The organism is Nocardioides convexus (assembly GCF_011090295.1).
The window spans coordinates 4,371,187-4,424,273 of the sequence record NZ_JAAMYA010000001.1 but is presented as its reverse complement, the minus strand read 5'-3'; the positions used below and the strand labels follow the sequence as shown (position 1 = coordinate 4,424,273).

62 protein-coding genes, 2 tRNA genes and 21 pseudogenes (2 of these 85 only partly in view) are annotated in these 53,087 nt (G+C 72.3%); 36 read left to right on the top strand and 49 right to left on the bottom strand.

Features of this window, described 5'->3' with window-relative positions; translation table 11 throughout:
- From G5V59_RS32690 to G5V59_RS32680, 3 genes are all read right to left on the bottom strand, one after another.
- Positions 1-154: the beginning of a M15 family metallopeptidase gene (locus tag G5V59_RS32690; RefSeq protein ID WP_278259228.1), read on the bottom strand. It extends 470 nt beyond the left edge of the window; 154 of the gene's 624 nt are visible here — the first part of the coding sequence; it begins with the start codon at positions 152-154; its stop codon lies beyond the left edge, outside the window.
- Between the two features lie 177 nt (positions 155-331).
- On the bottom strand, positions 332-1,333 hold the full coding sequence (locus tag G5V59_RS32685) for an NAD(P)H-dependent glycerol-3-phosphate dehydrogenase (protein ID WP_278259227.1): 1,002 nt from the start codon (positions 1,331-1,333) through the stop codon (positions 332-334).
- On the bottom strand, positions 1,266-2,036 hold the full coding sequence (locus tag G5V59_RS32680) for a lysophospholipid acyltransferase family protein (RefSeq protein WP_278259226.1): 771 nt from the start codon (positions 2,034-2,036) through the stop codon (positions 1,266-1,268). The genes G5V59_RS32685 and G5V59_RS32680 overlap by 68 nt, the downstream gene beginning before the upstream one ends.
- A gap of 125 nt (positions 2,037-2,161) precedes the next feature.
- Between G5V59_RS32680 and cofC the strand changes: the two genes are divergently transcribed.
- Positions 2,162-2,785, top strand: coding sequence for a 2-phospho-L-lactate guanylyltransferase (cofC, locus tag G5V59_RS32675; protein WP_278259225.1), 624 nt, complete (start codon positions 2,162-2,164; stop codon positions 2,783-2,785).
- Positions 2,786-2,852: 67 nt separating this feature from the next.
- Here the strand turns inward: cofC and G5V59_RS32670 are convergent, their stop codons facing one another.
- From G5V59_RS32670 to leuC, 4 genes and pseudogenes are all read right to left on the bottom strand, one after another.
- The gene (locus G5V59_RS32670; protein WP_278259224.1) at positions 2,853-3,506 is read right to left on the bottom strand and encodes an HU family DNA-binding protein; all 654 of its coding nucleotides are present in this window, start codon (positions 3,504-3,506) and stop codon (positions 2,853-2,855) included.
- Positions 3,507-3,616: 110 nt separating this feature from the next.
- Positions 3,617-5,623, bottom strand: coding sequence for an LTA synthase family protein (locus G5V59_RS32665; RefSeq protein WP_278259223.1), 2,007 nt, complete (start codon positions 5,621-5,623; stop codon positions 3,617-3,619).
- A pseudogene (leuD, locus tag G5V59_RS32660) lies at positions 5,601-6,292 on the bottom strand (3-isopropylmalate dehydratase small subunit). Before leuD ends, G5V59_RS32665 begins: the two are co-directional and overlap by 23 nt.
- A gap of 15 nt (positions 6,293-6,307) precedes the next feature.
- Positions 6,308-7,723 (bottom strand): annotated as a pseudogene (gene leuC, locus G5V59_RS32655) (3-isopropylmalate dehydratase large subunit).
- Between the two features lie 91 nt (positions 7,724-7,814).
- Between leuC and G5V59_RS32650 the strand changes: the two are divergent.
- Positions 7,815-8,540, top strand: a pseudogene (locus G5V59_RS32650) (IclR family transcriptional regulator).
- A gap of 28 nt (positions 8,541-8,568) precedes the next feature.
- Here the strand turns inward: G5V59_RS32650 and G5V59_RS32645 are convergent.
- The 4 genes and pseudogenes from G5V59_RS32645 to G5V59_RS32630 all read right to left on the bottom strand — a co-directional run.
- Positions 8,569-8,931: an MGMT family protein gene (locus G5V59_RS32645; RefSeq protein ID WP_278259222.1), complete on the bottom strand. Its 363-nt coding sequence runs from the start codon at positions 8,929-8,931 to the stop codon at positions 8,569-8,571.
- Between the two features lie 28 nt (positions 8,932-8,959).
- Positions 8,960-9,109, bottom strand: a pseudogene (locus G5V59_RS32640) (cysteine methyltransferase); the annotation flags it as partial.
- Between the two features lie 8 nt (positions 9,110-9,117).
- Positions 9,118-9,942, bottom strand: a complete 825-nt coding sequence (locus G5V59_RS32635) for an AlkA N-terminal domain-containing protein (protein ID WP_278260205.1) — start codon at positions 9,940-9,942, stop codon at positions 9,118-9,120.
- Between the two features lie 164 nt (positions 9,943-10,106).
- Positions 10,107-10,526 (bottom strand): annotated as a pseudogene (locus G5V59_RS32630) (Ada metal-binding domain-containing protein); the annotation flags it as partial.
- 210 nt (positions 10,527-10,736) lie between these two features.
- Between G5V59_RS32630 and G5V59_RS32625 the strand changes: the two are divergent.
- On the top strand, positions 10,737-10,979 hold the full coding sequence (locus G5V59_RS32625) for a hypothetical protein (protein ID WP_278259220.1): 243 nt from the start codon (positions 10,737-10,739) through the stop codon (positions 10,977-10,979).
- Complete coding sequence (locus tag G5V59_RS32620; RefSeq protein WP_278259219.1) at positions 10,976-11,233, top strand: hypothetical protein; 258 nt, start codon at positions 10,976-10,978, stop codon at positions 11,231-11,233. The genes G5V59_RS32625 and G5V59_RS32620 overlap by 4 nt, the downstream gene beginning before the upstream one ends.
- Here the strand turns inward: G5V59_RS32620 and G5V59_RS32615 are convergent.
- The 15 genes and pseudogenes from G5V59_RS32615 to G5V59_RS32545 all read right to left on the bottom strand — a co-directional run bounded on the left by G5V59_RS32615 (position 11,226) and on the right by G5V59_RS32545 (position 18,426).
- A complete protein-coding gene (locus tag G5V59_RS32615; protein WP_278259218.1) occupies positions 11,226-11,423 on the bottom strand; it encodes a hypothetical protein in 198 nt (65 codons plus the stop codon). The genes G5V59_RS32620 and G5V59_RS32615 overlap by 8 nt on opposite strands.
- 62 nt (positions 11,424-11,485) lie before the next feature.
- Positions 11,486-12,007, bottom strand: a complete 522-nt coding sequence (locus G5V59_RS32610) for a putative Ig domain-containing protein (protein ID WP_278259217.1) — start codon at positions 12,005-12,007, stop codon at positions 11,486-11,488.
- A pseudogene (locus G5V59_RS32605) lies at positions 11,988-13,071 on the bottom strand (M4 family metallopeptidase). Before G5V59_RS32605 ends, G5V59_RS32610 begins: the two are co-directional and overlap by 20 nt.
- Positions 13,072-13,171: 100 nt before the next feature.
- Positions 13,172-13,612, bottom strand: coding sequence for a hypothetical protein (locus G5V59_RS32600; protein WP_278259215.1), 441 nt, complete (start codon positions 13,610-13,612; stop codon positions 13,172-13,174).
- Between the two features lie 216 nt (positions 13,613-13,828).
- The gene (locus tag G5V59_RS32595) at positions 13,829-14,236 is read right to left on the bottom strand and encodes an SRPBCC family protein (RefSeq protein ID WP_278259214.1); all 408 of its coding nucleotides are present in this window, start codon (positions 14,234-14,236) and stop codon (positions 13,829-13,831) included.
- Positions 14,237-14,250: 14 nt separating this feature from the next.
- Positions 14,251-14,748 (bottom strand): DUF2231 domain-containing protein, encoded by a 498-nt coding sequence (locus tag G5V59_RS32590; protein ID WP_278259213.1) that lies wholly within the window; start codon positions 14,746-14,748, stop codon positions 14,251-14,253.
- Between the two features lie 97 nt (positions 14,749-14,845).
- A tRNA-Glu gene (locus G5V59_RS32585) sits at positions 14,846-14,918 on the bottom strand.
- A 165-nt stretch (positions 14,919-15,083) separates the two neighbouring features.
- A tRNA-Gln gene (locus tag G5V59_RS32580) sits at positions 15,084-15,158 on the bottom strand.
- 32 nt (positions 15,159-15,190) lie between these two features.
- Positions 15,191-15,928, bottom strand: a complete 738-nt coding sequence (locus G5V59_RS32575; protein ID WP_278259212.1) for a type II CAAX endopeptidase family protein — start codon at positions 15,926-15,928, stop codon at positions 15,191-15,193.
- A gap of 48 nt (positions 15,929-15,976) precedes the next feature.
- The gene (locus G5V59_RS32570; RefSeq protein ID WP_278259211.1) at positions 15,977-16,249 is read right to left on the bottom strand and encodes a hypothetical protein; all 273 of its coding nucleotides are present in this window, start codon (positions 16,247-16,249) and stop codon (positions 15,977-15,979) included.
- A gap of 9 nt (positions 16,250-16,258) precedes the next feature.
- Positions 16,259-16,456: pseudogene (locus tag G5V59_RS32565) on the bottom strand (glutamate--tRNA ligase); the annotation flags it as partial.
- 51 nt (positions 16,457-16,507) lie between these two features.
- Positions 16,508-16,801, bottom strand: a complete 294-nt coding sequence (locus G5V59_RS32560; RefSeq protein ID WP_278260204.1) for a hypothetical protein — start codon at positions 16,799-16,801, stop codon at positions 16,508-16,510.
- Complete coding sequence (locus G5V59_RS32555; protein ID WP_278259210.1) at positions 16,695-17,432, bottom strand: glutamate--tRNA ligase family protein; 738 nt, start codon at positions 17,430-17,432, stop codon at positions 16,695-16,697. Before G5V59_RS32555 ends, G5V59_RS32560 begins: the two co-directional genes overlap by 107 nt.
- Before the next feature lie 37 nt (positions 17,433-17,469).
- Positions 17,470-17,598 (bottom strand): annotated as a pseudogene (locus G5V59_RS32550) (glutamate--tRNA ligase family protein); the annotation flags it as partial.
- A gap of 14 nt (positions 17,599-17,612) precedes the next feature.
- Positions 17,613-18,426: pseudogene (locus G5V59_RS32545) on the bottom strand (fumarylacetoacetate hydrolase family protein).
- Between the two features lie 23 nt (positions 18,427-18,449).
- On the opposite strand from G5V59_RS32545, the gene G5V59_RS32540 reads away from it, so the two are divergent.
- On the top strand, positions 18,450-18,671 hold the full coding sequence (locus tag G5V59_RS32540) for a hypothetical protein (protein WP_278259209.1): 222 nt from the start codon (positions 18,450-18,452) through the stop codon (positions 18,669-18,671).
- Complete coding sequence (locus G5V59_RS32535; RefSeq protein ID WP_278259208.1) at positions 18,638-19,309, top strand: 3-methyladenine DNA glycosylase; 672 nt, start codon at positions 18,638-18,640, stop codon at positions 19,307-19,309. The genes G5V59_RS32540 and G5V59_RS32535 overlap by 34 nt, the downstream gene beginning before the upstream one ends.
- 1 nt (position 19,310) lies before the next feature.
- Here G5V59_RS32535 and G5V59_RS32530 read toward each other — a convergent pair whose 3' ends face one another.
- The 6 genes from G5V59_RS32530 to G5V59_RS32505 all read right to left on the bottom strand — a co-directional run bounded on the left by G5V59_RS32530 (position 19,311) and on the right by G5V59_RS32505 (position 23,794).
- Positions 19,311-19,565, bottom strand: a complete 255-nt coding sequence (locus G5V59_RS32530; protein ID WP_278259207.1) for a hypothetical protein — start codon at positions 19,563-19,565, stop codon at positions 19,311-19,313.
- Between the two features lie 17 nt (positions 19,566-19,582).
- Positions 19,583-20,287, bottom strand: coding sequence for a M15 family metallopeptidase (locus tag G5V59_RS32525; RefSeq protein ID WP_278259206.1), 705 nt, complete (start codon positions 20,285-20,287; stop codon positions 19,583-19,585).
- Positions 20,288-20,443: 156 nt separating this feature from the next.
- Positions 20,444-22,012, bottom strand: a complete 1,569-nt coding sequence (locus G5V59_RS32520; protein ID WP_278259205.1) for a hypothetical protein — start codon at positions 22,010-22,012, stop codon at positions 20,444-20,446.
- Positions 22,009-22,461, bottom strand: coding sequence for a hypothetical protein (locus tag G5V59_RS32515; protein WP_278259204.1), 453 nt, complete (start codon positions 22,459-22,461; stop codon positions 22,009-22,011). The genes G5V59_RS32520 and G5V59_RS32515 overlap by 4 nt, the downstream gene beginning before the upstream one ends.
- Positions 22,455-23,033, bottom strand: coding sequence for an ATP-binding cassette domain-containing protein (locus G5V59_RS32510; RefSeq protein WP_278259203.1), 579 nt, complete (start codon positions 23,031-23,033; stop codon positions 22,455-22,457). The genes G5V59_RS32515 and G5V59_RS32510 overlap by 7 nt, the downstream gene beginning before the upstream one ends.
- Before the next feature lie 248 nt (positions 23,034-23,281).
- Positions 23,282-23,794: a TetR/AcrR family transcriptional regulator gene (locus tag G5V59_RS32505; RefSeq protein WP_278259202.1), complete on the bottom strand. Its 513-nt coding sequence runs from the start codon at positions 23,792-23,794 to the stop codon at positions 23,282-23,284.
- Positions 23,795-23,890: 96 nt separating this feature from the next.
- Between G5V59_RS32505 and G5V59_RS32500 the strand changes: the two genes are divergently transcribed.
- From G5V59_RS32500 to G5V59_RS32475, 6 genes are all read left to right on the top strand, one after another.
- The gene (locus G5V59_RS32500; protein ID WP_278259201.1) at positions 23,891-24,829 is read left to right on the top strand and encodes a patatin-like phospholipase family protein; all 939 of its coding nucleotides are present in this window, start codon (positions 23,891-23,893) and stop codon (positions 24,827-24,829) included.
- A complete protein-coding gene (locus G5V59_RS32495; protein ID WP_278259200.1) occupies positions 24,826-25,671 on the top strand; it encodes an SDR family oxidoreductase in 846 nt (281 codons plus the stop codon). Before G5V59_RS32500 ends, G5V59_RS32495 begins: the two co-directional genes overlap by 4 nt.
- A 54-nt stretch (positions 25,672-25,725) precedes the next feature.
- Positions 25,726-27,168 (top strand): NAD(P)/FAD-dependent oxidoreductase, encoded by a 1,443-nt coding sequence (locus G5V59_RS32490; RefSeq protein ID WP_278259199.1) that lies wholly within the window; start codon positions 25,726-25,728, stop codon positions 27,166-27,168.
- 68 nt (positions 27,169-27,236) lie between these two features.
- Entirely contained in the window at positions 27,237-27,749 is a 513-nt protein-coding gene (locus G5V59_RS32485; RefSeq protein ID WP_278259198.1) for a hypothetical protein, read from the top strand.
- 66 nt (positions 27,750-27,815) lie between these two features.
- Positions 27,816-28,091: a LuxR C-terminal-related transcriptional regulator gene (locus tag G5V59_RS32480; RefSeq protein WP_278259197.1), complete on the top strand. Its 276-nt coding sequence runs from the start codon at positions 27,816-27,818 to the stop codon at positions 28,089-28,091.
- Positions 28,092-28,175: 84 nt separating this feature from the next.
- Positions 28,176-28,634 carry a hypothetical protein gene (locus tag G5V59_RS32475; protein ID WP_278259196.1) on the top strand — a complete coding sequence of 153 codons (459 nt, stop codon included), beginning with the start codon at positions 28,176-28,178 and terminating at the stop codon, positions 28,632-28,634.
- Here G5V59_RS32475 and G5V59_RS32470 read toward each other — a convergent pair.
- The 6 genes and pseudogenes from G5V59_RS32470 to G5V59_RS32445 all read right to left on the bottom strand — a co-directional run.
- Positions 28,564-28,947: pseudogene (locus tag G5V59_RS32470) on the bottom strand (hypothetical protein); the annotation flags it as partial. The gene G5V59_RS32475 and the pseudogene G5V59_RS32470 overlap by 71 nt on opposite strands.
- A 23-nt stretch (positions 28,948-28,970) precedes the next feature.
- Positions 28,971-29,462 (bottom strand): annotated as a pseudogene (locus G5V59_RS32465) (glucose-6-phosphate dehydrogenase); the annotation flags it as partial.
- 94 nt (positions 29,463-29,556) lie between these two features.
- Positions 29,557-29,643: pseudogene (locus G5V59_RS32460) on the bottom strand (hypothetical protein); the annotation flags it as partial.
- Between the two features lie 95 nt (positions 29,644-29,738).
- Positions 29,739-29,822 (bottom strand): annotated as a pseudogene (locus G5V59_RS32455) (hypothetical protein); the annotation flags it as partial.
- A gap of 145 nt (positions 29,823-29,967) precedes the next feature.
- Positions 29,968-30,159, bottom strand: a pseudogene (locus G5V59_RS32450) (glucose-6-phosphate dehydrogenase); the annotation flags it as partial.
- 24 nt (positions 30,160-30,183) lie between these two features.
- Positions 30,184-30,720: a TetR family transcriptional regulator gene (locus G5V59_RS32445; RefSeq protein WP_278259195.1), complete on the bottom strand. Its 537-nt coding sequence runs from the start codon at positions 30,718-30,720 to the stop codon at positions 30,184-30,186.
- Positions 30,721-30,829: 109 nt separating this feature from the next.
- Here G5V59_RS32445 and G5V59_RS32440 point away from each other — a divergent pair.
- The 15 genes and pseudogenes from G5V59_RS32440 to G5V59_RS32375 form a co-directional block, all read left to right on the top strand.
- Positions 30,830-31,189: pseudogene (locus G5V59_RS32440) on the top strand (biotin transporter BioY); the annotation flags it as partial.
- A 265-nt stretch (positions 31,190-31,454) separates the two neighbouring features.
- Positions 31,455-31,661 (top strand): annotated as a pseudogene (locus G5V59_RS32435) (ATP-binding cassette domain-containing protein); the annotation flags it as partial.
- 346 nt (positions 31,662-32,007) lie between these two features.
- A complete protein-coding gene (locus tag G5V59_RS32430; RefSeq protein WP_278260378.1) occupies positions 32,008-32,136 on the top strand; it encodes a hypothetical protein in 129 nt (42 codons plus the stop codon).
- Positions 32,133-32,768 (top strand): CbiQ family ECF transporter T component, encoded by a 636-nt coding sequence (locus G5V59_RS32425; protein WP_278260377.1) that lies wholly within the window; start codon positions 32,133-32,135, stop codon positions 32,766-32,768. Before G5V59_RS32430 ends, G5V59_RS32425 begins: the two co-directional genes overlap by 4 nt.
- 32 nt (positions 32,769-32,800) lie before the next feature.
- The gene (gene bioB / locus G5V59_RS32420) at positions 32,801-34,057 is read left to right on the top strand and encodes a biotin synthase BioB (protein WP_278259194.1); all 1,257 of its coding nucleotides are present in this window, start codon (positions 32,801-32,803) and stop codon (positions 34,055-34,057) included.
- Positions 34,054-34,203, top strand: a pseudogene (locus tag G5V59_RS32415) (aminotransferase class III-fold pyridoxal phosphate-dependent enzyme); the annotation flags it as partial. The gene bioB and the pseudogene G5V59_RS32415, both read left to right, overlap by 4 nt.
- A 76-nt stretch (positions 34,204-34,279) precedes the next feature.
- Positions 34,280-34,477: pseudogene (locus tag G5V59_RS32410) on the top strand (aminotransferase class III-fold pyridoxal phosphate-dependent enzyme); the annotation flags it as partial.
- Positions 34,478-34,659: 182 nt separating this feature from the next.
- Positions 34,660-35,024, top strand: a pseudogene (locus G5V59_RS32405) (aminotransferase class III-fold pyridoxal phosphate-dependent enzyme); the annotation flags it as partial.
- Positions 35,025-35,175: 151 nt separating this feature from the next.
- A pseudogene (locus tag G5V59_RS38215) lies at positions 35,176-35,742 on the top strand (aminotransferase class I/II-fold pyridoxal phosphate-dependent enzyme); the annotation flags it as partial.
- Positions 35,743-35,776: 34 nt separating this feature from the next.
- Positions 35,777-36,379, top strand: coding sequence for an aminotransferase class I/II-fold pyridoxal phosphate-dependent enzyme (locus G5V59_RS38210; protein WP_341351086.1), 603 nt, complete (start codon positions 35,777-35,779; stop codon positions 36,377-36,379).
- Complete coding sequence (locus G5V59_RS32395; protein WP_278259193.1) at positions 36,376-36,840, top strand: AAA family ATPase; 465 nt, start codon at positions 36,376-36,378, stop codon at positions 36,838-36,840. Before G5V59_RS38210 ends, G5V59_RS32395 begins: the two co-directional genes overlap by 4 nt.
- Complete coding sequence (locus G5V59_RS32390; protein ID WP_278260202.1) at positions 36,723-37,046, top strand: AAA family ATPase; 324 nt, start codon at positions 36,723-36,725, stop codon at positions 37,044-37,046. The genes G5V59_RS32395 and G5V59_RS32390 overlap by 118 nt, the downstream gene beginning before the upstream one ends.
- Before the next feature lie 112 nt (positions 37,047-37,158).
- Positions 37,159-37,545, top strand: coding sequence for a hypothetical protein (locus tag G5V59_RS32385; RefSeq protein ID WP_278259192.1), 387 nt, complete (start codon positions 37,159-37,161; stop codon positions 37,543-37,545).
- Positions 37,508-38,035 carry a bacterial transcriptional activator domain-containing protein gene (locus G5V59_RS32380; protein ID WP_278259191.1) on the top strand — a complete coding sequence of 176 codons (528 nt, stop codon included), beginning with the start codon at positions 37,508-37,510 and terminating at the stop codon, positions 38,033-38,035. The genes G5V59_RS32385 and G5V59_RS32380 overlap by 38 nt, the downstream gene beginning before the upstream one ends.
- 569 nt (positions 38,036-38,604) lie before the next feature.
- Positions 38,605-39,621: a hypothetical protein gene (locus G5V59_RS32375; protein WP_278259190.1), complete on the top strand. Its 1,017-nt coding sequence runs from the start codon at positions 38,605-38,607 to the stop codon at positions 39,619-39,621.
- Positions 39,622-39,658: 37 nt separating this feature from the next.
- On the opposite strand, the pseudogene G5V59_RS32370 reads toward G5V59_RS32375, so the two are convergent.
- The 3 genes and pseudogenes from G5V59_RS32370 to G5V59_RS32360 form a co-directional block, all read right to left on the bottom strand.
- Positions 39,659-41,467, bottom strand: a pseudogene (locus G5V59_RS32370) (amidase); the annotation flags it as partial.
- 114 nt (positions 41,468-41,581) lie between these two features.
- Complete coding sequence (locus G5V59_RS32365; protein WP_278260201.1) at positions 41,582-42,049, bottom strand: NAD(P)H-dependent oxidoreductase; 468 nt, start codon at positions 42,047-42,049, stop codon at positions 41,582-41,584.
- Positions 41,985-42,185, bottom strand: a complete 201-nt coding sequence (locus G5V59_RS32360; protein ID WP_278259189.1) for a hypothetical protein — start codon at positions 42,183-42,185, stop codon at positions 41,985-41,987. Before G5V59_RS32360 ends, G5V59_RS32365 begins: the two co-directional genes overlap by 65 nt.
- Before the next feature lie 318 nt (positions 42,186-42,503).
- On the opposite strand from G5V59_RS32360, the gene G5V59_RS32355 reads away from it, so the two are divergent.
- Genes G5V59_RS32355 through G5V59_RS32335 form a run of 5 tightly spaced genes read left to right on the top strand, consistent with a single transcriptional unit; the run spans position 42,504 to position 44,537 of the window.
- Complete coding sequence (locus tag G5V59_RS32355; RefSeq protein ID WP_341351085.1) at positions 42,504-42,935, top strand: helix-turn-helix domain-containing protein; 432 nt, start codon at positions 42,504-42,506, stop codon at positions 42,933-42,935.
- Entirely contained in the window at positions 42,905-43,030 is a 126-nt protein-coding gene (locus G5V59_RS32350; RefSeq protein ID WP_278259188.1) for a hypothetical protein, read from the top strand. Before G5V59_RS32355 ends, G5V59_RS32350 begins: the two co-directional genes overlap by 31 nt.
- An 18-nt stretch (positions 43,031-43,048) precedes the next feature.
- Positions 43,049-43,717, top strand: a complete 669-nt coding sequence (locus G5V59_RS32345; protein WP_278259187.1) for a hypothetical protein — start codon at positions 43,049-43,051, stop codon at positions 43,715-43,717.
- A 50-nt stretch (positions 43,718-43,767) separates the two neighbouring features.
- Positions 43,768-44,187, top strand: a complete 420-nt coding sequence (locus G5V59_RS32340; RefSeq protein ID WP_278259186.1) for a hypothetical protein — start codon at positions 43,768-43,770, stop codon at positions 44,185-44,187.
- Between the two features lie 8 nt (positions 44,188-44,195).
- A complete protein-coding gene (locus G5V59_RS32335; RefSeq protein WP_278259185.1) occupies positions 44,196-44,537 on the top strand; it encodes a hypothetical protein in 342 nt (113 codons plus the stop codon).
- Here G5V59_RS32335 and G5V59_RS32330 read toward each other — a convergent pair.
- The 6 genes from G5V59_RS32330 to G5V59_RS32305 all read right to left on the bottom strand — a co-directional run bounded on the left by G5V59_RS32330 (position 44,507) and on the right by G5V59_RS32305 (position 48,872).
- A complete protein-coding gene (locus tag G5V59_RS32330) occupies positions 44,507-44,683 on the bottom strand; it encodes an alpha-isopropylmalate synthase regulatory domain-containing protein (protein ID WP_278259184.1) in 177 nt (58 codons plus the stop codon). The two genes, G5V59_RS32335 and G5V59_RS32330, sit on opposite strands and share 31 nt — an antisense overlap.
- Positions 44,684-44,788: 105 nt before the next feature.
- Positions 44,789-45,103, bottom strand: coding sequence for a hypothetical protein (locus tag G5V59_RS32325; protein WP_278259183.1), 315 nt, complete (start codon positions 45,101-45,103; stop codon positions 44,789-44,791).
- On the bottom strand, positions 45,018-46,061 hold the full coding sequence (locus G5V59_RS32320) for a hypothetical protein (protein WP_278259182.1): 1,044 nt from the start codon (positions 46,059-46,061) through the stop codon (positions 45,018-45,020). Before G5V59_RS32320 ends, G5V59_RS32325 begins: the two co-directional genes overlap by 86 nt.
- A 182-nt stretch (positions 46,062-46,243) precedes the next feature.
- On the bottom strand, positions 46,244-47,812 hold the full coding sequence (locus tag G5V59_RS32315; protein ID WP_278259181.1) for a protein kinase: 1,569 nt from the start codon (positions 47,810-47,812) through the stop codon (positions 46,244-46,246).
- Positions 47,813-48,052: 240 nt separating this feature from the next.
- Positions 48,053-48,412, bottom strand: coding sequence for a hypothetical protein (locus G5V59_RS32310; RefSeq protein WP_278259180.1), 360 nt, complete (start codon positions 48,410-48,412; stop codon positions 48,053-48,055).
- A 97-nt stretch (positions 48,413-48,509) separates the two neighbouring features.
- A complete protein-coding gene (locus tag G5V59_RS32305) occupies positions 48,510-48,872 on the bottom strand; it encodes a hypothetical protein (RefSeq protein ID WP_278259179.1) in 363 nt (120 codons plus the stop codon).
- Between the two features lie 47 nt (positions 48,873-48,919).
- Between G5V59_RS32305 and G5V59_RS32300 the strand changes: the two genes are divergently transcribed.
- From G5V59_RS32300 to G5V59_RS32285, 4 genes are read left to right on the top strand one after another with little or no spacing between them, the layout of a single operon-like run.
- Positions 48,920-49,912 (top strand): bacterial transcriptional activator domain-containing protein, encoded by a 993-nt coding sequence (locus G5V59_RS32300; protein ID WP_278259178.1) that lies wholly within the window; start codon positions 48,920-48,922, stop codon positions 49,910-49,912.
- A complete protein-coding gene (locus tag G5V59_RS32295; RefSeq protein WP_278259177.1) occupies positions 49,879-50,280 on the top strand; it encodes a hypothetical protein in 402 nt (133 codons plus the stop codon). The genes G5V59_RS32300 and G5V59_RS32295 overlap by 34 nt, the downstream gene beginning before the upstream one ends.
- Positions 50,280-50,771 carry a hypothetical protein gene (locus tag G5V59_RS32290; RefSeq protein ID WP_278259176.1) on the top strand — a complete coding sequence of 164 codons (492 nt, stop codon included), beginning with the start codon at positions 50,280-50,282 and terminating at the stop codon, positions 50,769-50,771. The genes G5V59_RS32295 and G5V59_RS32290 overlap by 1 nt, the downstream gene beginning before the upstream one ends.
- Entirely contained in the window at positions 50,722-51,069 is a 348-nt protein-coding gene (locus G5V59_RS32285; protein WP_278259175.1) for a hypothetical protein, read from the top strand. Before G5V59_RS32290 ends, G5V59_RS32285 begins: the two co-directional genes overlap by 50 nt.
- 815 nt (positions 51,070-51,884) lie before the next feature.
- Here the strand turns inward: G5V59_RS32285 and G5V59_RS32280 are convergent.
- Positions 51,885-52,880 (bottom strand): ABC transporter permease, encoded by a 996-nt coding sequence (locus tag G5V59_RS32280; protein ID WP_278259174.1) that lies wholly within the window; start codon positions 52,878-52,880, stop codon positions 51,885-51,887.
- On the bottom strand, positions 52,880-53,087 hold the 3' portion of the coding sequence (locus G5V59_RS38205; protein ID WP_341351084.1) for a hypothetical protein. 215 nt of this gene lie beyond the right edge of the window; the window shows 208 of its 423 coding nt (coding positions 216-423); the start codon falls outside the window, past its right edge — the gene reads right to left on this strand; it ends in the stop codon at positions 52,880-52,882. Before G5V59_RS38205 ends, G5V59_RS32280 begins: the two co-directional genes overlap by 1 nt.

The window sequence follows — 53,087 nt, the reverse complement described above, 5'->3', positions numbered from 1 at the left end:
GGAGCAGGCGATCCGCCGCGACCAGCCGGTCGGCGAGCCCGGCCCGGACCAGCGCACCCGCGGGCGAGATCTCGTGCGGGAGGCGGACCAGCGGCTCACCGCACTCGGCGACGGGCACCGCGCGGACGGCGGGATCGGACAGCAGGATCGTCATGCCCGCCACGCTAGGAAGAGCCGCCCCTCCTCCGCGTCCGCCTCAGGTGCCGAGCGCCGGTCCCGAGGTACCGCGGCCCTCCCCCTGGCGCCGGCCGCCTTGCCGCCGGACGGAGGCAGGACCTACGCGAGCCAACCGCGCGGCGCGAGGAACGAGCGACGCACTCGCGTCGTCGACTCAGGCTCGGCTTTCGTGTCGCGGTTGATGAACGCCTCCATCAGCCTGCGACGTGGTCAGCCGGCCCTGGACGACCTCGTCGACGGCGTCCACGATCGGCGCCTCGACACCGGTCTCCTTCGCCAGCACGCGCAGCGACGAGCAGGACTTCGCACCCTCGGCGACCTGACGGGTGGAGGCGTAGATCTCCTCGACGCTCTGTCCCTGACCGAGCTTCTCGCCGAACGTACGGTTGCGCGAGAGCGGTGAGGAGCACGTGGCGACCAGGTCGCCGAGCCCGGCCAGGCCCATCAGGGTGAGCGGGTTGGCGCCCTGGTGCATCGCGAGGCGCGCGGTCTCGGCGAGGCCGCGGGTGATCAGGGAGGCGGTGGTGTTGTCGCCGAAGCCCAGGCCCACGGCCATCCCGACGCACAGCGCGACGACGTTCTTGTAGGCGCCACCGAACTCGCAGCCCAGGACGTCGACGCTGGTGTAGGGCCGGAAGGCCGGCGAGTGCACCCGCCGTTGCAGCGCGGTGGCGACGTCCTCGTCGGCGCAGGCGACCACGGAGGCCGCCGGTTCGCGGCGGGCGATCTCGCGGGCGAGGTTCGGGCCGCTGACGACGGCGATCCGGTGCGGGGCGATGTCGCCCACCTCGGCGATCACCTCCGACATCCGCTTGAGGCTGCCGGTTCCGACTCCCTTCATCAGCGAGACGAGCGTGGCGTCGCGCTCGACGTGAGGCAGAAAGGTCGGCAGGTTCTCGCGCAGCGACTGCGAGGGGACGGCCAGGACGACGACGTCCGCGCCGGCGAGGGCCTGCTCCGGGTCGTGGGTGGAGGTGATGGTGCGGGGCGACTCGATGCCGGCGAGGTAGTCGACGTTCTCGTGGCGCTCGTTGATGGCCGCCGCGACCTCCTCGCGCCGTGCCCAGATCGAGACGTCGTTGCCCGCGTCAGCGAGCACGATGGAGAACGCCGTCCCCCACGAGCCGGCGCCGAGCACCGCGATCTTGTTGCCCATCAGCCTGCCTTCTTGGTCTTCTTGAACCGGTCACCCTGCACGGCCATGTCGTACCGCTCGGCCGGCGCCTTCTCCCCACGCACGAGTCTCGAGTCTGGTCGGTGATGGCGGTCATGATCCGCTCGGTCGCCTGGCTGACGACCGCGCTGGTGCGCGGCTCCTGCGCCCGCAGGTCGTCGAGCGGCACGGGCGGGCCGACCCGCATCGTGATCTGGTTGCGCGGCAGGAGGTGCGGCTTCCTCGCGTACGGCGCCAGGAGCTCCTGCGCGCCCCACTGGCCGACCGGGATCACCGGGCAGCCCGTCTCCAGGGCGATCCGGGCCGCTCCGGACTTGCCCTTCATCGGCCACATCGCGGGATCCCGGGTGATGGTGGCCTCCGGGTAGATCACCACGCAGCGGCCCGCCCGGATCGCGTCCACGGCGGCGGAGTAGGCGCCGACGGCGTCCTTGGTCTCCCGCTTGACCGGGATCTGGCCGGCGCTGCGCAGGAAGTACCCGAGCGCCTTGTTGTCGAAGAGACCGGACTTCGCCAGGTAGTTCGGCTTGTGCCCGTGGTCGTAGACCAGGTGCGCGGCGGTGAGCGGGTCGACGTGGGAGATGTGGTTGAGCGCGATGATGAAGCCGCCCTCGACCGGGATGTTCTCCCCACCGACCCAGGTCCGCTTCGTCGTGGCGAGGAGCAGCGGCTTGATGATGGGCACCGCGATGTTCCAGGCCCAGCCCCTCTTCTCCTGCAGACTTCCGCACCGTCACGAGGATGCAGGCTACCCGCCGGTGACGCCGACCACTCCGCTGACGCGCCTCCCGGGGCTGCGAGGATGGCGCGGTGGTGGTCCCCGGTCCCTTCGCCGTGCTGCTGCCGGTGAAGTCCCCCGGCACGGGCAAGTCGCGGCTCTCCGCGCTGCCGGACGACGACCGCCGGCGCCTCGCCGCCGCCTTCGCCGCAGACGCGGTCGCGGCCTGCACGACGACGCCGTCGGTCGGGCTGGTCGTGGTCGTCAGCGACGACGCGGCGTTCGCCGCCTCACTGCCGGGCGCCGTGCCGTGCGACGACCCCGGGCACGGCCTCAACGCGGCGCTGCGCCACGGTGCGGCGCACGCCCACGCGCTGCGCCCCGGCCTGCAGCCGGTCGCGCTGCTCGCCGACCTGCCCGCGCTGACCGCGGCCGACCTGGGCACCGCCCTGGCGTCGGTCGGCGCCGGTTCGGCGTACGTCCCCGACGCGGAGGGCACCGGCACGACCCTCTACACCGCGCCGTACGACGCCTTCGATCCCCGCTTCGGCGCGGGTTCCGCCGCCGCCCACGCGGCTTTGGGTGCCGTCGCGCTGGCGGACGCACCGGCGCGGCTGCGCCGCGACGTCGACGACCTCGACGACCTCGCCGGCGCGATCGCGCTCGGCGTCGGCCCGGCGACGGCCGCGGCCCTCGCGGCCACCGCGCTGCCCTAGCCCGCAGACGCCGATCGGGCCGCCCTCCCGGAGGAGGACGGCCCGATCGACGGTGCGCAGGAAGGCGTCAGGCCTTCTTGGCGGGAGCCTTCTTCGCGGGCGCCTTCTTGGCCGGAGCCTTCTTGGCGGGCGCCTTCTTGGCAGCCGGGGCCTTCTTGGCCGGGGCGGCCTTCTTGGCAGCCGGAGCCTTCTTGGCGGGCGCCTTCTTGGCAGCCGGAGCCTTCTTGGCCGGAGCGGCCTTCTTGGCAGCCGGAGCCTTCTTGGCCGGAGCGGCCTTCTTGGCGGGAGCGGCCTTCTTCGCCGGAGCCGCCTTCTTCGCGGTGGTCGCGGCCTTCTTGGCAGCCGGGGCGGCGGCCTTCTTGGCGGTGGACGCGGCCTTCTTGGCCGGAGCCGCGGCGGCAGCGGCAGCCTTCTTCGCCGGCTTCGGCAGCGGGGCGAGCTTCTTCGCACCGGAGACGACGTTCTTGAGGTCGGCGCCGGCGCTGAACTTCGGGACGGCCTTCTTCTTGGTCTTCACGCGCTCACCGGTCTGCGGGTTGCGGACCCAACGCGCGTTCCGCACGGCCTTCTCGAAGGAGCCGAAGCCGGTGATGGCGACCTTCTCGCCCTTCGCGACCTGGCGGGTGATGGTGTCCAGAACGGCGTCGAGCGCGTGGGCAGCGTCCTTGCGGCTGCCCTCGAACCGGTCGGACAGCGCGTCGATCAACTGAGACTTGTTCACTACATGTCCTTTCGAAACGCACCGTCGTGGTCGTCTCTTGGGCTGTGCGGCCGAGCCCTCGCCCAGCCGTCCTTCCAGCGAACGCTAGGCATTCGTGAGCACGCCCACAATCACCACGCCGTGCTTTGCAGCAGTTTTTTCGCGGATTTGGCGCTATTCGGGCCAATTCCGGTCATTCGACGACTGCTCCGGGCCACATCCGGTCCACCACGAAGCGTTTGCCGATCGAGAAGTCGAACTGCACCAGACGCATGTCGGCGAGCAGGCTTCGCGCTCTGCTGGTCCAGCGCGGACTCCTTCACCTGCTCTCCCGATCCGTCGAGCAGGCGGCCCTGCTGGATGGCGCTGACGTGTCGCCGCACGGTCTCGAGCATCGCGAGGTACGGCGGCATCGGGGCGTTCGCGACGTCGTAGAGCAACGGCAGGAAGAACGCCGGGCTGGTCGTCGGCAGCGTCCGTGGGACGTTCTGCCCCGGCTGGTTGCTCCACACGAAGAAAGGCGTGCGGTAGAGGGAAAGTCCCTTGTTGGCGTGCTTCACCGACGAGTTGTAGATGCCGGGCAGGTGGTCGCCGTAGAACAGCACGATCGTCTTCTCGGGACTCTTCTGCAGTGCACCGAGGAATTGGTCGAGTGCCTCGTCGGTGTGCTCGAGACCGCGTGCGTACTGGCCGATCTTCTCGTCCTCGCCGTCGCCGGCACCGGTGACCCGGACCGGGTCGTGATAATTCCCGTCGACGGGAATGTGGTTCTGCATCGTCACGAGGTTCACCATGAGCGGCTTGTCGTGCTCGCCGATCTGCGTGAGCACCTCGTCGAAGGCCGAACGGTCCGAGATGTAGGGGTTGTCGTCGATGCGCTGGGTCTCGCGCAGGGTCGTGTCGTGGACGAAGTCCTGGAAGCCGAAGCGCTGGTAGACCTGCTCCCGCTTGTACATCCCCACCTGGTAGGGGTGCACAGCGATCACGTCGTGGCCCTGCCCGCGGAACCAGCCGACGGCCGAGGGATAGTCGTCGTGCGCCGGCACCAGCATCTGGTACGGCGAGAGCATCTGCGGCCGGAAGAGCCCCAGGGACTGGCCGGTCAGGGTCTCGAACTCCATGTTGGCCGTGCCGCCGCCGTACATCTGGGCGAGCATGTGGCCCGACGTGGTGCCGGCCATCCGCGCCCGGGTGCGGGCGATCGGGTCGTGGTCGAGCCGGAAGCCGTCGAGGTCGGTGGGATCGGTGAAGGACTCGCTGAGCACGATCACGACGTTGGTGTCGTCGAGGCTGCCGGTGCGACCGGCGTTGACCTGGGCGGCCACCCGCTCGTAGCGCTGGGCGATCTCGGCCATCTCCTCCGCGTCGTACCCCTTCGGCTTGGCCATGGCGTCGACCGGCATGTTGAAGAGGAAGCCACCGCCGAAGCCGTGGGAGCGGTAGTTGGTCTTCTGGTTCCAGTAGCGCCACTCCTTGCCGCTCGCCTCGTAGAGGCCGCGCCACATGTTGCCGGGCTGGTTGAAGTGCGCGGCCTGGACGAGCAGGACGCCCGTCAGGACGCCGACCCCGAGCCGCAGCCCGAGCAGGAGCAGCACGTGGTCGCGGCTCAGCGTGCGCAGGCGGGGACGCGGGTAGCGGCGCTCGATGCGGGCCACCAGCCGCAGGACGCCGAGCAGCACCGCCACGACGAGCAGCACGGCGGCGACGAGCAGCACGGGCGAGACCATCGAGCCGAGGAACTCAGGCTCGCGGAGGAAGTCGATGTCGCTGGGGTAGACCGGCTCCTCGCGGTACTGCATCTTCACCAGGTTGGCGATCGCGACGACGACCGTGGTCACCGAGACCAGTGCGATCGACCAGGCCAGGCGGCCGAGCACCGCCCACAGGAAGCCGATCACGACCCACAGCACGAGGACGTCGACGAAGAACGCGCCACCGAGGAACAGGTCGCCGACCCAGTGCATGAAGATGCCGAGGGTCCCCACCTCCAGCACCAGGGTGGCCAGCATCGCTGCGACGAGGCTGCCGACCAGGCCGCGGCGCAGGGCGGCGGCGAGGGACGGGGTGGACGGCGGAGCAGGAGCGTCGTCGAGCGGCTCCTCCGTCGTCCTGTCGTCAGGGCGAACGAAAGAGGACACGAGGTGAACTGTACGTGTCCACCTCGTGCCCTCTCATCAGGGTTTCCCCCGAGATCTCGGGGCTCAGGCGCCCTGGGTGACCGGCTTCCAGACTCGGCCGCCGCTCTTCGTACGACGCGATGTCCGCCTCGTGGCCCAGCGTGATGCCGATGTCGTCGAGCCCCTCCAGCAGCCGCCAGCGGGTGTAGTCGTCGATGTCGAAGGAGTCCTCGATGGCGTCCGGGCCCTCGCCCGCCCGCACGGTCTTGGCCTCCAGGTCCACCGTCACGGTGGCACCGGGGTTCTCCTCGAGGTAGTCCCAGAGCTTCTGGACGACCTTCTCGTCGACCGGCCGGCGACCAGCCCGGCCTTGCCGGAGTTGCCGCGGAAGATGTCGGCGAACCGGGCCGAGAGGACCGCCTTGAAGCCGTAGTTCTGCAGCGCCCACACCGCGTGCTCACGCGAGGAGCCGGTACCGAAGTCCGGCCCGGCGATCAGGACCGACCCGGCGGCGTACGGCTCCTGGTTGAGCACGAACTCCGGGTCGTTGCGCCAGGCGGCGAAGAGCCCGTCCTCGAAGCCGGTGCGGGTGACCCGCTTGAGGTAGACGGCCGGGATGATCTGGTCGGTGTCGACGTTGCTGCGGCGCAGCGGCACGCCGACGCCGGTGTGGCTGGTGAACTTCTCCATGACTCGGATCTCCTCTCAGACCGTCGCGGGGACGAGGTCGGCGGGCGAGGACAGGGTGCCGCGGATCGCGGTCGCGGCGGCGACCGGCACGGACACCAGGTGGGTGCGCCCACCCTTGCCCTGACGGCCCTCGAAGTTGCGGTTGGACGTCGACGCGCTGCGCTCGCCCGGGGTGAGCCTGGTCGGGGTTCATGCCCAGGCACATCGAGCAGCCCGCGCCGCGCCACTCCGCACCGGCCTCGGTGAAGACCTGGTCCAGGCCCTCCTCCATGGCCTGCAGGCGCACCCGCACCGAGCCCGGTACGACGAGCAGGCGGGTGCCGTCGGCGACCTTGTGGCCCTTGATGATCTCGGCCGCCAGGCGCAGGTCCTCGATCCGGCCGTTGGTGCAGGAGCCGACGAAGACGGTGTCGACCTTGATGTCGCGCATCGGCGTGCCGGCCTCGAGACCCATGTACTCCAGGGCCTTCTCGGTGGCGATCTTGTCGTTGGCGTCCTCGAAGTCCGCCGGGTCCGGGACGTTCGCGCCGAGCGGCACGCCCTGGCCGGGGTTGGTGCCCCAGGTGACGAAGGGGGTCATCGTGGAGGCGTCGAGGACGATCTCCTCGTCGAACTCGGCGTCCTCGTCGGTGACGAGGGTCTTCCAGTGCGCGACGGCGGCGTCCCAGTCGGCGCCCTTCGGAGCCTCGGGCTTGCCCTGGATGTAGGCGAAGGTGGTCTCGTCCGGCGCGATCATGCCGGCCTTGGCGCCCCACTCGATCGACATGTTGCAGACCGTCATCCGGCCCTCCATGGAGAGCCTCGCGGATCGCCTGGCCGCGGTACTCCACGATGTAGCCCTGACCGCCACCGGTGCCGGTGTGCGCGATGAGGGTGAGCACCATGTCCTTCGCGGTGACGCCCTCGGGCAGGCTGCCGTTGATCGTGACCGCCATCGTCTTCGGCTTGGCCTGCGGCAGGGTCTGGGTGGCGAGCACGTGCTCGACCTCGGACGTGCCGATGCCGAACGCGATGGCGCCGAAGGCGCCGTGGGTGCTGGTGTGCGAGTCACCGCACACGATCGTCATGCCGGGCTGGGTGAGGCCCAGCCTGCGGGCCGACGACGTGCACGATGCCCTGCTCCACGTCGCCGAGCGGGTGCAGCCGCACGCCGAACTCCGCGGCGTTCTTGCGCAGCGTGTCGACCTGGGTCTTGCTCACCGGGTCGGCGATCGGCTGGTCCCAGTCGAGGGTCGGGACGTTGTGGTCCTCCGTCGCGAGGGTGAGGTCGGGGCGTCGTACCTGACGTCCGGCGAGCCGTAGGCCGTCGAAGGCCTGCGGGCTGGTCACCTCGTGGATGAGGTGGAGGTCGATGTAGAGGAGGTCCGGCTCCCCCGGGGTCGACCGGACGACGTGCTCGTCCCACACCTTCTCCGCCAGGGTCCTGCCCATGACTCGTTCCTCTCGTTCGGATCGGCCGATTTGACCTGTGTCACCCAGCGTACCTCTTGCATCCCATGATCTGAGACGGCAGTATTGCCATATGGACAACTCGAGCGGCGTCGGCGTACTCGACAAGGCGGCCCTGGTGCTCACGGCACTGGAGTCCGGCCCGGCCACCCTGGCCGGACTGGTGGCCGGCACCGGGCTGGCCCGGCCCACGGCCCACCGGCTGGCGGTCGCGCTGGAGCACCACCGGCTGGTCGCTCGCGACATGCAGGGCCGCTTCGTGCTCGGCCCGCGGCTCGCCGAGCTCTCCGCCGCGGCCGGCGAGGACCGGCTGCTGGCCACCGCCGGCCCGGTGCTCGCCCGGCTGCGCGACATCACCGGCGAGTCCGCCCAGGCCTGTGGCGCCGTCAGGGTGACCACCGGGTCTGCGTCGCCGCCGCCGAGCGCCCCTCCGGCCTGCGCGACACGATCCCCGTCGGCTCGCAGCTGACCATGCGCGCGGGCTCCGCCGCGCAGGTGCTGCTCGCCTGGGACGACCCCGAGCGGATCCACCGCGGCCTGCAGAACGCCGCCTTCTCCGCCGCCGAGTCTGTCCGCCATCCGCCGCCGCGGCTGGGCGCAGTCGGTCGGCGAGCGCGAGCAGGGCGTCGCCTCGGTGAGCGCTCCCGTCCGCTCCCCCGGCGGCAAGGTGATCGCCGCCGTGTCCGTGTCGGGTCCCCTGGAGCGGCTCTCCCGCCAGCCCGGTCGCATGCACGCGCCCGCGGTCCTCGCCGCGGCCGAGCGGCTCTCCGAGTCGCTGCGCCGCGCCGCCGCCGAATAGGCCCGAGTGGGGGTTTCCGGACCGCCGACTAGGGGGGTTGCGGCGGCGCAAGTCCCCACTCGACGGTCCGGAAACCCCCACTCGACCTCAGAAGAGGGCGTCCTGCTCCAGGCTCGAGCAGGGCCTGCTTGCGGTCCAGCCCGCCGGCGTACCCGGTGAGGGTGCCGTTGGCACCGATCACCCGGTGGCACGGGATCACGATCGGGATGGGGTTCGCGCCGTTCGCGACGCCGACCGCACGCGACGCGGCATTGGTCTTGCCGAGCCGCGCGGCGATCTGGCCGTACGACGCGGTCTCGCCGTAGTCGATGCCGATCAGCCTGCTCCCACACCTGGCGCTGCCACGGCGTGCCGAGCGGTGCGAGGGGCAGGTCGAAGTCGGTGCGCTCACGGGCGAAGTACTCCCCCAGGCGGCGCGCCGCCTCGGCGAGCACCGGCGCGTCGTCCGCACGCTCGCCGCGGGGGCGGCCGTCGTGGTCGCGGAACGGCGAGAACTCGATCGCGCTGATCGCGCCGTCCTGCTCCACGAGGCGGAGCGGGCCGATGGGAGATTCGATGACGGTCCACATGGTGCTTCTCATTCTCCTGGCGTCGGGTCGGATAGGGCGGTCCACAGGTGCAGCAGGGCGTAGGAGCGCCAGGGCGCCCATCGCTCCGCGTCGCCACCGGGATGGGCGGCCAGGGCGTTGCGCACCCCGATGTCGGTCGGCAGCCACACGTCGGGGTGGCCGAGCGCGCGCAGCGCGATGTAGTCAGCGGTCCACGGACCGATGCCGGGCAGCGCCAGCAACCGCTGTCGTACCTCGGCGCGGTCCGGCCCGCGGTCCAGCACGATCTCACCGGCGGCCAGCGCCGCCGAGAGCCCGATCAGCGCCCGGCCGCGAGCACGCGGCATCTTGAAGTCGGTGGGCTCCATGGCGGCCACCGTCGCCGCATCGGGGAAGAGGTGCGTGAGGCCCTCGGTCGTGGTGGCGACCGGCCGGCCGTGGCTCGCGACCAGCCGGGCCGCGGCCGTGCGCGCGGCGACGACGGTGACCTGCTGACCGAGCACGGCCCGCACCGCCGACTCCGCGCCGTCGACATGACCGGGCACCCGCAGCCCCGGGCGCCGCTCGACCAGCGGTGCGAGCACCGGGTCCGCACCGAGGTGCGCGTCGATCGCGACCGGGTCGGCGTCGGCGTCGAGCAGGACCCGCATCCGGGCGACGGCGGCCGCGGTGTCGCGGAGGTCGTCGAGCACCAGCCGCAGTGCGACGTACGACGCCCCGGGTCCGGGCAGGTCCGCGAGCTCCACCCGGGCCGTCCCCGGCCCGTGCGGGAGGTCGAGGGTGCGGGCGTACCAGCCGGAGCCGTCCTCGCGGACCTCCGCGACCTCGATGCCGGGGATCGCACGGTCGGCCAGGAAGCGGAGCAGCCCACTGCCCAGGAAGGGCGTGCGGACCGCGATCCGCAGGCTCGATGCCGCCCGGTGCCGGACGCGTCGCGGCCGACCGGCGCCCGCGCAGGCTCGCTGGGCGTGGCGGCGTACACCTCCTGCATCGTGTCGTTGAACTGCCGCACGCTGGAGAAGCCCGCGGCGAAGGCGACGTCGGTCAGGCTCAGCGTGGTGCTCTCGACCAGCGCGCGGGCGGTCTGGGCGCGCTGGGTGCGGGCGAGCGCGAGCGGACCGGCACCGAGCTCGGCCGTGAGCACTCGGGCGAGGTGGCGCGAGGTGTAGCCCAGCCGCGTCGCCAGGCCCTCGACCCCCTCGCGGTCCACGACACCGTCACCGATCAGTCGCATCGCCCGTCCGGCGACGGTCGCGGCGACGTCCCACTCGGGGCTGCCGGGCGTCGCGTCGGGCAGGCAACGCTTGCAGGCGCGGTAGCCGGCGGCCTGGGCCGCGGCGGCGGTGCGGTGGAAGGAGACGTTCGCCGCTGCCGGGGTGCGGGCGGGGCAGGACGGGCGGCAGTAGATCCCGGTGGTGCGGACGGCGGTGTAGAACACCCCGTCGAAGCGGCGATCCCGCGACTGGACGGCCGTGTAGCACCGGGTGAACTCCAGCTTGTGCCGGCTCGTTCCTCGTCTCCATGACCACCATCCTGCACCCCGCCACCGACCGGTACTCGCGGAAATCGGACACGGCGGCCGGACGGACCGCGCGGCTGCGCGACCAGGACGCTCGCCGTACGGCGCCCGCTCTGCCACGCTGAGCCCATGGCGGACTCGCTCAACCCCCTCGACCTCCTGGTGAAGTCCCAGCAGGCCGCGCTGAAGTCGACCACCGACGTGCTGCGCACCGTGCGGGACACCGCCGTCACCGGCGTCACCCAGCCCGACCAGGCTCGCCCAGCAGGTCGGCGAGCTCGCCGGCGCCGTGGCCGGGATGGCGACCGCGGTGACCGGCATCGCCGGCGCGACCGCCCAGCCGCTGCAGGACTTCATCGTCCGCCAGCGTGAGACTCGCCGACACCGTGCACGCCCTGGCGGAAGCACAGGCCGAGACTCGCGGGTGTGGTCGCGACGCTGGCCGAGCGGCACGCCGACGCGGTCGCGGCGCTGGAGAAGGTCACCGCTCCGGTCTTCGCCCTGGTCGGCACCGAGCCGACGCCACCCAAGACCCGGGCCTCGCGCAAGGCCGCGGCGGCGAAGGCCGACGGGCGGCCACCGGCATCCCGGTGACCGCCCGCCTGAGGGAGCCTGCCGCTAGCTGACCGTCAGCGACGTGTCGTCGACGACGAAGCTCGTCTGGAGCGAGGAGTCCTCGTTGAGCAGGAACTTCACCGAGACCGTCTTCCCCCTGTACGCCGACAGGTCGAGCGTCTTCTGGACGTAGCCGCTCGTCTTGTTGAGGTTGGAGTACGTCGCCAGGGTGCTCGTCGTCGACCCGTCGACCACCTGCACCTTCGCCGTGTCGTACGCCGTCGCGGTCGTCGTCTCCGCGGTGTCGATCGCGACCCAGAAGCTCAGCGTGGCCGTCGTCGCGCTCGCCGGGATGGCGACCGACTGGCTGATGTTCTCCGTCGAGGTGGTGCCGTTGCCACCGAGCCACAGACTTCCACGTGCCGGTGCGCGCGGCGCGCCCGGTGTTGCTGGTGATCGGGCCGCTGGTGCCGGTCCAGTCGACGGCGCCGGACTCGAAGCCCGGGTTCTTGAGCAGGTTGCCCGACGGCGTGCCGCCACCGCTGATCGTCCACGTGAAGTCTGGTCGAGCCGCTCGCGCCGGTGGTGTCCTTCGCGGTCACCGTGACGTTGGCCGTCGTGGCCGTGGTCGGCGTGCCGGAGACGAGACCGGTGCTCGCGTTGATCGACAGCCCGGCGGGCAGGCCGGTGGCGGACCAGGTCAGCGTCTGGCCGGCACCCGAGGAGGAGCCGGTCAGCTGCAGCGAGGTCGCCGTGCCGACGGTGCCGGTGCGGTTGCCCGGGGTGGTGACGGTGACCGTGTTGCCGGCCGTGGTGCAGGTCGGGTCAGCGGTCTGCGCGGGCACGGAGACGGCGTTCCACGCGGCCTTGACCGCGTTGAACTCGGTGCACGAGCCCGGGTAGAGGTTCTTCGCGGCGGTGAGCGTCCAGGTGCGGTACTTGAGGTAGGCTCGACGACGAGGTCTTCATCAGCATCGCGTTGTAGAAGATCTTGCCGGCCTTCTGGATGCCGATGCCGGTCAGCGTGCCGCCGCTGTTGCACGTGGTGCTGGTCGGTCCGTTGGCGGGGTTGGTGCCCTCGGCGAGCAGGTAGAACCAGTGGTTGCCGGGTCCGGCCGCTGCGTGCACCTCCGCGTTCGGGATCGAGTCTGGAGTAGCAGTTCGGGTCGCCCTTGGCCGAGGGGTTGTACATGTTGCGGATCTCGCCGCTGCCGACCAGGTTGACCTCCTCGCCGACGAGGTAGTCCGGCGGGTCGTACGCCGCGGCCTCGTTGGCGTAGGCCTCGGTCAGCGCGCCGAACACGTCGCCCACGAACTCCTGGGTGCCGTTGCCGGAGATGCCGCCGGGGGTGTTCTGGTCGATGCCGTGGCCGTACTCGTGCGCCACGACGTCGAGGTTGGTGACCCACTTGGTGTTGGCCTGGTTGTGGCCGATGCGGACCCACTCGGTGCCGGTGCAGTAGCCCGGCTCGACGAGGCCGGGCGAGCAGTAGAAGGCGTTGGTGTCGTCGAGCCCGACGCGCACCTGCCAGCCGCCGCCGTTGCCCTTGAAGCCGTCGCGGCCCAGCCACTGGGCGAGCATCTTGTCCTGGGTCTGCAGGCCGAAGAGGGCGTCGACGCAGCCCGTCTCCTTGCTCGTGCCGGTGCCGTCGCCCCAGGCGTTGTCCGTCCCGGACAGCGCCGGCACGGTGGCGGTCGAGTTGTTCTCGACGCCGCAGTTGAGCCCCGGGATGGTGGAGTCGGTGAGGTTGTACGAGGTGGAGGAGACCTGCGTGGTCTCGATCGGCAGCGGGTTCGGCCCGTTGTGGTGGCCGGTCCCGGTGCCGGTCGCGTAGCTGAGCAGGCTCCTGCGACTCGACGACGGCGCCGGTGCGCGCGTCGACGTACACGTCGCGGACGGAGCGCTCACCCTGGTGCACGAGTCCGCTGACCCGCACCTTCCAGGTGAGCCGCGGCGCGTCGGTGGCGTGCACGACGAGCCTCCGGCTTGCCGCGCACGACGGCCTGGGTCAGGTTCGCCTCCGCCTTGGCGCTCGCCGCTCCGGAGGTGAGCACTTCGGCGCGACGGAGAGGTTGCCGATCGCTCGCTTCTGCGCGACCGAGGTGCCGAGGATCTGGCCGTCCTTGTTGGTGACCACGACGAAGTCGCCACCACGGACGTCGAGACCCTTGTAGCTCGCGCTCGTACGACGCGAACTGCAGGCCGCTGCCGCCGCTGACGATGGGCTCGGCGGCGAAGTCTGTCCGAGTCTGCTCGCCTTGAGCTGCGGCGCGCGGCTCCTGACCAGGGCGTCGGCCGAGCGGCGCGCCTTGTCGCGCGGCCCGTCCTTGGCGGCGCTGACCTTGACGACCGGGTCCGCGTGCGCGGGGGTCGTCGACAGGGAGACGGTCGCGAGCCCGGAGGCCGCCACCAGGGTGGCCATCAGGCCACCCACCAGATTGCGATTCACGTCTAACCCACACTCCTCATGAGAGTCGGGCTCGTCGCTCTCTCATGGTCGAGCGAGTCAGCGAGCCGGCCGATGACCGACGCGGTGGGGGTCGCCGCCGAGAGGGTCAGGAGTAACCTCGTGCTCGGCCGAATCTCCCCGCAAGAGCGTGATTGCTTCGCAATCCGGCAATGCAGAAAGATGAACCGGATCTCGGGAACCCGGCAAGCTCGGGACTCAGCCGACGCGTGCGGCCAGGTTGGCGAGGAGCTCGCCGTGGATGCGGCCCAGGCCGATCGGCGCGAAGGTCTTCTCGAAGAAGCCACCGATCCCGCCCGCGCCCTCCCACGTGGTCAGTGCGGTGACCTTGCTGCCCGAACCGTCGGGCGCCACGCTGAACGTGGTGATCATGGTGGAGTTGCGATCGGTCTCGACCACGGCGTCGGAGGTCACCGCCACGTCCGCGATCACGTGTCGCACCCGCTTCTTGGTGGCCTGGAGCCGCCAGGTGACCACGGTCCCGTCGCCGGTGCCGTTCTCCAGCACCTCGTAGGCGCTGTAGGCCTCGGGCAGGATCGCGGGGCGGACGTCGACGTAGTCGGCGAGGGCGGCCAGCACGTCGGCCGGCGGGGCGGCCACGGTCACGTCGACGGAAGCAGTCACCTGAGCCATGGGGAGGACGCTACCGGGCGGCCGAGGAGGACACCTGATCGCCCCAGGCCGCCCGCGCACCGGAGTCGCCGACGCGCACCACCTGCACACCGGCGGCCAGGGCAGCGACCAGAGCCAGCACCGACACCGCCCGCAGCACCAGCGGCGAGCCCGCCCGCGTGCCGGCACGGCCCCGCCGGTCCAGCCACACCACGGCCGCCGCCGTCACCAGCAGCGGTACGGCGAACCAGATCAGGCTGGTCGCCGAGAGCCGCGTGCCGGCCGGGGTCGCCGACCCGGCGCTCGAGGGCCTCTCCGCTCGATGTCGCCACCGGCACCAGCGCCGTGGCGACCGCGGCGCAGCCGACGACGAGCAGCCCGTGCCGGGCCCGCCACGACGGACGGAGGACGATCGCGACGGTGCCGAGGACGGCGAGCGGGAGCAGCACCACGACGACGTGGACCACGAGGGGATGGACGGGCAGGCCGTTGATGAGATCGAACATGGCAGGAGCCTCGCGCGTCGTACCTGCCAGGGACCTGAACACCGCTGTGCGGAAAGCCGCAGGGCCCGGTCCGATGGACCGGGCCCTGCTGGGTTTGTACCCCCGACCGGATTTGAACCGGCGTTACCGCCGTGAGAGGGCGACGTCCTAGGCCGCTAGACGACGGGGGCAACTTTGTCTCGACCGGGGCCGCGACAACGAAGAGAACTCTAGAGGATCCGTCTCGGGGAGACCAAATCGGGTCGACGTCGCGGTGTCCGGACGGCCAACGACCGCGCGGAGGGCGCCGGAAAACGACGGAAGCCGGGCCTCGGGCCCGGCTTCGATCACTGCTCTGGCTGGTCTACTAGGACTCGAACCTAGACTGAGGGAATCAGAATCCCTAGTGCTGCCAATTACACCATAGACCATCGCTGACGGCGCTGCGTCTGCGGCGTAGACATTACACGCGGGCGCCGCGCGCTTCCAAAATGACCCCGCCCGTCCGGCGTTCGACCCGCCCCCTCCGGGCCGCCCAGGACACCAGGGCGAGGTAGGACAGCGACTGGGTCAGGGTGACCGGGATCGCCCACCAGGTGCCGTCGCCGGGCGTCAGCGCCTCGGTCATGTCACCGAAGGCGAGCGCGAGCCCGAAGGCCACGAAGTTGTTGAGGACGTGCATCGCGATGCCCGCCTCCAGGCCGCCGGTCACCAGCACCAGGACGCCGGCGACGAGGCCGAACGCGAAGCGGTCCAGGAAGACCGGCAGGTTCTGGCCGAGGCCGTGGGCGAGCCCGAACAGGACCGCCGGTACGACGACCGCGATCGCCCCGCTCACCCGCGGCCCGAAGCGCGCGGTGATCCCGCCACAGGCCTGGGCGAGGTAGCCCCGGAAGACGAACTCCTCCCCCGCCGCCTGCAACGGTGTCAGCAGCACGACGACCAGCACGAAGTCCCGCAGCGCGCTGCTCCACGGGTTCAGCCCACCGCTGGTGTCGAGCGAGCCGGCGCCCTGGTCGGGCAGCACGGCGGAGACGAGCACGGTCAGACCCAGTGCGACCGCGGCCAGGCCGGCGCACACCAGCAGCCAGCGCCAGCGCAGCCGCCCCGCGACGGAGACCACCCAGCCGGGTGCCAGCCGGTGCACCAACCACGCGACGACCAGCACGGCCGGGATGGCAGCGGCCCACGACAGGTTCACCACCGCGAGGTACGACGGCGTGGCGACGTCGCCCGAGAGCCTTGTCGGTCACCTCCGCGCGGCTGTCACCGGCGATCGACAGCGCGAGCGCGACCAGGTTGACGAGCACCACCTGGGCGACGGCGAAGAGCGCGACGAGCAGCAGGATGCCGACCAAGGGGCGCCAGGCGCCCGCGCGTCCACGCTCCTGGAGCCGCTCGTAGCGCAGCCCCGTGGGCTCAGCCGAGGGCACGCCGCAGCCGCCCGAGGCTGCGCTCGCGGCCGAGCAAACTCCAGCGACTCGAACAGCGGCGGGGAGATCCGGCGGCCGGTGACGGCCACCCGGACCGGGCCGAAGGCGTTGCGCGGCTTGAGCCCCAGGCCGTCGACGAGGGCGGTCTGCAGAGCGGTCTGGATCGCCTCGGTGGACCAGGTCGGCAGCGCCTCCAGGGCGTCGTACGACGCCTGCAGGACGGGGATCCCGGCCTCACCGATCTGCTTCGCGGCGTCCTCGGCGTCGACCTCGAAGGCGTCCTCGTCGACGAACAGGAAGGCCAGCAGCGCGCTGGCCTCCGAGAGCCTTGTTGATCCGCTCGGAGATCAGCGGCATCGCCAGGCTCCAGGAGGCTGGGCATCGGCGTCGGAGACGGGGTCGCTGACGACGCCGTCGCGCTTGAGGAAGGGCAGCACCCGGTGGGTGATGTCGTCGAGGCCGAGCAGGCGCATGTGGGCGGCGTTGATGGCCTCGCACTTCTTCAGGTCGAAGCGGGCCGGGTTGGCGACGACGTCACCGATCTCGAAGGCCTCGACCATCTCCTCCAGGGAGAAGATGTCGCGGTCCGCGGCGATCGCCCAGCCCAGCAGCGCGAGGTAGTTGAGCAGGCCCTCCGGCAGGTAGCCCTGCTCGCGGTAGGCCAGCGCGTGCGCCTCGGGGTCGCGCTTGGACAGACTTCTTGTTGCCCTGGCCCATGACGTAGGGCAGGTGACCGAACTCCGGGGTCGCCGTGGCGATGCCGACCTCGATCAGCGCCTCGTAGAGCGCGATCTGGCGCGGCGTCGAGGAGAGCAGGTCCTCCCCGCGCAGCACGTGGGTGATCTCCATGAGCGCGTCGTCGACCGGGTTCACCAGCGTGTACAGCGGGTCGCCGTTGGCCCGGCACAGCGCGAAGTCCGGCACGAACTCCGTCTCGAAGGACACCTCGCCGCGCACCAGGTCGTTCCAGGTGATCGAGCCGTCGGGCATCCGGAAGCGCACGACCGGCTTGCGCCCCTCGGCGCGGAAGGCCTCGACCTGCTCCTCGCTGAGGTCGCGGCAGAAGCCGTCGTAGCCCTGCACCTTGGAGCCGGCGGCCTTGCGGCGCGCGGCGGCCTCCTCGTTGGTGCAGTAGCAGTCGTAGGTGCGGCTGTTCTCCTTCAGCCGGGCGAGCGCGTCGGCGTACAGGTCGCTGCGCTGGCTCTGGAAGTACGGCGCGTGCGGGCCGCCGACCTCGGGGCCTTCGTCCCAGTCCAGGCCGAGCCAGCGCATCAGGTCGATGATCGAGACTCAGCGACTCGTCGGTGCTGCGCTCCTTGTCGGTGTCCTCGATGCGGAAGACGAAGGTCCCGCCGTGGTGCCGCGCGAACGCCCAGTTGAAGAGGGCGGTGCGGACCAGGCCGACGTGCGGGCTGCCCGTCGGCGAGGGGGCCATCCGGACGCGGACGTTGCTCATGCTCGTGCTTCCACCTTGTTCGTGAGGGTGCCGAGGCCGTCGATGGAGATCTCCACCTCGTCGCCGACCTGCATGGGGCCGACACCCTCGGGGGTGCCGGTGAGGATGACGTCGCCGGGCAGCAGCGTCATCACGCTGGACACGTGCGCCACGAGTGCCGGCACGTCGAAGACCATGTCGGCCGTCGTACCGTCCTGGACGACCTCGCCGTTGAGGAAGGTCTGCACCCGGCGACCCTGGCTGAAGTCGTGCGGGTCGAGGTCGGTCTCGATCCACGGCCCGAGCGGGCAGAACGAGTCGAAGCCCTTGGCGCGGGTGAACTGGCCGTCGGACTTCTGCAGGTCTCGGGCGGTCACGTCGTTGGCGATCGTGTAGCCATGGATCACGTCGGTGGCCTGCTCGGCCGGTACGTCGCGGCAGATCCGCCCGATGACGACGGCCAGGCTCGCCCTCGTAGTGCAGGTCCTGGGTCTGGCGCGGGTACTGGATCGCGTCACCCGGCCCGATCACGCTGGTGTTCGGCTTGAGGAACATCAGCGGCTCCTCGGGCACCGGGCCACCCATCTCGGCCGCGTGGGCGGCGTAGTTCTTGCCGATGCCGACGACCTTGCTGCGCGGCAGCACCGGCGCGAGCAGACGGATGTCCTCGATCCGGTACTCCTTCTCCAGCAAACTGATGCCGACGTACAACGGGTCGCCGGCGAGACCGACGACGACCGCGTCGTCGGCCGGCTGGCCGTACTCGTCGAGGTCGCCGGTCAGGACGCCGTACGCCGGCTCGTCGCCGGCCGTGAATCTGACGATGCGCACCCGGCGAGCCTATCGACCTACGCTTGCTCGTCGTGAATGCGCAGAGCCTGGCGGCAGCGGGCGGCCGCCCACGCCGAGCGCATCGACGCCTACCTCGCCCCGCACCTCGCGCGGCGCGAGGCGCGGGAGAAGCACCCGGTCTTCGACTTCCTCTTCACCTACTACGCCCACCGGCCGGCCCAGGCTCCGGCGCTGGCACCCCGGCTTCGGCGTGGTCCTGGACTCACCCGAGCACGCGGGGCTGAAGGGGTACGAGGCGCTCGACGGCGGGGTGGGCGTCGGAGCGTCGTACGTGCGCTCGCAGCGGGTGCTGCTGGAGACGCTGCACCGCCTGCTCACCGCGACCGCCGCCCGCACGCCGCACTTCGGCTGCTTCGGGCTGCACGAGTGGGCGATGGTCTACCGCCTCGCCGAGGACGAGACCCGACACGCCGACTGGCCGCTCCGCCTCGGCCCGGACGGCACCGACGAGGTCGTCGAGGGACACCGGATCGCGTGCTCCCACTTCGACGCCTACCGCTTCTTCACGCCCCCTGCCCGTCCGCTGAACACGCTGAGCCCGGGCCGCGACGACCGCCCGCTGTTCGAGCAGCCCGCCTGCCTGCACGCCGGGATGGACCTCTACAAGCACGCCTTCCGGCTCTCCCCCATGATCTGCTCCGACCTGGTCGCCGACTGCTTCGAGCTCGCCTGGGACATCCGCGCGCTCGACATGCGCGCGGCGCCGTACGACTTGCAGGACCTGGGCTTCGAGCCGGTGCGGATCGAGACGGCCGAGGGCAAGGCGGCGTACGCCGAGGCGCAGCGCGGGTTCGCGGAGCGGGGTGCGCCGCTGCGGGCGCGGCTGATCGAGGAGTGCGAGCGGCTGCTCTCGACGGACTGACTCAGTCGCGGGCGCGCTTGCCCGGCTCCTGCGGCCCTTGCACCAGCCGCAGCACGACGGCGCCGAGCGTGGCCACGATGACGACGACGCCGATGACGACGATTCCGGCGGGCGCGCCCCGGCCACGGGAGTACTGCCCGGGCTCCGGCAGCAGGCCGAGCAGAAGCCCGGCGACGACCAGCCCGGCTCCCACGGCCAAGAAGACAGCCACCTTGGTCCGCCAGCGGCGGTTCACCGCGCGCTGACGAGGATCCACGGCGTCACCGTAGTCGCTCAGGACGGCGGGAACTCGAAGTGCTGGTAGTCCTTCAGCGAGACGTAGTCCCCACCCCACCCGAAACCCTCGGCGGTCCACGCGTCGTAGGTGACGTCGCCCTTGACGATCATGCCGGGGCGCACGTCGGTGCGGTCGACGAAGTCACGACCGGCCGGCGGGAGGACGGTGGTGCCCTTCACGTAGGGGTTCTCGACGGTGTTGATGTCGATCGCCCGACCGTAGGAGTGGATCGAGAAGCGGTCCGTCGTGCCCGTGATGGGGCGGCAGTTGAAGGCCGAGGTGTTGTCGGCGGCCATCGAGGCGTCGTCAGAGGCGCCGTAGGCCTCGATCGACTCCATGCGGCGGATCGGGAAGCCGGCGGCGTACATCGTCCGGAACGCGCGGACCACGGACCGGGCCACGTCGCGGTTGACCATCAGCCGGCCGAGGTGGACCCGGCCGTCGAAGCCGCGGTAGGTCATCGTGACGATCCGCAGGTCGTCGATCGCGACCGGGCATCCGGGCTTCCAGGAGACGCCGATCATCTTCGCGCGGTAGGTCCGTGGGACCGGCGTGACGACCGCGACGAACGGAAGCCGTACGGCGTGAGCGGAGTCGGCCGCCGGAGCCGCCGAGGCCGGGGCGGCGAGTGCGGACGGGACGCCGGGCGCGGTCAGCGCGACGGCGGACAGGACAGCGGCGGCGAGACGGGTACGACGCATCGTTTCCTCCCGAGGTGGAGAACAGTGGTCCTGCCACTGTCCCCCACCCGGGAGGAGATGTCACTCAGCCGAGACCGGCGCCAGGCTGGCCCTTGAGGTTGGGGTCGGTGTTCTCGGCGAGGTAGGGCTGGACGCGCTTGTCGAAGAAGACCTTCTTCAGGCTTCTCGACCTGCGGGTCGTCGACGTACGACGAGCCGACGACGAGCCTGTCCGGCGAACTCCTTGGGCGCGTCCGGCTCGAAGATCCGGTACTTGTCCGGGGTGCCGGCGTCGACGAAGGACATGTTGTAGTCGATCACCGCGTCCACGGAGTCGAGGGTGCGCGGGCCGGCGCCGTACTCCATGTAGGTGAACTTGTAGCCGCCGATGTTGTCGGCGATGTCCTGCTCGGTGGCGTTCCAGGGGTCGACGCCGTCCTTGAAGGTCAGGCTTTGCCGGCGCGCTCGAGGATCCACAGCGCCTGCGCGGTGTTCGCGGGGTCGTTGAGCAGCGCGATGGTGGCGCCCTTGGGGAGGTCGTCGAGGGAGGAGTACTTGGTGGAGTAGACGGAGTACGACCACTGGAAGACCGGGCCGAGCGCGGTCGACTTCATGCCGGTGGAGTCGGTGACCTGCTTCAGCCAGTGCTTGTGCTGGTAGATGTTGGCGATGTACTTGCCGTCGGCGGTCGCCTGGTCGAGTCTGGTTGCCGTCCTCGATGCCGACGCCCTCGATCGTGACCCCGTAGTCGGGCGCGATCTCCTTGTCCAGGTAGTCGAGGAAGGCCTTCTCCGAGGCGCTGCTGGCCTGGAAGGCGATCGTGAAGTCGTTGCCGAAGTGGCTGCCGGCGACGGCCTCCTCGTCGTCGCCGGTGAGTCTTGAGGACGAGGAACACCGCGAGCGCGAGGACGACGACACCGGCGATCGCGGCCCACAGCCACTTCCGGCGGCCACCGCCGAGGTCGATGAGGTCCTTCGCCTCGTCGGCGCGCTTGCCGGGCTGCTGGGTGGTGGACATGGTGGTTCCTTTCGAGGTGCCGAGACCGGGTGGAGCAGAGGCGGAACGGTGCTCAGTGGGTGAGCGCCCGGACGACGCGGTCGCCGGAGAACTGGATGAGCCTGGACCAGCGCGATCAGCAGCACGATGCAGGCGATCATGATGTTGTCGTCGAAGCGCCGGTAGCCGTAGTTGACGGCCAGGTAGCCGAGTCCGCCGGCACCGATGGCGCCGGCGATGGCGGAGTACTCGATCATCGCGATCAGGTTGAGCGTCAGCCCTCCGGCGAGGCCGGGCAGCGCCTCGCGGAGCCTGGATCGAGGTGACGATCTGGGCGGTGCTGCTGCCGCCGGCGAGCCCGACGTCGAGCAGGCTCGCGCGGCACCTCGCGCACCGCGCTCTCGGTGATCCGGGCGAAGAACGCGACGCCCGCGATCGACATCGGGATCAGTGCCGCCTGGAAGCCGACGGTGGTGTGGAAGACCAGCCGGGTCACCGGGATGACCGCGGCCATCAGCACCAGGAAGGGCAGCGAGCGGCCCAGGTTGGCGATCCAGGCTGATCGACACGTGCACGGCACGGTTCGGGAAGAGCCCGAGCGGCGAGGTGTTGAAGATGAGCAGCCCGAGGGGCCCGCCGAGCAGCACCACGACCGTCATCACCACCGCGACCATCCGGAAGGTCTCGCCGACGGCCGGCACCAGCAGGTCCGGTACGTCGGGCCACGGGGTCGCCAGGAGCGCGCTCATGCCGCCCCCTCCGCACCGGCGGTCGTGGGGACCGCGCGCAGCACGGCGCGATCCGCGGGCTCGGCGACCAGGCCGTGGCGACCCAGCACGTCGACCACGCGGCGGTCGTCCAGGCTGCGGGTCGAGGCCGAGGGTGAGCCGTCCGACCGGGGTCTCCCCCGCCGCCTCGACGAGGGCGGCGAGCACGGCGATGTCGGTGTCCAGGCTTCGCGGCCGGCCTGGGCCAGCCAGACCGGCGAGACCGCGGCGTCCTCGTACCGGACGGTCCAGACCCGGTGGCCGGCGTCGTCGGGGACGGGCGGCATCGGCAGGAGCGCGCGGGAGAGCGCGGAGTCGGAGCGTCGTACGACGTCGGCGACGGTGCCCTGCTCGACGATCCGGCCGTGGTCGAGGTGGGCGACGCGATCGGCGATGGAGCGCACGACGTCCATCTCGTGGGTGATCACCACGATGGTGACGCCGAGGTCGTCGCGCAGGCTCGGCGAGCAGGTCGAGGATCGCGCGGGTGGTGTCCGGGTCGAGCCCGGAGGTGGCCTCGTCGGAGAGCAGGACGGAGGGCCGCAGCGCCAGGCCGCGGGCGATCCCGATGCGTTGGCGCTGGCCGCCGGAGAGCCTGCGAGGGGTAGTGGTTCGCGCGGTGCACCATGCCGACCCGGTCGAGCAGGTCGGCGACGCGGGTGCGGATCTCCCCGTCGCCGAGACCGGCGTGACGCATCGGCAGGGCGACGTTCTGCGCGGCGGTGAGCCGGCGTAGCAGGTTGGCGGACTGGAAGACGGTGCCAATCTGACGGCGGGCCTCGCGCAGGTCGCGCCGCGAGAGCCGGGTGAGATCCCGGCCGTCCACGGCGATCGTGCCGCTGGTGGGGCGCTCGAGCAGGTTGATGCACCGCGCGAGCGTGCTCTTCCCCGCGCCGCTCGGCCCGACGACCGCGGCGACCTGGGCCTCGCCCACGGTCAGGTCGATCCCGTCGAGCACGGTCGTGCTCCCGTAGGACTTCGTGAGCCCGGTGATCTCGATCATCGGGGTCCCCCTTCACCAGCCAGTCAAATGTTTCTCGACTGACTTTATTGACTTTCGGGAAGGGCGCCAGAGATACAGGTCACCTGCGAGCACGGCGTGGCCGATGGCCCGATCAGCCGGGCCTTGCAGTGCCCGGTGGCGTCAGCGGGCGGCGATGCCGTCGTACATCACGGCGCGGATACCCGCGCTCAGCCGGGCCTGTCGCGCCGGCGAGGGGTCGCGCAGGGCGGCGAGCAGGGAGCCGAGGATCATCCCGTTGATGGCAAAGGCGGTGGCCTCGACGTCGAGGTCGGCGCGCAGGTAGCCGAGTCGTACGCCGTGCTCGAGGTACTCCGCCGTGAGCGGGGTCGTCGCCTCGAACAGACTCCAGCATCCGCTCGCGCATCGCGTCGTCGATGCCGACCGCGGAGACCAGCAGGCTGGGCCATCCGCGGGTCGTCGCTGAAGATCCGCGACAGCGCGGTCCCGATCCGCTCGGTCTGCGCGCGGTAGTCCTCCAGGGTGCTCACCGCATCGGGCGCGTTGTCGGCACCCAGCGCCTCGACGATCCGGCCGATCAGGTCGTCGACGACGTGCTCGACGATGTCCCGCTTGTTCTGGAAGTAGCGGTAGAAGGTGCCGTGCCCGATGCCCAGCCGCGCGGCGATGTCGGCGATCCCCGTCGCGTGGTAGCCCTGCTCGGCGAAGCAGGTGAACGCGGCCTCGATGATCTCCGCCCTGGTCTCGGCCTTGCGCCGCTCCAGTCGCGAGAGTCCCGTCACCGCCGCCGTCATAGTGACCCAGCCTATTGCAGGTGCCGGAAAATGACGATACGTTCCGAAACTGACATTCCATTCCGTTTCTTCACCGGGGGTCTCGTGGGACGCGCATTGGTCATCGGGTGCGGCGGCACCCTGGGCTTCGCCTGGACGGCCGCCGTCCTCGCCGAGCTCGAGCGGCAGGGCTGGGACCCGCGCACCGCCGATGTCCTGATCGGTACGTCGGCCGGCGCCGAGCTCGGTCGCCCTGCTGGGCGCCGGCGTCAGCGGAGCCGCGATCGACGACGCCTCGGACCCGCGCGTCGCCGCGCACCTCTCCTCCTCCGCAGCGCCGGGCAGCCTGCCCGGCCTCCCCGGCCGGGCCTCCCCGGCCTCGGGCTCACCCGCGCCGCCCTGCGCCGCCGGGTGGACCTGCTCGCGGGACTCGCCGGGCTGCTGCCCCGCGGGTCCGGCGACCCGCAGTGGCTGGTCGACCTCGGCGACTCCCTGGCGGGAGCGGACGGTTGGGTCACGCACCCCGACACCTGGCTGGTCGCGGCCGATGCCCGCACCGGCGAGCGGCTCCCGTTCGGGCGGGCCGGCACCCCCCGGCCGGACCTGGGGCACGCGATCGCCGCGTCCTGGGCGATCCCCGGGTGGTTCCCGCCGGTCGAGGTCGCCGGCCACGCGCTGCTCGACGGCGGCGCCGTCTCCCCCACCTCCGCCGACCTGCTGCTGCCCGAGGTCGAGAGCGGCCGGATCGACGAGGTGGTGGTCGTACCGCCGATGTCCAGCCACGGTGGGGCCCCGGCCCGCGGGGCCGCCCGCATCGAGCGCCTGCTGCGCCGCCCCATGACCCGTCGTGTGGACCGCGAGATCGCCCTGCTGCGGGCCGCCGGCGCCCGGGTCTCCCGGATCGAGCCCACCCGCGCCGACCTCGCCGCGATGGGCGCCAACTTCATGGACGCCGAGCGACTGAGCCGCGTCCGCACCACCGCGCACCACCAGGCGCCTGCCCTCGTCACCCGCCACCTGCGCACCCTGGAGATCGTCCGATGACCAAGCCCACCCCGATCGACCTCGACGGCGCGCACGTCGTCATCACCGGAGGCGCGCGCGGCATCGGCCGCGCGAGCGCGGAGGCCTTCCTGGCCCGCGGCGCACGGGTCTCCATCGGCGACCTCGACCTCGCGGCGGCCATGGCGACCGGCGCGGAGACCGGCGCCGCGGCGTTCCAGGTCGACGTGGCCGACCGGGCGTCGTACGACGCCTTCGTGGACGCCGCCGAGGCCGAGCACGGCCCGGTCGCGGTGCTCGTCAACAACGCGGGGGTGATGCCGGCCGGCGCCTTCCTCGACCAGGACCCCGCCGTGGACCGGCTGATCATGGACGTCAACGTGCAGGGCGTGCTCAACGGCATGCGCCGGGTGCTGCCCGGCATGGTCGAGCGGCGCCGCGGGCACGTCGTCAACATCGCCTCGCTGGCCGGGAAGTTCCCGGTGCCGGGGCTCGCCGTCTACAACGCCAGCAAGTTCGCGGTCGTCGGGCTGACCGCCGCGACCCGGCTCGAGATGGCCGAGCACGGCGTCACCCTCACCGCGGTGCTGCCCTCGGCCGTGGACACCGACCTGGCGTCCGGCTTCGACATGAAGCCGATCCCCAAGGTCGCGCCCAGCGACATCGCGGGCGCCGTGGTCGGCTCGGTGCGCAGCCGCGCCGCCGAGATCGCCGTCCCCCGCTACGTCGGCGCGCTGGCCGCGACCGTCCCGCTCGTCCCGGTCCCCCTGATGGACCGGGTCCGCAAGGTCGTCCGTGGCGACCGCGCCCTCCACCCCGACGACGCCGCACGCGCGGCGTACACCGCCCGGCTCGACGCCGCCACCGATCGGAGCAACCGATGAGCACCACCCACGTCCACGACGCCGTCATCGTCGGCGCCGGCTTCGGCGGCATGGGTGCCGCCATCCAGGCTCAAGCGGCTCGGGTACGACGACCTGGCGATCCTCGAGCGCGAGGACGACCTCGGCGGCACCTGGCACGTCAACCGCTACCCCGGGCTCGCCGTCGACATCCCGTCGTCGACGTACTCCTACTCCTTCGAGCCGAACCCGCACTGGTCGCGGCTCTTCGCGCCCGGCTCCGAGCTCAAGGCCTATGCCGTGCACGTCGCCGACAAGTACGACCTGCGCCGCCACATGCGCTTCGACACGGTCGTCCAGGGCGCGCGCTGGGACGAGGAGTCCTCGACGTGGGTGGTGACGCTGGAGGGCGGCGAGACCGTCGCCGGGCGCTTCCTGCTCACCGCCACCGGATTCCTCTCCCAGCCCAAGGCTGCCCGACATCGAGGGCATCGAGGACTTCGCGGGCACGGTCGTGCACACCACCCGCTGGGACGACGACATCGAGTCTGGAGGGCAAGCGGATCGGCATCATCGGCACCGGCGCGACGGCCGTGCAGGCTGATCCCGGAGGCTGGCCAAGGTGGCCGACCACCTGACCGTCTACCAGCGCACACCGATCTACGTCAGCCCGAAGATGGACGGCAAGGTGCCCGGCGTCGTGCGCGGCGCGTTCGCGAAGGTGCCGCTGACCCAGAAGGCCACCCGCCTGGTCGGTACGTCGATCCTCGAGCTCCTCATGGTCGCCGGAGTGCTGCACTTCCGCGACCTCCCGGCGGCCAACCAGATCGGCAAGCGGGTGTGCGCGGCGCACCTCAAGCGCCAGGTGAAGGACCCCGGGCTGCGGGCGAAGCTTCGTGGCCCGACTACGACTTCGGGTGCAAGCGACCGACCTTCTCCAACACCTACTTCCCGACCTTCACCAAGGACCACGTGGACCTGGAGACGACGACGATCTCGCACGTCGACGCGAACGGGATCGTGACCGAGGACGGCCGTCGCGCGGATCTGGACGTCCTCGTGCTGGCCACCGGCTTCAACCTGTGGGACACCAACTTCCCGGCCATCGAGATCATCGGCCGCGAGGGCCGCGACCTCGGCAAGTGGTGGCGCGAGACCCGGTTCAGCGCCTACGAGGGCATCGCGGTGCCGAAGTTCCCGAACTTCTTCTCCCTCAACAGCCCCTACTCCTACTCGGGCCTGTCCTACTTCACCACCATCGAGACCCAGATGGCCCACATGGACCGGCTGCTGAAGGCCATGAACAAGAAGGGCTCCAGCATCTTCGAGGTGACCGAGGAGGCCAACACCGAGTTCCTGGACCGGATGACCGGGCTGCTCGGCAACTCCGTCTTCAACGCCGGGCAGTGCTCGACCGCGCGCAGCTACTACTTCAACCAGCACGGCGAGGCGGTCCTGCTGCGGCCCACCTCGACGCTGTCCGCCCACCGCGAGGCGGTGAGCTTCCCGCTGGAGGACTACGCGTTCAGCAACGCCTGAGCGGAGCCACCCCCGAAAGGGGGTGACCGCCGTTGCCCGTGTGACCACGCTCACCTACCGTGGGAGCCATGGCTGAGCTCGCCCCCGAGGCGTCGTACGACGGCGGGAGGCTGGTGCGCACGCTCGCGGACTTCCGCGCGGCCGGCGGCAGCGACGTCGCCTTCGGCGGACCGGTCACGCCGGGTGGTGGGGCGCTCGACATCCTCGGCCTGCACAGCACCAACACCCGCTCCCTGCAAGGGCTCCGGGTGCGTGCGGGCTGCGGCCTCGGCGGCAAGGCGCTGGTGCTCGGCCGACCGGTGTCGGTCAACAGACTACCACGACGCCCGCGGCATCACCCACCAGTACGACGGCCCGGTGCGCGCCGAGCAGCTGCAGACCGTGACCGCGCTGCCGATCATGGTGGACCGGGTGCCGCGGCTGGTGGTCTACCTCGCCCACCGCACGCAGGTCGTGCTCGGCGACGTCTGGTACGACGCCTTCCTCCCCCCTCGTGCGCCGCGTCGAGCGCGAGATCGCCGTCGAGGACGAGGTCCGCCGCCGGCTCGCCACCGCCCACACCCCCACGCCGGCCGCGCTGAGCCGGGCGGACCTCAGCGACATCTCGGCCGAGGCTGGCCGACCTGGCCGCGCTCGTCGAGGACGACGTGCTGCGCCGGCGCCTGGAGCGGGTGCGCACCAAGGTCGATCGGGGGCGCGCCCCGGCGATCGCGAGGAAGCCGGCACCCTCGGGGCTCGCGGCCCGCGAGGTCGACGTGCTCGAGCAGGTGGCGCTGGGCCGCAGCAACCGCGAGGTCGCCGAGGCCCTCGGGCTCGTGGAGAGCACCGTGAAGTCCTACCTCAAGAACGCCATGCGCAAAGTGCACGCCAGCAACCGTGTGCACGCGGTCCGGCTGGCCCGCGAGGCCGGCGTGATCGACTGACGGCTCGCCGCCGCAACAAAACCGGGAATCGCAGCGTCAGACACTCGAAGTGCCCGACCGTTCTCGATCCCGAAGGTAGGACCCATGAGGTCACTGAAGATTCTGGCCGTCGCCCTGCTCGCCTGCGTGCCCGTCGTCCTCGCCGGAGGCAGCGCCCATGCCTACGAGGTGTACACCGTCGCTCCGCCGTGGACCTACGCCAGCGGTCGCGTCTGGTACGTCGACGACCACCACGTGGGGTTCGACGTCTCGGCGAAGGACACGGCCGCCGACGGGTACTGCGTCTACCTCGCGGCCCAGGGCTTCCGGGAGAACGTCAACGCCGCGGTCGACGGAGCGACGGGCTGGATCCGGGTGGGCGAGAACATCTGCGGCAACGGCACGATGGGCCGGTGGGTGGCCACGAACCACCGGCTGCTGGCGGACTGGAACTTCGGCTCGACGAAGTACCGGATCGCAATCTGCAAGGACATCAGCCACGCGATCGACCAGTGCTCCGCCGCGTCCGCGTGGACGACCAAGGACCGCTACCACGCCGGATGAGGTATGCCGAGGGGGTCTCCGGTCCACACGGACCGGGATCCCCTCGGCGCCGGGTCCTCAGGCGTCCTAGCCGCCGAGCGCGTTCGGGTTGCGCCACTGCCGCTCGAAGGGCAGCCGCCAGGCGTAGGGCGCGATCGGCTGGTGCACCTGGTTGGGACCCCAGGCTGCCCTGGCGGTAGGGCCGCACGACCGGCGGGGACTCCAGCAGCGGCGCGGAGACCTCCCACAGCCGCTCGATGCCCTCGGCGGAGGTGAACAGCGTCTGGTCGCCGCGGGCGGCGTCGTAGATCAACCGCTCGTAGGCCTCCAGCACCGAGCCCGCCCACGAGGTGTCGGTCATCGCGAACTGCATGGAGAGACTTTGTCGAGCTTCATCCCGGGCCCGGGCCGCTTGCCGTAGAAGGACAGCGACATCTTGGCCTTGTCGGCGAGGTCGAAGGTCAGGTGGTCGGGGCCGTGGTCGCCGACGCCGGAGTTCTTCGGGAACATCGAGCGCGGCGGCTCCTTGAACGCGATCGAGATGATCCGCGCCCCCTCGGCCATCCGCTTGCCGGTGCGCAGGAAGAACGGGACGCCGGCCCACCGCCAGTTGTCGATGAAGCACTTGAGCGCGATGAAGGTCTCGGTCTCCGACTCGGGCGCGACACCGGGGATGTCGCGGTAGCCCTGGTACTGCCCGCGCACGACGTTCGCCGGGTCGATGGGCAGCATCGAGCGGAAGACCTTGTCCTTCTCCTCCCGGATCGCGTCCGGTGCGAGCGAGGTCGGCGGCTCCATCGCGGTGAAGGCCAGCACCTGGAACAGGTGGGTGACGACCATGTCCTTGTAGGCGCCGGTCGACTCGTAGAAGTTGGCGCGCTGGTCGAGGCCGAGGCTCCTCCGGCACGTCGATCTGCACGTGGTCGATGTTGTTGCGGTGCCAGATGGGCTCGAAGAGGCCGTTGGCGAAGCGGAAGGCGAGGATGTTCTGCGCGGCCTCCTTCCCGAGGAAGTGGTCGATGCGGTAGATCTGCGACTCGTCGAAGGTCTTGTGCAGGCTCCGCGTTGAGCCTTCTTCGCCGACTCGAGGTCGACGCCGAAGGGCTTCTCCATGATGATCCGGCTGCCCGCGGCGAGACCCGCGTCGTCCAGGGTCTGCACGACGGACAGCGCCGCCTTGGGCGGGACGCTCAGGTAGTGCAGGCGCACCCGGTCGCCGTTCCACGCCGCCTCGGCCTTCTCGACGGCCGCGCGCAGCCCGGCCGGCCCCTCGGAGCCGGGCGCCCAGTGCAGCAAGCTTGGCGAACTCCGGCCAGGCGTCCATGTCGTTGTCGTCGCCGGAGAACTCCTTGACCGCCTCGTGCACGAAGGCGACGAAGGACTCGGTCGTGTGCTCGTCCAGCGAGGTGCCGATGATCTGCAGGCTGCGGGAGCAGACCGGTCTCGAAGAGGTGCAGCAGACCGGGCAGCAAGCTTTGCGCCGGGACAGGTCGCCGGTCGCGCCGAACAGCACGACCGTGACCGGCTTCTGGGTCTTCGGTGCCATGTCGTCCACAGTGCCTCCTCGGTGTTACCTCCACGATAACGAGAGGTGGCGGGAGTACCCCGGCAGGCTCAGGCCAGCCGGGCGCGCAACCCGTCGAGCACGAGGGAGATGCCGAGGTGGAAGTCGTCGGCGTCGTCGTCCTGCTGGGCGAGCACGAAGCGCACCAGCGTGCGCGCGCCCACCCGCGACAGGTGCTCCTCGGCGCCGGCCCGCTCGAGCGCGGAGCGCAGCGGCGCCTCCAGCGCGTCGGCGCCGGAGCGGTGCACCTGGGCGATGAGCAGGGCGCCGTCGCGATGGCGGCGCATCGCGTCGCGCAGGCCGAGGCAGAGCAGGAGCAGACTCGGCGTCCCAGGCCACGATCTCGGCGGGGCGGTGGCCGCGGCGCAGGATCTCCTCGGCGATGGCCGCGAGCAGGGCGTCCTTGCCGTCGAAGTGGTGGTAGAGCGCGCCGGGCTGCACGCCGAGGTCGGCGGCGAGGCGGCGCATCGTGAGCGCGTCGAGACCGTGCTCGTCGAGCACGCCGATCGCCCGCTCGACCACGTCCGTGCGTCGGTAGCGCACCGCGCCCCCCTCCCCCAACGGCTTTGACCTCTTGGCGAGCCCACTCTAACCTGAACGCTGTTCAGCACCGCTCAGCACCGCGCGGTGCCGCCGTCCCCCGGAGAGTGACATGACGCGTCGTACCCCCACCACCGATGTCGCCCTGATCGCGGGCTTCGCCGCGCTGATCGCCGTGTGCGCCCTGCTGCCCGAGATCAAGACCGGCGTCGGCGTGCCCTACTCGCTGCAGACCTTCGGCGTGCTGCTCACCGGCGCGGTGCTCGGCCCGGTCCGCGGCTTCCTCTCCGTCACGCTCTACCTGGCCGCCGGCCTGGTGCTGCCGATCTACTCCGGCGGCACGTCGGGCATCGCGCACTACAGCGGCCTGACCGCGGGCTACCTCCTCGCCTTCCCGATCGCCGCCGCACTGTGCGGCTTCCTCGTCTACCGCAACCGCCGCAACGCCACCCAGTTCGCCTTCGTCTTCACGTGCGGCCTGCTCAGCAGGCTTCCTCGTCGTGCACACCCTCGGCCCGCTCGGCCTCGCCTGGCGCGGCGACATGAGCCTCAAGGCGGCCTTCTCCGCCGACACCGCCTACTTCCCCGGCGACATCGCCAAGAACGTCGTGATGGCACTGGTCGCCTCCGCCGTGCACCGCGCCTTCCCCGACCTGATCAGCCGTCGTACGACGGCCGAGGCACCTGCCGAGGAACCCGCTCCCGAGCCGGCATGAGCCGCGTCGAGCCTGGACCGCGTGGTCGTCCGGGCGGCCACACCCGGCGGTCCGGCGCCCGAGGTCACCGTGCTGCGGGAGACCACGCTCGACCTCACCGAGCAGCGGATCGCGCTGATCGGGCCCAACGGCTCCGGCAAGTCCACCCTCGCGCGGCTGGTCAACGGGCTCGTCGAGCCGACGACCGGCCGGGTCACCGTCGACGGGCTGGACGTGCGCAGGAAGGGCCGCGAGGTACGCCGCCGGGTGGGCTTCGTCTTCACCGACCCCACCGCGCAGCCTGGTCATGCCGACGGTCGCCGAGGACGTCGCGCTCTCCCTGCGGCACCGGGTCAAGGACCGCACGGAGCGGGCGGACGCGGCCCGGGAGGTGCTGGCGTCGTACGGGCTCGCGGAGCCTGGCGGATCGCAGCGTGCACACGCTCTCGGGCGGCCAGCGGCAGGCTCGCTGGCGATCGCGGGCGTGCTCGCGACCGACCCCTCTATCCTGGTCGCCGACGAGCCGACGACGCTGCTGGACCTGCGCAACAGCCGCGCGATCGGCGACCTCCTGCTCTCGCTCCCACAGCAGGTGGTGATCGCGACCCACGACCTGGACCTGGCCCTGCGCTGCGACCGGGCGCTGCTCGTGGACGACGGGGCCGTGGTCGTGGACGGCCCGCCCGCGGACGTGGTCGCGCACTACCGCGCGACGGCGGGTTGAGCCGTGGCGGTGAGCCCGCTCGGGGAGTACCGGCCCGGCAGGCTCCGTGCTGCACCGGCTTCCCGTCGGCGCCAAGTCTGCTCGCCCTGCTGGCACTGAGCGTCGTGGCCGTCGTGTGGCGCGGGGTGCCGACGACGGCCGCGATCACCGGGCTCGCCGTCATCGGCTGCGTCGTCGGTGGGGTGCCCCTGCGGCGGGCGGTGCGCAGCGTCCGCACGGTGCTGGTCGCGATGGCCCTGCTGGCGGCGTACCAGGTCTGGCAGAACGGCGCTGAGCGCGCCTTCGTCGTGGTCGGCGCACTCCTGGCACTGGTCCTGCTGGCCACGGTCTTCACCACGACGACCGCGGTGGAGCAGATGATCGACGCGATCACCCGGTGGCTGGAGCCCTTCCGGCGCTTCGGCGTCCGGCCCGAGCCTGGTGGCGCTGGCGTTCTCGCTGATGATCCGCGGCATCCCGCTCACCCTCGAGATCGCCGCCGAGACCCGGGACGCGGCCCGGGCGCGCGGCCTGGAGCGCAACCCGCGCGCGTACCTCACCCCGCTCGTGATCCGGGTGGTCGCCCACGCCCGGGCGACCGGGGACGCCTTGCACGCCCGCGGGATCGGCGACGACTGATACCCTCCACCTGAACACCGTTCAGTTCCGCCTCCCGAGGAGCACCATGACCACGAACTTCGACGCGCTGGCGACCCGCATCCTCGACGGCGGCAGCGCCACCGAGGCGGACGCGCTGGCGGTGCTCCAGGCTCCCGACGCCGAGTCGATGTTCCTCGTCGCCGCCGCCGGCCGGCTGCGCCGCGAGCACTTCGGCAACACGGTGAAGGTGAACTACCTCGTCAACCTCAAGTCCGGGCTGTGCCCGGAGAACTGCAACTACTGCAGCCAGGCGATGGGTTCGGCGGCCCCGATCCTCAAGTACTCCTACCTCTCCACCGACGAGACCCTGCGCCAGGCCGGCGCCGGGCTCGCGGGCGGCGCGAGCCGGGTCTGCATGGTCTCCTCGGGCCGCGGCCCCTCCGACCGCGACATCGACAAGGTCGTGGAGATGACCGAGGCCCTCAAGCAGGAGTACGACGGCGTGGAGGTCTGCGCCTGCCTCGGGCTCCTCAAGGACGGCCAGGCCGAGCGCCTCCAGCAGGCCGGGGTCGACGCCTACAACCACAACATCAACACCGCCGAGTCGAACCACGACAACATCGTCCAGACCCACACCTACGACGACCGGGTCGACACCATCGGCAAGGCGAAGGCCGCGGGCCTGTCCCCCTGCAGCGGCCTGATCGCGGGGCTCGGCGAGAGCGACGAGCAGGCTGGTCGAGGCGCTCTTCGCGCTGAAGGCGCTGGACGCCGACTCGATCCCGGTGAACTTCCTGATGCCGTTCGACGGCACGCCGTACGAGAACACCTGGGAGCCTGTCCCCCCACCCGCTGCGTGAAGATCCTGGCGATGGCGCGCTTCGTGTGCCCCGAGAAGGAGATCCGGATCGCGGGTGGCCGGGAGATGCACCTGCGCACCCTGCAGGCCACCGCGCTGCACGTCGCGAACTCGCTCTTCCTCGGCGACTACCTCACCTCCGAGGGCCAGGACGCGCTGGCGGACCTGCGGATGCTGCGCGACAACGGCTTCTCGATCCTGGGCATGGACGACAGCGCGTTCGACGAGCCTGATCGCGGCTCAGGAGGCCGGTGTCACGCACCGGGCGCACGCGACGACGCCGTGCGGCTCCTCCGCCGGTGGGGGCTGCGGCGACGGCTGCGGCGGCTGCGCGGTGACCACCGACGACCACAAGCCCGTGATCCGTGCACGGGGCGCCGGGACCGAAGTTGCCGCCAACGCCTGAGGTGGCCACGGTGGTCGAGCCAGTCGAGACCCTCGCGTTCGACCGCGAGCACCTGTGGCACCCGTACACCTCGATGACGGACCCCGCGCCGGTCCGCCTGGTCACCGGCGCGCGCGGCTGCCTGCTGGAGGTCGAGGGCCGCGAGGTCGTCGACGGGATGTCCTCGTGGTGGGCGGCGATCCACGGCTACCGGAACCCGGCCCTGGACCGGGCGCTGGCCGACCAGGCCGCCCGGTTCAGCCACGTGATGTTCGGCGGGCTGACCCACGAGCCGGCCGTCGAGACTCGGCCGGCGGCTGGTGGAGATCACCCCGGAGCCCCTGCGGCGGGTGTTCCTCGCCGACTCGGGCTCGGTCGCGGTCGAGGTGGCGCTGAAGATGGTGCTCCAGCACCAGCGCGCGCTCGGCCGCCCGGAGCGGACCCGGGTGCTGACCGTCCGCGGCGGCTACCACGGCGACACCTTCCACCCGATGAGCGTCACCGACCCCGACGGCGGCATGCACGCGATGTGGAAGGGCGTGCTGCCGAGCCAGGTGTTCGCACCGCAGCCGCCGGTCGTGGGGGCCGGCGAGGCGGAGACTCGCCGCCTGGGCCGGCGCGGTCCGCGACCTCGCCGCGGCACACGCGCACGAGTCTGGCCGGCGTCGTCGTCGAGCCGCTGCTGCAGGGCGCGGGCGGCATGTGGCCCTACCCCGTGGAGTGCCTGCGGGTCCTGCGCGAGGTGGCCGACGAGCACGGGCTGCTGCTGGTCTTCGACGAGATCGCCACCGGCTTCGGGCGGACCGGTCACCTGTTCGTCAGCGAGACCTGGTCACCCCGGACGTGCTGTGCGTCGGCAAGGCGCTGACCGGCGGCTACCTCACCCTCGCCGCCGTGCTCACCTCCGACGCTGTCGCGCCGGGCGTGGTCATGCACGGCCCGACGTTCATGGGCAACCCGCTGGCCTGCGCGGTGGCGAGCGCGTCCATCGACCTGCTGCTCGCGATCGACTGGCAGGCCGCCGTACGACGCATCGGCGAGCACCTCGCGACCGGGCTGGAGCCGCTGCGCGCCCTCCCCCGGGTGCGCGACGTGCGCACCATCGGCGCGGTCGGCGTCGTCCAGGCTCGACTCCGAGGTGGACGTGGCGGCGGCGACCGGCGCGGCGCTGGCGGCGGGCGTGTGGCTGCGGCCCTTCCGCGACCTGGTCTACGCGATGCCGCCGTACGTCATCTCCGACGAGGAGCCTGGACCGCCTCGTCGCCGGCATCACCGCGGCGGTGGAGGCGGCATGACCGGTTGGCAGGAGTGGCTGGCCGCGGAGGCGGCCGCGCGCGAGGAGGCCGGGCTGACCCGGCGACTGCGGGAGCGGGACGCCGACGACCCGACCATCGACCTCGCGGGCAACGACTACCTCGGCCTGGCCCGCGACCCCGCCGTCCGGCAGGCCGCCGCGGACGCGGCGCTGCGCTGGGGCTCCGGCGCCGGCGCCTCGCGCCTGGTCACCGGCACCTTCGCGCTGCACGCCGACCTCGAGCGGGAGCTCGCGGACTACCTGGGCCAGCCCTCGGCGCTGGTGCTCTCCACCGGCTACCACGCCAACCTCGCCGTGGTCACCGCCCTCGCCGACCGCTCCGTCCGGGTGCTCTCGGACGCGCACGTGCACGCCTCGCTCATCGACGGGGTGCGGCTGTCGCGGGCCCGGCTGACCGTCGTGCCGCACAGCGACACCGCAGCCGTCGAAGCCGGCCTGGTCGCCGCACGCGCGGACGGCGAGCGCGTGCTGGTGCTGGTCGAGTCGGTCTACTCCGTGCTCGGTGACGCCGCTCCCCTGGCCGAGTCTCGCCGCCCTCTGCGAGCGGTACGACGCCCTGCTGGTCGTCGACGAGGCGCACAGCCTCGGCGTCCACGGGCCCGGCCTGGTCGCCGCGCTCGGGCTGGCGGGACTTCCGCACGTGGTCGTCAGCGCGACGCTGTCCAAGGCGCTGGGCAGCCAGGGCGGGGCCGTCCTCGGACCGCCCGCCCTGCGCGAGCACCTGGTCAACCGGGCGCGCCCGTTCATCTTCGACACCGGCCTCGCCCCGGCCCCCGCCGCGGGCGCGCTCGCCGCACTGCGCGAGGTCCGCGCCCGGCCCGAGCTGGGCACGACCGTGCGCACCCGGGTCGCCGGGCTCGCCGACGCCCTGGGCGTCGTGGCCCCGGCCGGTGCGGTCCTCTCCGTGCCGATGTCCTCGCCGCAGGCGGCCGTCGCGGCCCAGGCGGCCGCCCTGGAGGCGGGCCTGCGGGTCGGCTGCTTCCGGCCGCCGTCGGTGCCGGACGGCATCTCGCGGCTGCGGGTCACCGTCACTGCGGGCGTGCCGGAGGACGCTTGGCAGGGCGCGGTCGCGACCCTGGTCGCCCTCGTCAAGGAGCACCAGTGACCCGCCTGGTCGTGGTGACCGGCACCGACACCGGGGTCGGCAAGACCGTCGCCACCGCCGCGCTCGCAGCGCGGGCCGCAGCCGAGGGCAGCCGGGTGCTGGTCGTGAAGCCGGTCCAGACCGGCATCGGCGGCGCCACGCCCGACGTACCCGACGTGGAGACGGTGCGCGCCCTCGCCGGAATCGAGGCGATCCAGGCTCGCGGCGCTCGACGAGCCGCTGGCCCCCGACACCGCCGCCCGGCGTCAGGGCGTCGCGATCCCCACCGTGGCCGAGCACGCGAGCGCGATCCACGAGCCTGGCCGGCGACCACGACCTCGTGCTCGTGGAGGGCGCCGGCGGCCTGCTGGTCCGCATCGACGCCGACGGCGGCACCCTGCTCGACCTCGCCGTCCTGCTCTGCGCCGAGGTGGTCGTCGTCGTCCGCGCCGGCCTCGGCACGCTCAACCACACCGAGCTGACGGTCGCCGCCCTGCGGCACCGGGGCATCGAGCCGGCCGGCCTGGTCATCGGCTCCTGGCCCACCGATCCCGGCCTCGCGGAGTCCTGCAACCGCGACGACCTGCCCCGCGTCACCGGGGTGCCGGTGCTCGCCGTGCTGCCCGCGGGAGCGGGGGCGCTGGCGGACCTCCGGGACCACGCGACCGGCTGGTTCACGACAGCCTGACGGATTTGCGGCAAAGCACCGGTCCGGCCTGCCGTGCCCTGCCAGACTCTGTCATCTCCGCTTGACCGCACGGGCGGGGCACCACCGTCGACGGGTCACGGATGGGGGCGGCATGCCGTTCTCGGGCATCTCCCTGAGCCTGTTCGGCATCCCCTCGATCGACGTCGGCGGCGACCCGCACCCGCTGACGTCGAGCGCGGCGCGGCTCTCGACGTACCTCGCCCTGGGGCCGCGCTCGGGCCGGCTCCGCTCGCTGGCCGCGGCCCAGGCTCTACCCCGACTCGCCTCCCCCACTGGCCCGGCGGCGGCTCAACACGGCCGCCTGGCGGCTGAACAACGAGATCCGGGCGTCGTACGGCAACGACCTGATCGTCACCCCGCAGGGCGCGCAGACCATCGGCATCGACGAGGCGGCGCCGGTCAGCGTCGACGTCTGGGCGTTCACCGACCTCGTCAACGGCGTGGTCCGGCTGCGCCCGGACGCGGTCACGCTCGCTGACGTGGACCGGTTGGAGCGGGCGGTCGCGCTCTACGGCGGGCGGCTCGCCCCGGCGGTCGACGACGAGTGGGTGCTCGGCGAGCGTGCCCGCGTGGAGAACCTCTACCTGGTCACGCTCAGCCACCTGGTGCGTCACTACGGCACGCTGGGCGACGTCGGCTCCGTCGCCCGTTGCGGCGAGCTGGCGCTCGAGGTCGAGCCGGTGCGCGAGGACATCCACCGTGCCCTCATGCGGGCCTACGCCGAGGCCGGCCGCGGCGACCTGGTGGAGAGCCAGTTCGAGCGTTGCCGGACCAGCCTGCACCACACCCTCGGCGTCGACCCGATGCCGCAGACCGTCGACCTCCTGCGGCGGCTCACCGGGCCGAGCACCCTGGCCCGCGAGGAGGTGAGCGCGCTGCTCGCCGACCTCACCCAGGCGCGCCGCGACCTGGCCGCCGTGTGGGGCCGTCTCGACAACGCCATGGAGCAGGTACGACGCCTGCGGTGACCACCGCGTGATCCACCCTCGCCGGAGGTGATCCACCGGTGATCCGCTGCTCGCAGGCTGGCCGGGCTCGTCCCCCACCCCCCCGAGAGGCACACCATGAAGCAAGTCGCGGATCCCGCCGTCAGCACGTTGCTCAACACCACCATCGTCGGCCAGCCCTGGCACGACGACTACCGTCCCGGGCTCGGCGTCGACGCCGTCACCGGACAGGTCCGGGCCAGGGCCGTCGCGGACTTCGAGGTCCAGGACACCCCGATCCTGAGCCCGATGTTCACCTACTCCCTCGTGCAGTCCGAGAGCGACATGTCGAGCATGATCTCGGCATCCGCGCAGGGCTCCTACAACATGGAGGGCGTGACGGTGAGCGCCGGCACGTCGTACCTGGAGTCGCTGTCGGTCTCCGAGTTCGTCGGTCACCCTGGTCGCCGAGGTGAGCGTCAACCGCAGCCAGTACAGCCTGGCCCCGCAGGGCGACTACCGCCTGGCGGTCGAGCCCGGACCGGACTTCCGGGACAAGTACGGCGACTACTTCGTGGCCGGCTACCGCTCCTCCTCGCAGGCTCTACGCGATGTACCAGTGCACGTTCACCAGCGTCGAGGAGCGCCGCAAGTTCACCGCCACGCTGTCGGCCGAGGTGCCCCAGGTCTTCACCGCGCAGGGCAGCACCGCCTTCGAGAAGGCGAGGTCGGAGTGCCACGCCTCGGTCAACATCATCGTGTCGGCCGACGGGGTGAAGACGAACATCCCGACACCGGCGGACGGCTGGACGCCGGCGACGATCCTGTCGGTGCTGCTGCCGTGGTTCAACGAGAACATGGCGCCGAAGCCGCTCGAGGCCTACCTCATGCACTACCGCGTGATCGACCCGGCGATCTCCGGTGAGGTACCGGTCAGCCCGGACGTCTTCGCCCAGGCTTGCCTTCCTCTACGACCGGTTCTGGCTGGCGCGGGCCCGCTTCCACACCTGCCCGACGTTCGGCCGGCCGCTCGTGGACGAGCCGTACAAGCAGGCTGGAGAAGAAGATCGAGGCCTACCAGGCCTCCCTGCCGCACGACGAGGCGCAGATCGAGTCTGCTGACCAGCGACACCAACGAGTCTGCTCGGCACGTTCACCGGGATCCTCAACCGGCAGACCTTCTTCTCCCAGGTGATGGAGTCCGCCAAGAGCGAGCCTCCGCGGGACCAGAACTTCGACGCCGACAAGGGCACGGTGCGCTGGAACTACGGCTTCAACAGAACCAACCTGCCGGGCGTCTCGGTGTCCAGCGCCAGCGACCACGTCGAGCAGGACTGGAAGATCGGGTGGCGCGAGCACACCTTCAACTTCCGCAACAGCACGAAGGTCCTCGTCGGTTGGGACGTCATCTGCAACTGGACCGACGGCACCGGCGGCGACTGGCACAAGGCCTGCGACCAGGTCACCGGCCGCGGCACGGCCGACGTCTACGTCAAGAGCGACTACGACCGCGGCTACTCGTGGTCGATCGTCTGGTACTTCGTCGAGGCCACGCTCTACCCCACCCCGCGAGGGCAGTGAGATGGCGAACTTCACCTACTTCATCATCTCGCCCGGCTACGACGTGAACACGGCGGTGCTCTACCCCGACAAGCGCCTGGGCAACTACATCAAGTTCGGCGACGCGAGCGCGGACCACGTGACCACGGCGGGGGTGCGCGCGGCGTACCTCACCCACAACCCCGACATCGGGGTGGCCGCCGTGATGAACTCGCAGGCCTTCGCCGGGCCGGCGCTGGGCACCCGGCTCAAGCAGTTCATCATCGGGCTCGGCATCACGCCGGTCGCCACCAGCGAGTGGTTCTCGGTCCAGACCAAGGCGGCCTGGGGGCTCACCCAGGCGATGACGGCCTGGGACGGCGTGACGGTGACCCAGCAGAACCTGCCGGCGCTGCAGAACGTCATCCGCCAGCACCTCACCTGACCCACGAACCGTGGGCAATGGCACCACGAACCGTGGGGATTGGCACCACGAACTGTGGGCGATGGCACCGCGAGGTGTGGATGGCGGCAACCGCGTGCCACGCCTCGTAGCGCCATGAGCCACGGTTCGTGATGCCATGAGCCACGGCTCGTGGTGCCATGAGCCACGGCTCGTGGTGCCATGAGCCACGGTTCGTGGGCTACCAGATCGGCGGGCGGCGGTCCCTCCACGGGGCCGCCGCCTCGACCTGCGCGGCGAACGCGAGCAGCAGGCTCCTCCTCGGCGGGCCGGGCGGCGAGCATCATGCCGATCGGCAGCCCGTCGGCACTCTGGTGCAGGGGCAGCGAGATCGCGGGCATCCCCGTGACGTTCCACGCCGAGGTCCACGGTGTGAAGCGCTTCTGCGCCTCGAAGTCCGCTTCCGGGTCCGCGTCGTCGCGAATCGCCCCGACCGGCAGGGGGAGGGTGGCCAGCGTCGGCGTCAGCACGATGTCGTACGGCGCCAGGGCGACCAGCGCCTCGCCGGCGTGGCGTCGCAGGGCGCCGATCGCCGCCCCGAACGCCGGGCCGGACACGGCCTCGCCCCGCTCGCCCAGCCAGCGGGTCAGCGGGCGAAGGCCGGCGCGCTGCTCGGCGGACAGCGACACCGTCGACAGTCCGGTGAGCACCGCCCAGCAGGTCTCGAACTCCGGCACCGCCTCGGGCGGGATCGGCACACTGATGTCGACGACCGTGTGCCCGAGGGAGGACAGCAGCCGGGTGGTGTCCTCGAAGGCCGCGCGCACCTCGGGATGCACCTCGGTCGCGGCGATGACCGGGGTGTCGAAGCGGGCGATCCGCAGCGGGCCGGGCTCGCGCGCGGTCGCGGCGAGGAAGGTGCCGCCGGGCTCGGGCGCCCACGACGGGTCGCCGGCACGTCGCCCGGCGAGCACGTCGAGCAGGGCCGCCGCGTCGGCGACGGTGCGCGCGATCGGTCCGGAGACGGCGAGGCCGACCGGGTCGCCGTACATCGGGAAGCCGCTGACCCGGCCGCGGGTCGGCTTGAGCCCGACCAGGCCGCAGCAGGCGGCCGGGATCCGGATCGAGCCGCCGCCGTCGGAGCCCGGCGCGACCGGGACGAGACCGGCGGCGACGGCTGCCGCGGCACCGCCGGAGGACCCGCCGGCCATCCGGGAGGTGTCCCAGGGCGTCACGGCCGGCGGCCGGCCCTCGGGCTCGGTGTAGCAGGGCGAGCCGAACTCCGGGGTGCTCGTCTTGCCGAGGCTGACCATGCCCGCCTCCTCGATCGCCAGCGTCACGGCGTCGGAGACGTCGGGCACGAAGCCGGCGTAGGCCGGGGAGCCGAACTCCGTCGGCACGCCCCGGGTCAGGTTGAGGTCCTTGATCGCCGTCGGTACGCCGGCCAGGGGCGAGGCACCGTCCCCGACCGGTCCCACGGCGGCCACCTCCCGGGCCCGGCGGCGCGCGGCTTCGGGGTCGCGGAAGACGAACGCGCCGTCGACGTACTCCTGCGGGAGACGCGCGGCGCGTTCGAGGTAGTGCTCGGTGAGACTCGACGGGGCTGATCTCGCCGGAGCGGATCAGGGCACCCTGCTCGAGGGCGGTCAGGTCGTGCAGATCGGCCACGACCCGACCGTAGCCCCCGTCAGGTCGCTCAGGCGGCGGAGGTGGCCGGGGTGAACTCCGCGAGGCGGGTCAGCGCGTCGAGAAGGCTTCGCGCGGACCTCGGCGTCGGTGGTCGGGTCGACCTCGACGGCGGGCTGGGAGACGGTGACGTCCTCGACGACGATCGCACCGGCGATGCCCGCCGAGCGGGCGGTGTCGGCGTGCGCCCACTTGCCGCCGTACGGCGTGGGGGTGGCACCGATGACGCCGAAGGGCTTGCCGACGAGGGCACCGGCGCCGTAGGGGCGGGAGAGCCAGTCGATGGCGTTGTTGAGCACGGCCGGCATGGTGCCGTTGTACTCCGGGGTGACCGCGAGAACCCGGTCGGCGCCGGCGACCCGCTCACGCAGAGCGGCGGCGGCCTCGGGCGCGCTGCCGGCGTCGAGGTCCTCGTTGTAGAAGGGGATCTGCTCCAGGCCCGAGATGAGGTCGAGACTCGACGCCTGCCGGCGCCTCGTCGCGGAGGATCTCCGCGAGCTTGCGGTTGAGGGAGTCGGCGCGAAGGCTGCCGACCAGGACGGCGACGCGGGTGGTGTCAGTCATGGAGGTCGAAACGGACCATGGTCCGCTTTCATTCCGGACGCTGCGAAGTTTTTTCAGCCGGAGTCCCTGACCACGTCGCCGAGCGCCGCACCGACCGAGAGCGCCGCCCGGACCACCGCAGCGGGGAGCGCGACCAGGGCGACGATCCCCTCGACCTCGTCCCTCGCTCATCCGCCGAAGCGTGGGCGCCTGTCGGAGGCACGACCTAGGGTGGCCGCATCATGTCGAAGGACCTCCCCCTGCTCACCACGGCGCCCGTCGAGCGGCGCGACGCGGCGCGCAACCGGCGGGCCCTGCTCGACGCGGCAGCCGAGCCTGATGGTCGGGTGCGGACTCGAGGCGCTGACCATGGACGCGCTCGCCGCGAGGGCCGGCGTCGGCAAGGGCACGGTGTTCCGCCGCTTCGGCAGCCGCGAGGGGCTGATGGCCTCGCTGCTCGACCACCGCGAGGCCGAGTGGCAGGCCGGGGTGATCAGTGGTCCGCCTCCGCTCGGGCCGGGCGCTGCCCCGCTGGCGCGACTGCACGCCTTCGGCGCCTCCCGGATGCGCCTGCACCTGGACCAGGCCGCGCTGATCGAGGCCGCCGGGCGGACCTGGGGGAGAACCACGCGGTGCTCGGCTTCGCGAGCCTGCACGTGCGGCTGCTGCTCGGCGAGCTCCGCGTCACCGGCGACCTCCGCTACCTCGCGACCGCGATCATCGCGCCGCTCGCCGTGCCCGTGCTGCGCCAGCAGCTGCACGCCGGGATGAGTGAGCAGCAGATCCTCGCAGGGTGGCAGGACTTCGTCGGCCGGATCATCACCACCGGCAACGAGAGTCCCGAACCACCCCACGCCGACGCCTGAGGCCCTAGTCTCCGCGGCGTGACCGAACTTCCCCCGCCACCGCCCGCGCCGCCGCACCGGCGCAGCCGCCGTCGTCCGATCGCCCTCGGCATCGTCGCCCTCCTCGTCGTCGGCGCTGCCACGGCGGCCGGGGTGTGGTGGCTCCAGCGCGGTCCGGACTACCCCGACCAGTGGGACGCCAAGGTCAAGCCGTACGTCGACTACGTCGAGAAGGAGCGCGGGCTGAAGTTCGAGCACCCCGTCTACGTCGACTTCCTCACCGACGCGGAGTTCGACAAGCAGGTCACCTCCACCGACGGCGACCTCGACGAGAACGACCGCGAGGAGGTCCGCCGCTTCGAGGGGATGCTCCGGGCGCTCGGCCTCCTGCCCGCCGGCGTGGACCTGCTCGACGCCGTCAACGAGCTCTCCCGCGGCAGCGTGATCGGTCTCTACGACGACGAGGACGAGCGGATCCGGATGCGGGGCACCACGCTCACCCCGCCCGTGCGCTCGACACTGGTGCACGAGCCTGACCCACGTCCTGCAGGACCAGCACTACGACCTCGAGGAGGTCGCCGAGGAGCAGGAGAAGGACGACGACACCGCGGCCGAGTCGGTCTGGCAGGGGGCTCGTCGAGGGCGACGCGGACCGGGTCGAGGAGGCGTGGGCCGCGAGCCTGCCCAAGGCCCAGCGCGTCGCGCTGACCAAGGCGCAGGCCGCGCAGAGCAAGGCCTCCGACAAGGCCATCGCCAAGGTGCCGCCCTTCCTCTCCACCTCCCTCGCGGCGCCGTACGCGCTGGGAGGGGGTCTGCTCCAGCTCGCCGTCGCCCTGCACGGCAAGGGCGCCGTCGACGACCTCTTCGCGAGCCCGCCACCGACCGAGGAGGCGCTGGTCGACCCGTGGACCCACCTGGTGGACAAGCAGGGACGCAAACCGGTCGACGCGCCGAAGGCTGGCGGACGGCGAGAAGGAGTTCGACTCCGGATCCTTCGGCGCCCCGTCGCTGCTCTTCGTGCTGGCCGAGCGGATCGACCCGCGGCGCGCCCTGACCGCGACCGACGGCTGGGGAGGCGACCAGTACGTCGCCTTCGAGCGCGGCGGTCGCTCCTGCGTCCGTCTCGACTACGTCGGCGACAACCCCGGGCACACCACCGAGTCTGCGCGCGGCGCTGAAGACCTGGGTGGCGCGCGGGCCACGGGGATTCGCCAGCGTGCGCCCGCACGGCGACGGGCTGCGCTTCGAGTCCTGCGACCCGGGCAAGCGCGCCAGGAAGGGCACGGGCGGCTCCCGCGACGCGCTGCAGGCTCGCCGTCGTGCGCGCCCAGGCTCGGAGCCGAGGTGGCGCCGCAGGGCCTGCCCCGGAAGTTCGTGCGCTGCTACGTCAACCGGATCGTGCACGCCGTACCGATGGACCAGACTCACCACCGACGCGGACGTGCCCGGCCTCGAGGCCCGGGTCACGGAGCCTGGCGAAGGGCTGCGCGTGAGCGCTCAGTCCACGTGGTGGCGCAGCAGGCCGTAGGTCAAGCCGTCCATCAGCGCCTCCCAGGAGGCCTCGATGACGTTCGCGCCGACGCCGACGGTGACCCAGGTGGACTCGCCGTCGCTGGTCTCGATGAGCACCCGGGTGATCGCGTCGGTGCCGTGCCCCTGGTCGAGGATGCGCACCTTGAAGTCGACCAGGCTCGAACTTCGCGATCTCCGGGAAGGCCTGCACGATCGCCGAGCGCAGCGCCTGGTCGAGCGCGTTGACCGGGCCGTTGCCCTCGCCCGTCACGACGTAGCGCACGCCCGCCGCGCGCAAGCTTGACCGTCGCCTCGGAGACCGCCTCCTCCCCCGGGCGCGCGTGGGTGAGGGTCTCGGTGATCACCCGCCAGCCTCTCCACCTCGAAGTACGACGGCCGCGCGCCCTCCGCCTCCTCCTTGAGCAGCAGACTCGAAGGAGGCGTCCGCGGCCTCGAAGGTGTAGCCGCGCGCCTCCAGGCTCCTTGACCCGCGCCGTCACCCGGTTGACGACCTCGGGCGAGCTCGAGAGGTCGAAGCCGAGCTCCTTGCCCTTGAGACTCGATCGAGGCCCGGCCGGCCATCTCCGAGACCAGCAGCCGCATGTCGTTGCCGACCCCGGCGGGGTCCATGTGCTGGTAGAGGTCGGGGTCCACCTTGATCGCGCTCGCGTGCAGGCCGGCCTTGTGCGCGAAGGCCGACGTGCCGACGTAGGGCTGGCGGGAGGCGGGCGGCACGTTGGTCACCTCGGCGACCGCGTGCGCGATCCGGGTGGCCTCGGACAGCAGGCCCGGCGGCAGCACCTGGCGGTCCAGGCTTGAGACCCAGGTTCGCGACCACGTTGACGAGGTCGGCGTTGCCGGTGCGCTCGCCGTAGCCGTTGATGCAGCCCTGCACGTGCGTCGCGCCGGCGTCGACCGCGGCCAGGGTGTTGGCGACGGCGCAGCCGGTGTCGTTGTGGCAGTGGATGCCGACCCGCACCTGGGCGCTCTCGATGACGTCGTGCACCACGTCGGAGACCCAGCCCGGCAGCATCCCGCCGTTGGTGTCGCACAGCGCGATCACCTCCGCCCCCGCGTCGTACGCCGTGCGCAGGACCTCCAACGCGTAGGAGCGGTCCAGCCGGTAGCCGTCGAAGAAGTGCTCCGCGTCGAGGAACACCTGCTGGCCCTCGGCACGCAGGTGGCTGACGGTGTCGCGGACCATCGCGAGGTTCTCCTCCAGCGTGGTCCGCAGCGCCTTCTCGACGTGCCCGGCGTGCGACTTCGCGACCAGCGTGACCACCCCGGCGCCGCTGTCGCGCAGCGCCGCCACCAGCGGGTCGTCGGCGGCGACCGCACCCGCGCGCCGGGTGGCGCCGAAGGCCGCGAGCCGCGCGTGCTCGAGGTCCAGGCTCGGCGGCCGCCCGCCGGAAGAACTCGGTGTCCTTGGGGTTCGCGCCGGGCCAGCCGCCCTCGATGTAGCCCACGCCGAGCCCGTCGAGCCTGCCGCGCGATCGCCAGCCTTGTCCGCGACCGTGGGGTTGAGCCCCTCCTGCTGCATGCCGTCGCGCAGCGTGGTGTCGTAGACGTGGAAGGAGCCGTGAAGATCGAGCCTGCTGGTTCATCGGGGTCTCTCGGGTGGGCGTCGTACGGGCAAAACAAAAGCCTCCCGACAACGAGAGGCTGGCGCGTCCGGGGCTCCGGACGCGCTAGGTAATGATCGACGTGGTGCTGGTCACGGGCTCAGTGTGCCACGTCGGGCGCCCCGCCCGGATCACAGTCCGAAAGGACCTCCGGTCCACGGCACCCAGGCTCACGCCCCTGCCCGCGACCAGCACGCCGAGCAGTGCCGCGACCGCCAGCAGGCCGGCGCAGGTGAGTGCCCACGGCAGCGGGCGGCGGCAGGCCGGGAAGAGCACCCGCGCGACCGGCGAGCGGAACCGGCTGCTGCCCGGACCCGACCACAGCGCCAGCGCGAGCACCGCGCCGCACGCCATCAGCGTGCTCGGCAGGTCGACCGCGAGCGCGTAGCAGATCAGCCCGGCCGCGGCCCCGAGCCCGGCGCTCCACAGGACCAGCACGGTCGTGCCGGTGACCGCGCGGATGAGGTGCCACGGGCTGGAGGTCGCCAGCCGCAGGCCGTCGTACCACCTGGCCCCGCGGACGGTACGACGCTCCGCGACCGCCGAGGCCGCCAGGGAGCCGGCGCGCAGCAGCCACACCGCGAGCCCGACGACCACCAGGGCCGCCCAGGGCGCGGCCGCGAAGCCGGCACCGACCGCGACCGCACCGGCGCCGAGCGCCGTCCAGCGCCGCAGCCGCTCCCCCAGCGGCACCTGCGGCTCGGGGCCGAAAGCGGCGTCCGGGTCGAAACCGTGCTGCTGGTCCCACTCCTGCTCGATCCGGCGCAGCGTGTCGGGCTGGATCGTGGGCGGGGCGGCCGGTGGGGCGGCCGGTGGGGCGGCCGGTGGGGCGGCCGGTGGGGCGGCCGGTCCGGTAGCGGGTGGCGCGTCCTGGTGCAGCGTCGGCGGAGGCGGCGGGGGCAGCGGAGGCAGCGACTCGGGTGCGGTGCGCGGGGTGGCCGGGGCGAGCGGGGCGAGCGGACCGCCCGCCTGGGCGGCCAGCGCGAGCGGCAGGGTGAAGTCGTCCTCGGCCTCGGCGGGGGCCTCGAAGAGCACGCCCGGAGGTGCGGCCGGGGGCAGGTCCGGGCGGGTGCTGAGCGGGCGCAGCCAGGCCAGCAGGCTCCTCCAGCAGCGGGCGCTCCAGCGGGTCCGGGTGCAGGGCCGCGGCGAGCACGTCGGCCATCGGCCGGTCGATCCCGCTGAGGTCGTGCTGCCCGCGGCGGGTGCGGTCCATGACCGCCATCGCCGGGCCGCGGCCGTAGGGGGCGCGACCAGTGGCGGCATAGGCGACCGTCGCTGCCCAGGCGTGCACGTCGGCGGCGGGAGTCGCCTCGTCGCCGTAGAGGATCTCGGGGGCGAGGTAGCCCGGCGTCCCCAGCAGCCAGCCGGTCTGGGTGAGCCGGATGTCGTCGGCGACCCGGGCCAGGCCGAAGTCGATGAGGATCGGGGTGCGCCCCTCCATCAGCACGTTGCCCGGCTTGACGTCGCGGTGCAGGACGCCGACCGCGTGCACCGCGCCCAGACCCTCGGCCAGGCAGCCGGCGAGCCAGTGCAGGTCCGGGCCCTCGACCGGGCCCTCGGTGGCGACGTGCTCGTGCAGGGACAAACCCGGGACGTAGCGGGTGACGACGTAGGGCACCTCGGCCCACGGGTCGGCGGCCAGCATCTCGGCCACCCACGGGCTGCGCACCCGGGTCAGCGAGCCTGACCTCGCGGGCCAGCCGCCGGCGGGCCTCCTGGTCGCCGACGACCTGCGGGCGCAGCACCTTGAGCGCCACCCGGCGGCCGTCCGAGCCGCGGGCGAGGTGCACGATGCCCATGCCGCCCTCGCCCAGGCGGGTCAGCAGCGTGTAGTCGCCCACCCGGGTGGGTGTGCCGCTGTCGGGTCGCGTCGTCACGGAGCGAGATTACCCGCGTGGCCCCCGCCGAATCAGCGAGCGCGCGGTCGGGCGAGGCACGCGGCGCCGACGACGACCGCGACCAGGCCCAGGAGGAGCACGCCGACGCCGGCGAGCGGGATGTCGGCGCCGTCCGGCGACAGGCTGATCAGGTAGGTCTCGGCGCCCGCCACGGCGAGACCGCCCGCGGCCAGCGCCGCGGCGGCGGAGGCCCGCACGACCCGGCCGCGGAGGGCGGCGGCGAGCGTGCCGAGGAGGACGATCGCGATGACGGCGCTCGCCGCCACGGCCTCCTGGTCACCGCTGCGGGGCAGCGCGACGACGGCGGCGAACGAGGCCACGACCAGCGCGGCGAGGAGGCGAGAGGCCAGGACGAGGGGGGATCCGGTCATGACCGGATGCTCGTCGACGCCGGCGCCGCGCGGGAGGGTACGGATACTCAGTCCTCCGCGGATCGTGCGTCGAGTCCGGCCACCAGGCGCTTCGGCGTCACCCGGCGGTACGACGCGTCGACCAGGCTCCGTGATCTCCGCCCAGTCCGTCGCGGGGTCGGCCAGGTCGATCGCCCGGCCGCCGGAGGGCCCGTAGTAGGCCGGCACGAAGAACCGCTCGTCGGCGTCGAGCGCCGGCAGGTCGATCGGGTCCGGGGTGAAGATCAGCGCGCTCGGCACCCTGCGGTGCTCGCCCGGCCGGATCTTCTCCGAGCCGCCGAAGACGGCGAAGACCTTCGCGGTGCGGAAGGTGGGCCGGCCGTGGCTGACCCGCTCCTCCGCGCCCGGCAGCGCCAGGCAGATCCGGCGCAGGCTCGGCCAGTCCCGGGTCGTCGTCGCTGAACATGATCGGGTGCGCCATGGCCTCAGTGAAGCACCGGGCGCCGCCAGGGCTCCTAGACTTCCCTGGTGCCGATCCTCCTGACGCTGCTCGACGGCGTGCGCTGGGACGGTACGACGGTCGCGGGCGACCGGCCGCAGGCCCTCCTCGCCGCGCTTGCCGCCGCCGGCCGCACCGTCGGCACCGAGCGGCTGGTCGGCCTGGTCTGGGGCGAGGACGTGCCCGCCAACCCCGGCAAGGCACTGCAGGTGCTGGTGTCCCGGGTGCGCGGCGTGGTGGGCGCGACGAGGCTGGTGACCGACGGCGACGGGTACCGGCTCGCGCTGGCGAGCGACCAGGTGGACGCCCTCCTGCTGCGGTCCCGGGCACGGGCGGCCGCCGGCACGCTCGGCGCGGATCCCGTCGCGGCCCTCGACCTCGCCGCTTCGGCGCTCGCGCTGGCACCGGCCGGCGTGCCCGACCCGGCGTCCGGGCCGCTCGCCGACCTGCGGCACGCGGCCGAGCAGGACCTGCGCCTGGCGACGGTCGTCCGCGCCCGGGCGCTGGCCCGCTGCGGGCGGGCCGCGGAGGCGCTGCCCGGGCTGGAGGACGCCGCCCGCGAACGGCCCGACGACGAGCCGCTGCTGGCCGACCTGCTCCGCGCGGAGGCGGCGGTCCGGGGGCCGGCCGCGGCGCTGGAGCGCTTCTCCACCTACCAGGACGGGGTCCGGGACCGGCTCGGCAGCGATCCCGGCGCCGACCTCCAGCGGGTGCACCGCGAGCCTGCTGGCGATGGACAGCCCGGTCCGCGAGGGCGTGCGGTACGCCGCCTCTCCGCTCCTGGGCCGCGACGACGACCTGCGCACGGTCGAGGGCCTGCTCGCCTCGGCACGCGTCGTCTCGATCGTCGGGCCCGGCGGGCTCGGCAAGACCACGCTCGCGCACGCGGTCGCCCGCGAGTCCACCCAGCCGGTGGTGCACTTCGTGGAGCCTGGTCGGCGTCACGGCGCCGGAGGACCTGGTCGGCGAGGTCGGCTCGGCGCTGGGCGTGCGCGACTCGGTCGCCGGGCGTCGTACCTTGACCCCGGAGCAGCGCGCCGACGTCCGGGCCCGCATCGCCCAGCACCTCGACCGGGCGCCCACCCTGCTGGTGCTCGACAACTGCGAGCACGTGGTCACGGCCGTGGCCGACCTGGTCGCCTTCCTGGTCGCGACCACCCGCGAGCCTGCGGGTGCTGACCACGACCCGGGCGCCGCTCGCGATCTCCGCGGAGCGGGTGCACCTCCTCCCCCACCTCGGTACGACGGACGCGGTCGACCTGTTCCGCACCCGTGCCGAGGCAGCCCGGCCCGGCGTGGCGCTGGAGGAGGAGGCGGTCCGTGCCGTCGTCGACCGCCTCGACGGTCTGCCGCTGGCCATCGAGTCTCGCGGCCGCGAAGGTCCGGGTGATGAGCCCGGCCGAGATCGCGCGCCGGCTCGACGACCGGTTCCGGCTGCTGCGCGGCGGCGATCGCAGCGCGCCCGACCGGCACCGCACGCTGCTCGCCGTCATCGAGTGGTCCTGGCGGCTGCTGGAGGAGCGGGAGCGCCGGGCCCTGCGCTACGTCTCGGCCTTCCACGACGGGTTCACCCTCGAGGCAGCCGGGGCGGTGCTCGGCGAGGACGCACTGGACGCCGTCGAGGACCTCGTCGACCAGTCCCTGCTCGTGGTCACCGACACCGGCACCGAGACCCGCTACCGGGTGCTGGAGACGGTGCGCGAGTTCGGCCGCCTCCAGCGCGAGAGCGTCGGGGAGTCGCAGAAGGTCGCCGCGGCGCTGCGGGCCTGGGCCGTCGAGCCTGGCCGGGCGCGAGGGCGCGCCGCTGTTCAGCCCCGCCCAGGCCGAGGCGATGGCCCGGCTCCGCGTGGAGGAGACCAACCTCGCCGACGTCCTGCGTGACGCGGTCGCGGCCGACGAGCCGGAGGCGGTCGCGGTCCTCTTCGCGACGCTGGGCGGCTACTGGTCGATCAGCGGCGACCACTTCCGCAGCATGTCCCTCGCCCCGGCGGTCACCGGCGCGCTGCACGGTTGGAGCCCGCCGCCAGAACTGGCGGACACGGCTCGCGCCGCGCTCTGCGTGGCCCTGTTCAGCGCCCGGTTCACCGGCTCCGGCGACGCCGAGCAAGCTGGTCGGGCAGGCTGGCCGCGCTCGGCCCCGGCGAGGGCAGCCGCTCGCTCGCCGCGCTGGTGCGGGTGACCCTCGCCCAGTCCGAGGGCATCGCCACCGACCTCACCCATCTCCTCGACGACCCCGACCCGTGGGTGCGCTGCCTGGCCCTGCAGTGGTCCGCGCACCAGTGGGAGAACACCGGCGACCCGGGCCGGGCCGTGGACGCGCTGCACGCGGCCCTCCCCCTCGTCCGCCCGGAGGAGGGCCCCTGGCGCCGGGCGATGATCGACGCCCAGGCTCGCCGAGCCTGCACGCGCAGGCTCGGCGACCCCGCCCAGGCCGCGGCACACGCCCGCGCCGCGCTGCCGGTCCTGGACCGGCTCGGGGCGAACGACGACGCGATCCAGAACCGGTCCATCCTGGCGATGGCCGCGATGATCGACGGCGACCTCGCCGCCGCCACCGCGCTCGTCGAGCAGATCAGCGCGCTGGCGCCGACCGGTCTGCCCGGTGGGGACATGGCCATCCTCAACAGCCGCGCCCAGACTCGCCCTCGTCAACGGCGACACCGCCGAGGGCCTGCGCCTGCACCGCCAGGCCGCGGGGGCCAGTCGCGGGCTGCGCCTGCCCGGCTCCCCCGAGGGCAGCAGCCCGTGGGCGATCTCCGGCGAGGCCGTCGCCGTGTCCGCCTTCGCCTCCCACGGCACCGGCGAGGAGGGCGCCGACCTGCGCGACGCGCTCGCCGCGAAGGCCCTCGACGCGCTCGACCCCGAGCGGCCGTTCATGGACTACCCGATCGGCGGCCTCGTGCTGTTCGGGCTGGGGCTGTGGGCGCTGCTGCGCACGGACGGCCCGGCCGCCGACGCCGTACGGGTGCTGGTCCTCGCCGACCGATTCTCCTACTACCGCTTCGCCCCGACGATGCAGTGGGAACGGGCCCGCGCGCTGTGCGAGGAGCACGCGCCCGGCGTCCTGGCGGCCGTCGAGGAGGAGTACGGCGAACGGCGCGGACCCGACCTGCTGGTCGAGGCCCGCGCCGCCCTGCAGCGTCTGCTCTGAGTCACATCTTGCGCGAGTAGGTCCGTACGGCCAGCGGCGCGAAGACCGCCACCACCGCGACGCAGCCGAGCAGTGCCCAGCCGACCTCGCCGGTGAGCGTGCCCTCGTTCATCAGGTCGCGCACCGCGGTCACGACGTGCGAGACCGGGTTGACGTTCACGAAGGCCTCCAGCCAGGCTCGGCAGGGTCTCGACCTTGACGAAGGCGTTGGACAGGAACGTCAGCGGGAACATGATCATCATGCCGATCCCCTGCACCGCCTGGGCCGACCGGGCGACGGTGCCGAGCCAGCAGAAGATCCACGACAGCGACCAGCCGGCGAAGACGGTCAGCGCCCAGCCGGCGACCACGCCGCCGACGCCACCACCGGGGCGGTAGCCCATCGCGAGGCCGACCAGGATCGTGATGGTCGCGGCCGTGCCGTAGCGGATCAGGTCGGCCAGCATCGGGCCCGCCAGCGGGGCGATCCGGGCGATCGGCAGGGACTTGAAGCGGTCGAAGACGCCCTTGTCCATGTCCTCGCGCATCTGGGTGCCGGTCGCCATGCAGGCGGTCAGCGCGGTCTGGGCGAGGATACCCGGGATGATCAGCGGCAGGTACTCCGCGACCGAGCCCGACACCGCACCACCGAAGATGTAGGCGAACATCGCGGTGAAGAGGACCGGCTGCAGGGTCACGTCGAAGAACTGCTCCGGGTTGCGGCGCATCTTCTTGGTCGCCCGCCAGGCCATGGCGAGCGTCTGGTTGACGGTGTCGCGCAGCGAGGGGCGCGCGGCGAGCGGGCGCTCGGGTGCGGCGGCGGCCGGGGCCGCGGTCGTCGGGGGAAGCAGGGTGGTCATCAGGCCACCTCCTCCTGGGTCTCGTCCTCGGCGTGGTGACCGGTCAGGGTCAGGAAGACCTCGTCGAGGGTGGGCTGGCGTACGGCGGCCGCGGTGATGTCCACCTCGCCCTGGCGCAGGGCGATGAGGACGTCGGCCGTCTGGTTGGCGTCGCTGAGCGCGATGTTGAGGCCACCGGCCTCGGGCGTGAGCACGGGCGCCTCGCCG

What these genes read in the sequence shown, in the direction of transcription:
- G5V59_RS32685 (WP_278259227.1), bottom strand. Translation starts at nt 1,333, where the DNA reads ATGGGCAACAAGATCGCGGTGCTCGGCGCCGGCTCGTGGGGGACGGCG.
- G5V59_RS32625 (WP_278259220.1), top strand. Translation starts at nt 10,737, where the DNA reads ATGGCGGACTCGCTCAACCCCCTCGACCTCCTGGTGAAGTCCCAGCAG.
- G5V59_RS32590 (WP_278259213.1), bottom strand. Translation starts at nt 14,748, where the DNA reads ATGTTCGATCTCATCAACGGCCTGCCCGTCCATCCCCTCGTGGTCCAC.
- G5V59_RS32555 (WP_278259210.1), bottom strand. Translation starts at nt 17,432, where the DNA reads ATGCGCTGGCTCGGCCTGGACTGGGACGAAGGCCCCGAGGTCGGCGGC.
- G5V59_RS32525 (WP_278259206.1), bottom strand. Translation starts at nt 20,287, where the DNA reads ATGCGTCGTACCCGTCTCGCCGCCGCTGTCCTGTCCGCCGTCGCGCTG.
- G5V59_RS32520 (WP_278259205.1), bottom strand. Translation starts at nt 22,012, where the DNA reads ATGAGCGCGCTCCTGGCGACCCCGTGGCCCGACGTACCGGACCTGCTG.
- G5V59_RS32510 (WP_278259203.1), bottom strand. Translation starts at nt 23,033, where the DNA reads ATGATCGAGATCACCGGGCTCACGAAGTCCTACGGGAGCACGACCGTG.
- G5V59_RS32495 (WP_278259200.1), top strand. Translation starts at nt 24,826, where the DNA reads ATGACCAAGCCCACCCCGATCGACCTCGACGGCGCGCACGTCGTCATC.
- G5V59_RS32485 (WP_278259198.1), top strand. Translation starts at nt 27,237, where the DNA reads ATGGCTGAGCTCGCCCCCGAGGCGTCGTACGACGGCGGGAGGCTGGTG.
- G5V59_RS32475 (WP_278259196.1), top strand. Translation starts at nt 28,176, where the DNA reads ATGAGGTCACTGAAGATTCTGGCCGTCGCCCTGCTCGCCTGCGTGCCC.
- bioB (WP_278259194.1), top strand. Translation starts at nt 32,801, where the DNA reads ATGACCACGAACTTCGACGCGCTGGCGACCCGCATCCTCGACGGCGGC.
- G5V59_RS32385 (WP_278259192.1), top strand. Translation starts at nt 37,159, where the DNA reads ATGCCGTTCTCGGGCATCTCCCTGAGCCTGTTCGGCATCCCCTCGATC.
- G5V59_RS32375 (WP_278259190.1), top strand. Translation starts at nt 38,605, where the DNA reads ATGTACCAGTGCACGTTCACCAGCGTCGAGGAGCGCCGCAAGTTCACC.
- G5V59_RS32360 (WP_278259189.1), bottom strand. Translation starts at nt 42,185, where the DNA reads ATGACTGACACCACCCGCGTCGCCGTCCTGGTCGGCAGCCTTCGCGCC.
- G5V59_RS32355 (WP_341351085.1), top strand. Translation starts at nt 42,504, where the DNA reads ATGGTCGGGTGCGGACTCGAGGCGCTGACCATGGACGCGCTCGCCGCG.
- G5V59_RS32325 (WP_278259183.1), bottom strand. Translation starts at nt 45,103, where the DNA reads ATGGCCGGCCGGGCCTCGATCGAGTCTCAAGGGCAAGGAGCTCGGCTT.
- G5V59_RS32320 (WP_278259182.1), bottom strand. Translation starts at nt 46,061, where the DNA reads ATGCAGCAGGAGGGGCTCAACCCCACGGTCGCGGACAAGGCTGGCGAT.
- G5V59_RS32310 (WP_278259180.1), bottom strand. Translation starts at nt 48,412, where the DNA reads ATGACCGGATCCCCCCTCGTCCTGGCCTCTCGCCTCCTCGCCGCGCTG.
- G5V59_RS32305 (WP_278259179.1), bottom strand. Translation starts at nt 48,872, where the DNA reads ATGGCGCACCCGATCATGTTCAGCGACGACGACCCGGGACTGGCCGAG.
- G5V59_RS32290 (WP_278259176.1), top strand. Translation starts at nt 50,280, where the DNA reads ATGAGCCCGGCCGAGATCGCGCGCCGGCTCGACGACCGGTTCCGGCTG.
- G5V59_RS32285 (WP_278259175.1), top strand. Translation starts at nt 50,722, where the DNA reads ATGGCCCGGCTCCGCGTGGAGGAGACCAACCTCGCCGACGTCCTGCGT.
- G5V59_RS32280 (WP_278259174.1), bottom strand. Translation starts at nt 52,880, where the DNA reads ATGACCACCCTGCTTCCCCCGACGACCGCGGCCCCGGCCGCCGCCGCA.